This is a genomic window from Agriterribacter sp. (assembly GCF_035497235.1).
Classification (GTDB): domain Bacteria; phylum Bacteroidota; class Bacteroidia; order Chitinophagales; family Chitinophagaceae; genus Agriterribacter.
In genome coordinates this window covers 115,343-173,013 of record NZ_DATJEB010000037.1, presented here as the reverse complement: position 1 = coordinate 173,013, position 57,671 = coordinate 115,343, and the positions used below count along the sequence as shown (strand labels likewise).

At 42.9% G+C, this 57,671-nt stretch carries 52 protein-coding genes and 5 tRNA genes (2 of these 57 running past the window's edge); 19 read left to right on the top strand and 38 right to left on the bottom strand.

Translation table 11 applies throughout. From position 1 onward, the window contains the following. Nucleotides 1–162 carry the 3' end of a Gfo/Idh/MocA family protein gene (locus tag VL121_RS12575; protein WP_325405777.1) on the top strand. It extends 837 nt beyond the left edge of the window, so only the last 162 of its 999 coding nucleotides appear in the window; the start codon falls outside the window, past its left edge; it ends in the stop codon at nucleotides 160–162. A 43-nt stretch (nucleotides 163–205) separates the two neighbouring features. Here the strand turns inward: VL121_RS12575 and VL121_RS12570 are convergent, their stop codons facing one another. From VL121_RS12570 to VL121_RS12550, 5 genes are all read right to left on the bottom strand, one after another. Beyond that, nucleotides 206–862, bottom strand: a complete 657-nt coding sequence (locus VL121_RS12570; protein WP_325405775.1) for a 3-keto-alpha-glucoside-1,2-lyase-like domain-containing protein — start codon at nucleotides 860–862, stop codon at nucleotides 206–208. 68 nt (nucleotides 863–930) lie between these two features. Next, nucleotides 931–2,376 carry a Gfo/Idh/MocA family protein gene (locus VL121_RS12565; protein ID WP_325405774.1) on the bottom strand — a complete coding sequence of 482 codons (1,446 nt, stop codon included), beginning with the start codon at nucleotides 2,374–2,376 and terminating at the stop codon, nucleotides 931–933. A gap of 142 nt (nucleotides 2,377–2,518) precedes the next feature. Continuing rightward, a complete protein-coding gene (locus VL121_RS12560) occupies nucleotides 2,519–3,691 on the bottom strand; it encodes a hypothetical protein (protein ID WP_325405773.1) in 1,173 nt (390 codons plus the stop codon). A gap of 30 nt (nucleotides 3,692–3,721) precedes the next feature. Then, a complete protein-coding gene (locus tag VL121_RS12555; protein WP_325405771.1) occupies nucleotides 3,722–5,371 on the bottom strand; it encodes a RagB/SusD family nutrient uptake outer membrane protein in 1,650 nt (549 codons plus the stop codon). An 18-nt stretch (nucleotides 5,372–5,389) separates the two neighbouring features. After that, nucleotides 5,390–8,863 (bottom strand): TonB-dependent receptor, encoded by a 3,474-nt coding sequence (locus tag VL121_RS12550; RefSeq protein WP_325405769.1) that lies wholly within the window; start codon nucleotides 8,861–8,863, stop codon nucleotides 5,390–5,392. Between the two features lie 10 nt (nucleotides 8,864–8,873). Between VL121_RS12550 and VL121_RS12545 the strand changes: the two genes are divergently transcribed. Next, a complete protein-coding gene (locus tag VL121_RS12545; protein WP_325405767.1) occupies nucleotides 8,874–9,044 on the top strand; it encodes a hypothetical protein in 171 nt (56 codons plus the stop codon). Nucleotides 9,045–9,154: 110 nt separating this feature from the next. Here VL121_RS12545 and VL121_RS12540 read toward each other — a convergent pair whose 3' ends face one another. From VL121_RS12540 to VL121_RS12495, 10 genes are all read right to left on the bottom strand, one after another. Further along, nucleotides 9,155–10,369 carry a FecR family protein gene (locus VL121_RS12540; protein ID WP_325405765.1) on the bottom strand — a complete coding sequence of 405 codons (1,215 nt, stop codon included), beginning with the start codon at nucleotides 10,367–10,369 and terminating at the stop codon, nucleotides 9,155–9,157. Nucleotides 10,370–10,457: 88 nt separating this feature from the next. Continuing rightward, nucleotides 10,458–11,063 carry an RNA polymerase sigma factor gene (locus tag VL121_RS12535; RefSeq protein WP_325405763.1) on the bottom strand — a complete coding sequence of 202 codons (606 nt, stop codon included), beginning with the start codon at nucleotides 11,061–11,063 and terminating at the stop codon, nucleotides 10,458–10,460. Nucleotides 11,064–11,431: 368 nt separating this feature from the next. Continuing rightward, nucleotides 11,432–12,424, bottom strand: coding sequence for a LysM peptidoglycan-binding domain-containing protein (locus tag VL121_RS12530; protein WP_325405761.1), 993 nt, complete (start codon nucleotides 12,422–12,424; stop codon nucleotides 11,432–11,434). Nucleotides 12,425–12,494: 70 nt separating this feature from the next. Next, the gene (locus VL121_RS12525; protein ID WP_325405759.1) at nucleotides 12,495–13,895 is read right to left on the bottom strand and encodes a methyltransferase RsmF C-terminal domain-like protein; all 1,401 of its coding nucleotides are present in this window, start codon (nucleotides 13,893–13,895) and stop codon (nucleotides 12,495–12,497) included. Between the two features lie 78 nt (nucleotides 13,896–13,973). Continuing rightward, the gene (locus VL121_RS12520) at nucleotides 13,974–15,413 is read right to left on the bottom strand and encodes an NAD(P)(+) transhydrogenase (Re/Si-specific) subunit beta (RefSeq protein ID WP_325405757.1); all 1,440 of its coding nucleotides are present in this window, start codon (nucleotides 15,411–15,413) and stop codon (nucleotides 13,974–13,976) included. Between the two features lie 281 nt (nucleotides 15,414–15,694). Then, complete coding sequence (locus VL121_RS12515) at nucleotides 15,695–16,036, bottom strand: NAD(P) transhydrogenase subunit alpha (RefSeq protein WP_325405755.1); 342 nt, start codon at nucleotides 16,034–16,036, stop codon at nucleotides 15,695–15,697. Between the two features lie 2 nt (nucleotides 16,037–16,038). Further along, nucleotides 16,039–17,160 carry a Re/Si-specific NAD(P)(+) transhydrogenase subunit alpha gene (locus tag VL121_RS12510; protein ID WP_325405753.1) on the bottom strand — a complete coding sequence of 374 codons (1,122 nt, stop codon included), beginning with the start codon at nucleotides 17,158–17,160 and terminating at the stop codon, nucleotides 16,039–16,041. A gap of 42 nt (nucleotides 17,161–17,202) precedes the next feature. Continuing rightward, the gene (locus VL121_RS12505) at nucleotides 17,203–18,000 is read right to left on the bottom strand and encodes an O-methyltransferase (RefSeq protein ID WP_325405751.1); all 798 of its coding nucleotides are present in this window, start codon (nucleotides 17,998–18,000) and stop codon (nucleotides 17,203–17,205) included. 40 nt (nucleotides 18,001–18,040) lie between these two features. After that, the gene (locus tag VL121_RS12500; protein WP_325405749.1) at nucleotides 18,041–18,544 is read right to left on the bottom strand and encodes a dihydrofolate reductase; all 504 of its coding nucleotides are present in this window, start codon (nucleotides 18,542–18,544) and stop codon (nucleotides 18,041–18,043) included. A gap of 181 nt (nucleotides 18,545–18,725) precedes the next feature. After that, complete coding sequence (locus VL121_RS12495) at nucleotides 18,726–19,538, bottom strand: thymidylate synthase (protein WP_325405747.1); 813 nt, start codon at nucleotides 19,536–19,538, stop codon at nucleotides 18,726–18,728. Nucleotides 19,539–19,906: 368 nt separating this feature from the next. Here VL121_RS12495 and VL121_RS12490 point away from each other — a divergent pair, with 368 nt between their 5' ends. Next, on the top strand, nucleotides 19,907–20,653 hold the full coding sequence (locus tag VL121_RS12490) for a glycerophosphodiester phosphodiesterase family protein (protein WP_325405745.1): 747 nt from the start codon (nucleotides 19,907–19,909) through the stop codon (nucleotides 20,651–20,653). Between the two features lie 207 nt (nucleotides 20,654–20,860). Here the strand turns inward: VL121_RS12490 and VL121_RS12485 are convergent, their stop codons facing one another. Continuing rightward, complete coding sequence (locus VL121_RS12485; protein WP_325405743.1) at nucleotides 20,861–21,400, bottom strand: hypothetical protein; 540 nt, start codon at nucleotides 21,398–21,400, stop codon at nucleotides 20,861–20,863. Between the two features lie 186 nt (nucleotides 21,401–21,586). Between VL121_RS12485 and VL121_RS12480 the strand changes: the two genes are divergently transcribed. The 11 genes from VL121_RS12480 (at nucleotide 21,587) to VL121_RS12430 (ending at nucleotide 31,374) form a co-directional block, all read left to right on the top strand. After that, nucleotides 21,587–22,099 carry a hypothetical protein gene (locus VL121_RS12480; protein ID WP_325405741.1) on the top strand — a complete coding sequence of 171 codons (513 nt, stop codon included), beginning with the start codon at nucleotides 21,587–21,589 and terminating at the stop codon, nucleotides 22,097–22,099. An 11-nt stretch (nucleotides 22,100–22,110) separates the two neighbouring features. Next, nucleotides 22,111–23,019, top strand: a complete 909-nt coding sequence (locus VL121_RS12475; RefSeq protein ID WP_325405739.1) for a hypothetical protein — start codon at nucleotides 22,111–22,113, stop codon at nucleotides 23,017–23,019. A 62-nt stretch (nucleotides 23,020–23,081) separates the two neighbouring features. Continuing rightward, nucleotides 23,082–24,239 carry a dialkylresorcinol biosynthesis protein DarB gene (gene darB / locus VL121_RS12470; RefSeq protein ID WP_325405737.1) on the top strand — a complete coding sequence of 386 codons (1,158 nt, stop codon included), beginning with the start codon at nucleotides 23,082–23,084 and terminating at the stop codon, nucleotides 24,237–24,239. Then, on the top strand, nucleotides 24,239–24,652 hold the full coding sequence (gene DarG / locus VL121_RS12465) for a flexirubin biosynthesis protein DarG (RefSeq protein WP_325405735.1): 414 nt from the start codon (nucleotides 24,239–24,241) through the stop codon (nucleotides 24,650–24,652). The genes darB and DarG overlap by 1 nt, the downstream gene beginning before the upstream one ends. Next, nucleotides 24,636–25,655, top strand: a complete 1,020-nt coding sequence (darH, locus tag VL121_RS12460; protein WP_325405733.1) for a BtrH-related acyltransferase DarH — start codon at nucleotides 24,636–24,638, stop codon at nucleotides 25,653–25,655. Before DarG ends, darH begins: the two co-directional genes overlap by 17 nt. A gap of 195 nt (nucleotides 25,656–25,850) precedes the next feature. Beyond that, on the top strand, nucleotides 25,851–26,594 hold the full coding sequence (locus VL121_RS12455) for an ABC transporter ATP-binding protein (RefSeq protein ID WP_325405731.1): 744 nt from the start codon (nucleotides 25,851–25,853) through the stop codon (nucleotides 26,592–26,594). A 96-nt stretch (nucleotides 26,595–26,690) separates the two neighbouring features. Beyond that, nucleotides 26,691–27,971, top strand: coding sequence for an ABC transporter permease (locus tag VL121_RS12450; RefSeq protein ID WP_325405729.1), 1,281 nt, complete (start codon nucleotides 26,691–26,693; stop codon nucleotides 27,969–27,971). A gap of 11 nt (nucleotides 27,972–27,982) precedes the next feature. After that, nucleotides 27,983–28,246: a phosphopantetheine-binding protein gene (locus tag VL121_RS12445; protein WP_325405727.1), complete on the top strand. Its 264-nt coding sequence runs from the start codon at nucleotides 27,983–27,985 to the stop codon at nucleotides 28,244–28,246. 10 nt (nucleotides 28,247–28,256) lie between these two features. Further along, entirely contained in the window at nucleotides 28,257–29,444 is a 1,188-nt protein-coding gene (locus VL121_RS12440; protein ID WP_325405725.1) for a beta-ketoacyl-[acyl-carrier-protein] synthase family protein, read from the top strand. A 118-nt stretch (nucleotides 29,445–29,562) separates the two neighbouring features. Next, nucleotides 29,563–30,585, top strand: a complete 1,023-nt coding sequence (locus VL121_RS12435; RefSeq protein ID WP_325405723.1) for a beta-ketoacyl synthase chain length factor — start codon at nucleotides 29,563–29,565, stop codon at nucleotides 30,583–30,585. Nucleotides 30,586–30,786: 201 nt separating this feature from the next. Next, nucleotides 30,787–31,374 (top strand): hypothetical protein, encoded by a 588-nt coding sequence (locus VL121_RS12430; RefSeq protein WP_325405722.1) that lies wholly within the window; start codon nucleotides 30,787–30,789, stop codon nucleotides 31,372–31,374. A gap of 56 nt (nucleotides 31,375–31,430) precedes the next feature. Here VL121_RS12430 and VL121_RS12425 read toward each other — a convergent pair whose 3' ends face one another. The 3 genes from VL121_RS12425 to VL121_RS12415 form a co-directional block, all read right to left on the bottom strand. Next, on the bottom strand, nucleotides 31,431–32,120 hold the full coding sequence (locus VL121_RS12425; protein ID WP_325405720.1) for a hypothetical protein: 690 nt from the start codon (nucleotides 32,118–32,120) through the stop codon (nucleotides 31,431–31,433). 132 nt (nucleotides 32,121–32,252) lie between these two features. Then, complete coding sequence (locus VL121_RS12420) at nucleotides 32,253–33,815, bottom strand: OmpP1/FadL family transporter (RefSeq protein WP_325405718.1); 1,563 nt, start codon at nucleotides 33,813–33,815, stop codon at nucleotides 32,253–32,255. Between the two features lie 118 nt (nucleotides 33,816–33,933). Then, the gene (locus tag VL121_RS12415; protein WP_325405716.1) at nucleotides 33,934–34,803 is read right to left on the bottom strand and encodes a hypothetical protein; all 870 of its coding nucleotides are present in this window, start codon (nucleotides 34,801–34,803) and stop codon (nucleotides 33,934–33,936) included. 153 nt (nucleotides 34,804–34,956) lie between these two features. On the opposite strand from VL121_RS12415, the gene proS reads away from it, so the two are divergent. Further along, entirely contained in the window at nucleotides 34,957–36,435 is a 1,479-nt protein-coding gene (gene proS / locus VL121_RS12410; RefSeq protein WP_325405714.1) for a proline--tRNA ligase, read from the top strand. A 250-nt stretch (nucleotides 36,436–36,685) separates the two neighbouring features. Here proS and VL121_RS12405 read toward each other — a convergent pair whose 3' ends face one another. The 4 genes from VL121_RS12405 to VL121_RS12390 form a co-directional block, all read right to left on the bottom strand. Continuing rightward, nucleotides 36,686–38,059, bottom strand: a complete 1,374-nt coding sequence (locus tag VL121_RS12405; RefSeq protein ID WP_325405712.1) for an MFS transporter — start codon at nucleotides 38,057–38,059, stop codon at nucleotides 36,686–36,688. 143 nt (nucleotides 38,060–38,202) lie between these two features. Beyond that, nucleotides 38,203–39,477 carry a glucose-1-phosphate adenylyltransferase gene (locus VL121_RS12400; RefSeq protein WP_325405710.1) on the bottom strand — a complete coding sequence of 425 codons (1,275 nt, stop codon included), beginning with the start codon at nucleotides 39,475–39,477 and terminating at the stop codon, nucleotides 38,203–38,205. 34 nt (nucleotides 39,478–39,511) lie between these two features. Continuing rightward, on the bottom strand, nucleotides 39,512–40,981 hold the full coding sequence (locus tag VL121_RS12395; RefSeq protein WP_325405708.1) for a glycogen synthase: 1,470 nt from the start codon (nucleotides 40,979–40,981) through the stop codon (nucleotides 39,512–39,514). A 160-nt stretch (nucleotides 40,982–41,141) separates the two neighbouring features. Next, nucleotides 41,142–42,434 carry a sugar MFS transporter gene (locus tag VL121_RS12390; protein ID WP_325405706.1) on the bottom strand — a complete coding sequence of 431 codons (1,293 nt, stop codon included), beginning with the start codon at nucleotides 42,432–42,434 and terminating at the stop codon, nucleotides 41,142–41,144. 137 nt (nucleotides 42,435–42,571) lie between these two features. Here VL121_RS12390 and VL121_RS12385 point away from each other — a divergent pair, with 137 nt between their 5' ends. After that, on the top strand, nucleotides 42,572–44,227 hold the full coding sequence (locus VL121_RS12385) for an MFS transporter (protein ID WP_325405704.1): 1,656 nt from the start codon (nucleotides 42,572–42,574) through the stop codon (nucleotides 44,225–44,227). A 48-nt stretch (nucleotides 44,228–44,275) separates the two neighbouring features. Next, on the top strand, nucleotides 44,276–45,238 hold the full coding sequence (locus VL121_RS12380; protein WP_325405702.1) for an ROK family protein: 963 nt from the start codon (nucleotides 44,276–44,278) through the stop codon (nucleotides 45,236–45,238). 48 nt (nucleotides 45,239–45,286) lie between these two features. On the opposite strand, the gene VL121_RS12375 is transcribed toward VL121_RS12380, so the two are convergent. Together VL121_RS12375 and VL121_RS12370 are read right to left on the bottom strand one after the other, a co-directional pair. Next, nucleotides 45,287–46,240, bottom strand: a complete 954-nt coding sequence (locus tag VL121_RS12375) for an NAD(P)H-dependent flavin oxidoreductase (RefSeq protein ID WP_325405700.1) — start codon at nucleotides 46,238–46,240, stop codon at nucleotides 45,287–45,289. Between the two features lie 215 nt (nucleotides 46,241–46,455). Continuing rightward, nucleotides 46,456–47,448, bottom strand: a complete 993-nt coding sequence (locus VL121_RS12370; RefSeq protein ID WP_325405698.1) for a sugar phosphate nucleotidyltransferase — start codon at nucleotides 47,446–47,448, stop codon at nucleotides 46,456–46,458. 71 nt (nucleotides 47,449–47,519) lie between these two features. On the opposite strand from VL121_RS12370, the gene VL121_RS12365 reads away from it, so the two are divergent. Further along, nucleotides 47,520–48,800, top strand: coding sequence for a serine hydroxymethyltransferase (locus tag VL121_RS12365; RefSeq protein WP_325405696.1), 1,281 nt, complete (start codon nucleotides 47,520–47,522; stop codon nucleotides 48,798–48,800). 34 nt (nucleotides 48,801–48,834) lie between these two features. Further along, a complete protein-coding gene (locus tag VL121_RS12360) occupies nucleotides 48,835–49,251 on the top strand; it encodes a DUF4293 domain-containing protein (RefSeq protein WP_325405694.1) in 417 nt (138 codons plus the stop codon). Nucleotides 49,252–49,264: 13 nt separating this feature from the next. Here the strand turns inward: VL121_RS12360 and VL121_RS12355 are convergent, their stop codons facing one another. The 13 genes from VL121_RS12355 to VL121_RS12295 form a co-directional block, all read right to left on the bottom strand. Then, nucleotides 49,265–49,924 carry a hypothetical protein gene (locus VL121_RS12355; protein ID WP_325405692.1) on the bottom strand — a complete coding sequence of 220 codons (660 nt, stop codon included), beginning with the start codon at nucleotides 49,922–49,924 and terminating at the stop codon, nucleotides 49,265–49,267. 126 nt (nucleotides 49,925–50,050) lie between these two features. Next, nucleotides 50,051–51,904, bottom strand: a complete 1,854-nt coding sequence (yidC, locus tag VL121_RS12350) for a membrane protein insertase YidC (RefSeq protein WP_325405690.1) — start codon at nucleotides 51,902–51,904, stop codon at nucleotides 50,051–50,053. A gap of 95 nt (nucleotides 51,905–51,999) precedes the next feature. Then, nucleotides 52,000–53,646: a CTP synthase gene (locus VL121_RS12345; protein WP_325405688.1), complete on the bottom strand. Its 1,647-nt coding sequence runs from the start codon at nucleotides 53,644–53,646 to the stop codon at nucleotides 52,000–52,002. A 256-nt stretch (nucleotides 53,647–53,902) separates the two neighbouring features. Beyond that, entirely contained in the window at nucleotides 53,903–54,466 is a 564-nt protein-coding gene (nusG, locus tag VL121_RS12340; RefSeq protein ID WP_325405686.1) for a transcription termination/antitermination protein NusG, read from the bottom strand. Between the two features lie 2 nt (nucleotides 54,467–54,468). After that, entirely contained in the window at nucleotides 54,469–54,663 is a 195-nt protein-coding gene (secE, locus tag VL121_RS12335) for a preprotein translocase subunit SecE (protein WP_324559799.1), read from the bottom strand. A gap of 15 nt (nucleotides 54,664–54,678) precedes the next feature. Next, a tRNA-Trp gene (locus VL121_RS12330) sits at nucleotides 54,679–54,749 on the bottom strand. 110 nt (nucleotides 54,750–54,859) lie between these two features. Next, the gene (gene tuf / locus VL121_RS12325; protein ID WP_325405684.1) at nucleotides 54,860–56,047 is read right to left on the bottom strand and encodes an elongation factor Tu; all 1,188 of its coding nucleotides are present in this window, start codon (nucleotides 56,045–56,047) and stop codon (nucleotides 54,860–54,862) included. A gap of 136 nt (nucleotides 56,048–56,183) precedes the next feature. Next, nucleotides 56,184–56,255 (bottom strand) — tRNA-Thr (locus tag VL121_RS12320). An 81-nt stretch (nucleotides 56,256–56,336) separates the two neighbouring features. Next, nucleotides 56,337–56,409, bottom strand: a tRNA-Gly gene (locus tag VL121_RS12315). A 21-nt stretch (nucleotides 56,410–56,430) separates the two neighbouring features. After that, nucleotides 56,431–56,513: transfer RNA gene (locus VL121_RS12310), tRNA-Tyr, on the bottom strand. An 84-nt stretch (nucleotides 56,514–56,597) separates the two neighbouring features. Next, a tRNA-Thr gene (locus VL121_RS12305) sits at nucleotides 56,598–56,671 on the bottom strand. A gap of 216 nt (nucleotides 56,672–56,887) precedes the next feature. Further along, nucleotides 56,888–57,193, bottom strand: coding sequence for a ribosome hibernation-promoting factor, HPF/YfiA family (hpf, locus tag VL121_RS12300; protein ID WP_152267445.1), 306 nt, complete (start codon nucleotides 57,191–57,193; stop codon nucleotides 56,888–56,890). A 166-nt stretch (nucleotides 57,194–57,359) separates the two neighbouring features. Next, on the bottom strand, nucleotides 57,360–57,671 hold the end of the coding sequence (locus VL121_RS12295) for a tyrosine-type recombinase/integrase (protein ID WP_325405681.1). 597 nt of this gene lie beyond the right edge of the window; only the last 312 of its 909 coding nucleotides appear in the window; its start codon lies beyond the right edge, outside the window; the stop codon is at nucleotides 57,360–57,362.

Below are 57,671 nucleotides of genomic sequence, written 5' to 3'. Positions count from 1 at the left end.
GGACTCGGTTACCATTACGAAGCAAGGCATGTAGGTGAATGCTTACGTAAAGGCCTAACCGAAAGTCCGGTAATGACCCATGCCGATACCCTGTTGCTGATGGAAACCATGGATGAAATACGCAGGAAAGCAGGGATCAGGTACCCTGCTGATGAAATATAGCGGGGATTTTCAACCTTCGGAAGGTTGGAAACCCTGTTGGGTACTAAGGCAATGGCTTCACCATTATATCTTTGTAATACACCACACTCTTTGGGTCATGCGCCTGCAAAGCAAACGTACCGCTTGATATGAGGCGGCCGGGATGACCTTTGGAGGCAACGGCGCCTTCGGGTTCAGTCCAGTCAATAATCGTTTGTCCGTTGATTTTAGTAACCACATGTTTACCTTTTACAAGAATAGAAAGTTCAAACCACACATTATCCTTTACAAAGGTGGCCGCGGTATCGTGAATATCATACAACCCCGCGGTTCTTTTCCAGTCTGTGTGAGAATTGTTTACCTGTACTTCAAACCCATCATCCGGAAATCCTTTCTGCTGGAATTTAGTATGAAAATAAACACCGGAATTAGAGTTTGGCGTGGTCATCACCTGCATTTTGACCTCAAAATTTTTAAAGTTATGATTGTTCACCGGCCCGTCATAATACAGGTGAGAGCGTTTACCCGCAACCTTTATGGCTCCGTTTTCAATACTGAACGAAGGCCCTTCGCTTTCTTTCCAGCCATCCATTGATTTACCATCAAAGAGGCTGATCCATTGTTTGCCATTGCTACCCCTGCTACTGTCTTTTATTTTACTCTGGCTGCTGCAGGCGGTGAGTAATACGATTGCTGTAAGAAAGAAAATATTTTTTTTCACGATCAAATTTTAAAATGAAGGTAATTAAGAGACCGCAAAAACGCTTTTGCGGTCTCTTAATTATGATATTAAAAATCCAGCGTCCATCCCTGGCGGTAGTCACGTTTTACAAGACGATTTACTTCTTCCAGGTTGGTAACCCGCATTTTTTTATAATCCCACAGCAATTTCATATTGGCGCCCGGGTAATCATTACCCCTTCCGTTAGCCCTTGGCTTAGGCGTATCGGCTGCCCTAATGGCAAGGTTTGCCATTAATATGGCTTCCGTAAGTGGTCCGGCTTTTTTGAAAGGGGAGCTCAGATCCATATTACCATAACCGGCAATACAGCCCTCTACCCATTGCGCATAGTGACCATCGGCCCCGTCCTTAACACGCGGTTGTGTTTGCGGAACCTTTACTTCATTGTTTCTTGAAAGTGGCAGTAACCGGGGATTGGCTGCATATTCACTTGCCATCATTTTGCCTTTGGTGCCTATAAACAAAATACCGCTGTTGCCATCGCCAAATACTTCGTCAGCGCCTAATTCTTCCGGGCGCTCCGGTTTAATACCACCATCCATCCAATGCATAATTACCTGACCCTGGGTTTTATCTGTTTTAGGGAAGGTAAGTGTAGCATGACTGGATGGAGGAAAACTTTCCGGAAAATGACCTCTTTGGCCAAAGGCGGTAAATACGCTCGTTACGGAAGCCTGAACATCGAGCGCATATTGTATCCCTAAAATTCTGAAAGGAGCTTCCATCAGGTGGCAACCGAGGTCGCCGAGGGCGCCGGTACCATAATCTGCCCAGCCACGCCAGCTACCCGGCACCAGTCCATCTACATAATCTTTCTGCGGCGCCGTACCCTGCCACAGATCCCAGTCAAGCCCCTGCGGAACAGGTGGCCTTTGCGATGGCCATGGAATACCCTGCGGCCATATGGGACGGTTAGTAAAAATATACACCGAATGTACATCGCCTATAATACCCGCATCATACCACTCCTGCATCTGACGTACACCATCACCCGAAGATCCCTGGTTGCCCATCTGGGTTACCACCTTAAATTTATCGGCGGCTTCAGTAAGCATCCGTGCCTCGTAGATATCATGCGTAAGCGGTTTTTGCACATATACATGTTTTTTCCTGCGCATAGCTGCCATCGCCACCACAGCATGGGTATGATCGGGGGTAGAAACAGACACAGCATCGAACGACTTGCTTTCCTTGTTCATCAAATCTCTCCAGTCTTTGTAATACTTGGCTTTAGGATATTTCTTACGTGATTCTTCTGACATACGATCGTCAACATCGCATAAAAAGCCTATTTCGGCTTTTCCGCTTTTGTAGAAATTAGCAATATCAGAACGCCCTTTTCCACCGGCGCCTACGGCGGCTATTATCAATTTATCGCTTGGTGCAACGAAGCCTTTACCCAAAACATTTCGGGGTACGATCATGAAACCGGCAGCGCCCAAAGCTGTATTTTTAATAAAGCTCCTGCGGGATTTGTTTTCTTTTTTTAACATACATACAATTTTTTAAACGATCAAATTATTACATTATTCATTATGTTGCAAGGCAGAGATTGCAGAAACGCTAATCTACTCAATCCGGCTGATTGTATTTGCTGATTATTTCATAAAACTCCTCACCTGTTGTCAAGGCTGATTATTCAATAACAGTACGGTGATCATATATGTTGCCGATCCTGTACTCGAATTCAATAGAATTGCCCGGGGTTATTTTAGTTAAATTAATCATGCCATACAAAACATCTGAAGCAGAACCGCCATTTATCAGCTTAAACACATATACTCCCGTTCCACTGGAAGGATCAATAGACGAAACAGGCGTTCCTGCAAGAAATTCATTTTTAGCATTATTAACACTGTTAAGATTATAGGTTTCAATAGTGGAGCTAACAAAGGAAATGTTTTTACCTCCCGTTGCCCAACTGCTTCCCTGATTTACAGACAGCGGGCCGGATCCGATGGTGAGTACAGCCTTGGCATCGTTAGCCGCCACTACCGTTCCATTTAAAAGGTTAAAGCCGTCTTTCCCGGAAGCAATAGTAAGCTTGCCCGCCTTTTTAATGAAAAAATAGGGATTGCTTGCCACAACCTGTTTTACAATTTCATCGGTATACCCAGACTGGCTGGTAGAAAAGGAATAGAACATGGTGTCTTTACCCACGGCAAAATCATCGCCTGATATGGGTATGGCATCGCCGGGAGAATAAGTACCCAACGTTTGCCAGGGTTCGTTCGTTCCGTTCTTCCTTTTTGCCAGCACATCTCCGGAATATGCGCCGGAAGCAGGAGTTACCGTTACCGTAAAATTCGCGGTACCCGCTCCCCTGATAACATCCACATCATCGCTGTTATACTGGGGGTTAGATACAGATGTAGCTTCTTTAAGGTTAACCCTGAATGTGGCAGCATCTGTTTTACCTGCAAATGTAACAGTAACATAATCCCCTACATTTACCAGTTTAGCTTCATTTCGGGTATAGTTTACCGTAGCTTTCAGGTCGCTGCCAAGCGTCACCTCTTTTTGTGTTCCTGCCATAGGAAGCAGTTGAGCCGAACCGCCACCCGGGGGAGTTTGCAGTTGAAGCAATTCCACTTTCATTACATCGCCTTCTTTGGCATTGGGGAGATAGGAGGTAACTGTAAAATGATCATCAAGGGTGGTAATGCCGTCAGAAGTTGTTTTAGCAACACCTGTGATCACAACATTGCCATTTTCATCTGTGGGAATTTCATAATAAGGCTGTTTGGTGCAGCTCCACATAAAACCGGCCAATGTTATTATGATTATATTTTTTATGTATGTCTTCATTTTATCGTAATTATAGATAACACAATATTTTTACTGACCAGCCTGCTTGGGCAGGTATCCAAAGTTTTGCATGCACTGTGCATTATTAATAATTTCAGTACCAGAAACAGGCGCCAGCAAATTCATGGGACCAAATTCGAAGCTGAAATCCACAGGACGGTGCCCGAAGAATGATTCAATACCTGCAAACTGGCCTTCACCGTCTACGAGGCACATACGGGTACGGCGCTGATCCCAGAGCATTTTATTCTCAAACACCAGCTCATAAGCACGTTCACTCATAATAGTAAGCAGGTTCACGTCTACCGCCCTGTACGCCGGCAATTCAGCCCTAGCTCTTACTTCGTTGATACCTTTTATAATATCATTGTCGGCTACTCCTTCACCCAACTGTCTCAATGTCCAGTTCACCTCTGTAAGCATTAACAAGATATCTGCATAACGATAAAAGGTCCAGTTTAAGCCCGATTGCCCGGTTTTTTTAATGGCATCAGTATCATAGAATTTATAGAGGTAAGGCATATTGAATTTTTCTGCCGGTCCCTGGGTAGGGTCGTACTTGGTAGACCTGGTATCGGAAAAATAAAACATCTGCCGGTCCCGGATGCGTTTGTCTGCCGGGTCGTAGGAGTTGAAATAATTGATGCTCGGAATAAAAGTTCCGTATTCATCACCAAACATAGACACGTGGCTAAGACCCGGAAGCGCGGCAGGCACAATACTGTTATTGGTAACCCCGCTTTGATATTGAGCCTGGAAAACGGCCTCACCACTATTATTCTTAGCGGGGTTATGAAGATCATCGTAAGTACCCAGGGTATAAGCACCATACAATACATTGAGATTTTGCTGCGCTTTTTTCAGGAAATCTTTTGCAGAAGCCGAATTTACAGGATAGGCACTTGCCGACCAGGCACCTTCTTCGCACCACTTCTTGTCCGGACTGGTTGCAATTTCCTGGTAAGGATAGCCGGCGCAGGTCAGGTATACATCCGCCAGTATAGCACGGCTCACATGTTTGGTAACCCTTCCGTTAGCGGAGCGGCTATCGGGCAATGGGCTGTTAACTGCAAACTCAAGATCAGGAATAATCACTTCATCATAAATCTGCTTAAGTGATGTACGTGGTAATTGTACGCTATCCAAAGTGTTAACAATGGTTGTAGTCAGCGGCACATCCCCGAAATAACGAACCAGGCAATAGTAATACCATGCCCTGAGCGTTTTTACTTCGGCTAATCCTTTTTGAATTTCCTGGTCAGACATTTCTGTAATGCCGGGCAGTTTGGCAATTGAAAAATTACAGTCTCTTACCCCCTGGTACCAGTTGTTCCACTGGTTATTAAAATCTCCGAGCATATCACCCGATATCTGGTTGGTTTGGAACTTCCAGAATTGCACATGCGTATCAGACGTATAGGCCTTACCGGTAGGATACTCTAATGTAGCAGGCAGGTAATTTCCCCAGTCATCGGCGCCGCCTGTCCATAACGGTAAGGAACGGTAGGGTCCAATAATTAATGCTGCACCTTCCTGCGCTGAGGTAAAATCAGTCTGATCCGTCATGTTGCCGGTGGGCACTTCTTCCAGGAATTTTTTACAACTGCCTGCCAGGATCACAATGAAAGCAAGTATGACCTGGTATTTCAAAAACGGAATGATTCTTTTATTTGAATACATGATAATTCACTTTAAAATTTAGAAACTAACATTCACACCAAAACTGTATATGGCAGGATTGGGGTATTGGTATTTATCAATATTGGGCGTCCGGGAATCTTTCTTATCAATAGAACTTCCTTCCGGATCATATCCTTCAACATCTGTGATCAGGAAGAAATTGTTTGCTGATAAATAAGCTCTTATTTTTTGCAGCTTCCAGGCTGTTACCGGGAAGGTATACCCAATGGTAGCCCCCGCTCCTCTTACAAAAGACGCGTCACTGATCATATGTGTATCAGGATACGATTGATAATAAGCACCACCGTTACCCGGACGCATCTGCGCGATCATGGCATTTTGCGCGGTAGGTCTCCAGGCCTGCAAAGTGCTGTTCAATCCTCCCGATACCAATTGCCTGTCTTCTGCCGACTCATGCACAAAAGCCTTATTAACCCCAAGCACGATCTGTATATTCAGGCTACCATCAAACCGCCTGTAATTTAGGTAATTGTTGAAACCGGCTAAAACCCTGGGAAACGCTCTTCCGATAATGCCCCCATCCGAAAAAAGGTCAATTTTAGCATCGTTGTTCCTGTCTAAAAACTTCAGGTCGCCGGGAAGCATGCCATAACGTGCAGCCAGAGAGGCTTCTTCGGTACTGTACGTACCCAGCCTGGTGAGCCCGAAAAACGAACCGATAGGCGCTCCCACCTGCAGAATGTTTGTACCATTGCCGGCGCCGGTTTGTACATAAATAGGCGCACCGGTAGGACCTAAAGCTACAATCTCGTTGTGGTTAAGACTTACAGAAAGATCGGCATTCCACCTCAGGTCTTTACCATCAAGGATCGCTCCGTTTATACCAAATTCCCATCCTTTGTTCTCTACAGAGCCATAGTTCATCTTCGCCGTACCTGTAGTAGTAGATCGAGGCAACGGCACATCAAGCAACATATCTTTAGTTGTTTTGTAATAATAATCTACAGTGAGGTTAAGCCTGTTATTAAACAATCCAATTTCTAAGCCGCCATCATACTGTGTGGTAGACTCCCATCTCAGATCGGGGTTACCCATAGCACTTGGATATATACCCGTTTGTGAGGAGCCACCTAACACTACACCGGCTACGCCAACATAAGTTTGCGATACATAGCTGCCTATTTCCTGGTTACCGGTTTTACCTACGCTTCCTCTTAATTTCAGTTCGCTGATGGCTTCAACATCTTTCATAAAGTTCTCCTGCGACACCCTCCAGGCTACACCGGCGGAAGGGAAGAAACCATACTTGCTGTTGGGCCCGAATTTGGATGACCCATCTATACGGCCGGTAGCCGTGAGCATATATTTGTTGTTGTAAACATAATTTACCCTTGCAAAATAAGAGTTGAGTGCGCTTTTGCCATCGCTGCTCGATGGTACAGGCCGGGTTTGGGCGCCCGCACCTATATTGTGCCATTCATAAAAATTGGAGAAAAATACCGAGTTGGATGTATTCAGGTTTTCCCAGTTATATTGTGTCCATGCTAATCCCAGCATGGCGTTTACCTTGTGCACATCTGCAATCCTTTTATCATAGTTGAAGTAATACTGGTTTTGCCAGTAAAAAGTATTTTCCGTGTTGATATTTGCGCTGCCATTTCCTCCATACAACTTACCGCTGTAGTAGTTATATTTATACGCATTATAGTCAATGGAGAAATCTGTTTTAAGACTTAAATCAGGAGTGATCTTTGCATCAAGGGCAATGCTTGCCGTAGTTTGATCCCGGTTTGTAGCGCCCCCTATCTGTGACCTTCTGAATACGATATTATACCATTGCTCACCCACATTAAAATCAGAGTTGGTTCCCCAGCGGCCGGCATATATACCTACTGCAGGATCATTTGGATATTGTACGGGAAGGATACCCCACACCTCCGCGGTTGACCTGGTGATACCATCATCATTGGTTTCCTGGCTGCGGTTATAGCTGATATTGGTACTCATATCAAGCCACTTGGTGATCTTTATATCGCCGGTAACTCTACCGCTATATCTTTTAAAGTACGATTCCTGCATTAAACCCCTCTGATCGGAATAACCGAGAGACATGGAGAATTTAGCATTCTCTCCACCGCCTCTTAAATCTATATGATGGCTGTTGGATGTGGCGGGTTTAAAAGCTTTCTCTTCCCAGTTGGTATTGTAGATAGGCTTATAGTAATTGCCATCCTTGCCAACCAGGTCTAAAATATATCCTCCTTTGTCAACTTTTTCAAACAGCCAGGGCATTTCCGAGTAAGACTGGGATGAAGCATAAGGTCCGCGAAAGTCTTTAGCGCGGTTAATGGTGCCATATTTATCGCCATTGGCCATTGCCTGTTCGTATACATACATTAACTGATCAGCATCCAGCGTATATAAATGCCGCTGCAGCACACTGCGCGAAACATAACCGTTATAATCTACCTGCGTTTTTCCGCTCACGCCTCTTTTAGTGGTAATCATAATTACGCCGTTAGCGCCGCGTGCTCCATAAATAGCTGTTGCAGATGCGTCTTTCAATACATCCATTGATACAATATCTTCAGGATTTAAAGTAGACAACGCGTTCTTAACCCCAATAATACCATCAACCACGAATAACGGATCACTGCTGGTGTTGATAGAGTTCGTTCCACGGATCCTTATCATGGGGTCGCCACCGGGCTTACCACCAGCCTGCTGCACAACCTGCACGCCGGCAATTTTACCCTGTAATCCCTGTCCCACATTGAATACAGGCTTGTCATTTAATTTCTTACCATTTATTTGCGCAACCGAACCTACAAGATCACTCTTCTTTTGAGTACCATATCCTACCACTACTATATCACTCAAATCGGCGGCATTTTCCTCCAGTGTAATATTGATGTCGTTTTTCCCATCTGTTTGAACGGACTGCGGCAAAAACCCAACACTTGATATATCAAGGGTTACTTTCCTGTCTGTATTAATGTTGATAAAGAACATTCCGTCTTTATCGGTAACTGTACCATTTTTTGTACCGGCAACTACTACCGATACGCCCTGAACAGGTTCACCCTGTTTATTCACCACCCGGCCCTTTATTACAACCGGCGGGGGAACGGCCATTTTAAGCTCGGTATCTTCAGGCGCCACAGCCGTATGTTTAGCCGTCTGAATCACGATCGTTTTATTGACGATCGAATAAGTAAGCCTGGAATCTTTGAGGCAGGCTGATAAAGCTTCCGCTACACTGGCGTTTTTGATGTGAACACTGACCGGCCCTGTGCTTTGTACGAGGTCCTTATCATAAAAAAATAAGTAACCCGTTTGTTGTTCAATAGCCTTAAAGACCTCCGCGAGGGGAATTTTTTCCCGGCTTATACTGGTCCCTTGTGCATACCCATGCGCATTGACCTGCAATGAGCAAAAGGTTAAAATAGCAAGTGTTAGTTTCATAATCAATGGTTTGATCATTAAGAATTTGGCATAGGGTTTATCCCTATACTTTTTGGTTGAAGTCATATGTAAATGATTGAGTGAAAAAAAACCTTCAGGAAAACGCAAAGCATTTCCAGGGCAACGGGCGTTGCAAATCACAGCTATTTTACCGTGGAACATTCAGACAACAATAGCAATAATACAGGGCAAATGGCAAACAGCAATTCTTTTCTACATGCTTTGGTTTGGTAAATTCGGACTTTAAAATGTTGGGGTTTATAGGTTAAAAAATAAATCTTTCCGATTTCCAGAACTAACTTGGGTGGAATATCATCATTCTGCTACTTACTCACTTAGGCTATCGCTAACCGGGTACTATTGCACAATAATGGTCTTCCCGTTAACCTTGAAACCGATATCACTTAATCGTAAAATTTCCAGCACTTCTGAAAGCTCCGCACTCCTCCTGATCTTACCCACAAAATGCCTGGCGGGCACATTCCCCGCATATACAATTTCCACATCGTACCAGCGGCTTATTTGCCGCATAATAGTGGCAACATCCACATCATCAAAATGAAAGAGTCCATTCTTCCATGCTACCGCTTTTTCAGTATCTGCATGGGCAACTACTTTTAGCGAACCCTCTCCGGCTATCCGGGCCTGTTGCCCCGGTCTGAGTGCAACATGTTGCCCGCCTTCACTTACGTTCACCGCACCTTCTATAAGCGTAGTATTCATTGCAACTTCATTATTATAGGCATTTACGTTGAAATGCGTACCTAATACATGTACTTTTGCCTGTTTTCCCAACGGTAAATTAACGACCACATCAAAAGGCATTTTTACTTTACCATTTTGAGATACAACAGACTTAATTTCAAAATAGGCTTCCCCGGTCAGTTCCACCTCCCGCAGGCGCTTATCAAACACCACAGGGAATTTTAGTGAAGACTCCGCATTCAGCCACACTTTACTTCCATCCGGCAACACTAACTGGAATTGGCCTCCCCTTGGCGTAGATAAGATATTAAACGCCCCGGCAGAAGATATCCCGGAACCAGCGCTGCCCGCATTACATTGCAGCACACTACCCTCCTTTTTTATCGTATAATCTCCCTGTTGTAACGCGCCATCCGGCATTTCATTCAGATATACTACGCTACCATCAGCCAGTGTTAATAACGCCTTATCTTCACCGGGATGGATGACGTCCTCTACCGTGGCAATGCGCATCTGTTTTTCCTTATGCCCGCCGGTTGAAACAGTATAAACTATGGTGGTTACAATGGCTATGATTACGGCGGCAGCAGCCACCCTACCCCATGTGCCTGACGCGAATCGCTTTACTTTAGCTGCAATCGTTTTTCGTTTATCAGCACCAACAATCTGCTGCAAAATAAACACGGCGGTATCAGCCGGCATTTTCAGATCGGGTTCGGTTCTTTCCATCACCTTATCCATTGCCAGCTTAACCATTCTTTCATTATCAGGCAGCTCCAGTAATTCCATTAGCTCCTGCTCTTCAACCTTATTGCACCGGCGGTTGATATAGCGCTCAAACAAATATTCCAGCCTGGATTCGTACATAACATTGTATATATTGGCAATAACGCGCAACGCGTCTTATAATAAGAGCATAAAATGGCTTTGTTGGGGGGGAAGAAATATAAAAAAATCAGCTTTGTGGAAATACAGAAGAAAAAAAAGCGAGGATCAGCAGGTAAATATCCAGGTAAGGCAGGCAGTGACTGCGTAGGCTTTTCATTGCCTCTGCGAGATGATATTTTATTGTTTCGGGGTGAATATGGAGCAGCCGTGCGGCTTCTTCACGCTTTAGCCCCATTTCTTTCACCCAATAGTATACTTTTTTCTGCTGGCGTGGTAAACGGTCAATTGCCCGTTGTAATACCAAACTACACTCTTTATCAAGCACTTTGTTCTCCGCATCATTCTGCACCGATGGGTACATTGCATTATGCTCAATATTTTTTTTATATTTCCTGGCATTGCTTTTTAATACCCGGTATAAGTAATTCCTGGCAACAATAAAAAGGTAGGCTCTGAAATCCTGTATGTCTGTGAGATGTTCTTTCTTAAGCCATATCCTGAGAAATACTTCCTGTACAGTTTCTTCCGCAATAATAACAGAACCGGTAAATTTTACAGCAACAGCATAGATATGGTTTGCGTAATGGTTAAACAACTTTGTATATGCAGCTTCATCCCCATCTGCAATCAAAGCCAATAGTTCTTTCTCATTATATAAATTACCGGTACACAAAGCGCAATTAGTTGAGGTGCATAACTAAATTAAGTATTTTTAATAAATAGCAGCGATATGTTTTTTGAATAGTCCCGGTCCCTTCTTTAAGCCGGGTTTTGAAATAGCGGTAAGTTGCCTTACTGGTCATTCTGTATGTGAACAGAGAAATAATTATTACCCGCATACCTGAAGCGGTCATTTTTTTTTAAGGATGAGAAGCGTTTTCTGAAAAGCAAATGCCATTACCCTTACAGTACGCATTGTTGTTCCAACAGTTTTCACAATTCAATTATCCAAATATCACTGGCTATACGAATGTGTTGCCTGAAGGCTTTATTCCCTGAGGTAGCTCTATTAATATAATAATGGTGTAGCGCCGAACAGTTTTAACGTCCTTCTTTCGCATAAGCCACCTCAGCGGAGAATTTAAGCTCCTTGTCGGTGACCTTAAGTTCCGCAGCTGCTGCATTACTAATGCGAATAAGCAAACCCTCGTTTTCTTTGCCCGGTGGAAGCTCACCCAGCACCTTTGCAAAAATAATACGGCTGTTACCCGTGTTGGTAATACGCACAATGGTACCCGGAATAATGTTGTTCATCAAAGCATAATACTTGGCATCCTGCCAGCCGCTGGTGCTTTTAAAAACGGCTGCTTCGCCCCTTTCACTTTTAAAAGCACTAAAACTTCCCGCCTGCTCGCGATAACTGCTTTTAAAAAATCCCGTTCCTTCTGCATTATTCTGCACCGCAGTATTTTGAACGGTTTCAACGGTTTTTACAACAGGTTCTTCAACCGGCCTGGTAGTAGTTACAGCACGGCTTTCCGGTTGGGTAACTACCGGTGGAGCGGCTGCGGGGGTACCGGCAACGCTTCCGCCAATTCGCTTTATGCCTCTAACGGCCAATGCAGACAGATTCGTTTTAACCCTGAGAAAACCAACAACCAGCGCCTGCCCGTTACTGATCGTTTCCGAACTCAGGTTGTTCCATGTTTTAAGATCATTTACACTTACTTTATTAAAGTTTTGCCCTATGCGGTACAAACCTTCTTTTTGTGCAACCACATGATATAAAGGAACAAAAACTTCGTCAGCGTCAGCGGCCGCGGCGCCATGCTGGGTAAAATTACTGGCCAGCAATGGTATCCTAAGCTGCTGGTCAATTTCCAGTCCGCTGCTTAAAGACAACCCGTTAAACGGGGCAATTTCTTTTGGGGAAATATTATATAAGCGACCGATGCTATAAAAGTTCTCTTTGGCACCAACCATATGATGGAGAAAGAGTTTACCATGCTCTGATTGAATAATAAGGTCAGCGGGCTGCGCTTTAAGTACAAACGCAATACCAAAGGAGAGCCATATAATAACCAGTTTTTTCATCAGATATTATTTATTTTCAGCACTTACGAAAATAAGTAAAAAATGTATACTGCATGATATAACGTGAAAATCAATGCTTTAATATACGAAAAGGAGAGGGATAATAGTTATTTACCCTGTTGGATAATACTTTAATCCATCCCAGGTTGCACCCCATAAACCTTACAACGTTCCAGCCCCTGGCAGCGTTGCCTGCCGGAATATCTTTTTTTCGCAAATAATCCAAAGCGGTTTCACTGTCTGCATCTATCGCCTCCAGGTTTAAGGTAACAATAGTGCTCAGCGCCAGGTCGTGCGCCGGAATGAGCTCATCCCGCATTACTCTACCCGCTTTAATACCCAGCTTCTTTATATACAATGCCGAAAAAAGAAGGGCAAGGTCTTCCATATCACACTTTTTCAGCACCTTAATCTCATCGTTTGAACGCACCAGTTCAAATTGCTCCGGATCCGTTAAAAAAGGAGCAATCGCCTTTTGCTCCTGCTTTGAAGCTATTATAAGCTTTTTAGGTTTGGGTATTTGTTCACCAACAGCTTCTTTCTTTCGCATGCATGCAATAAAAAAGCCTTCACCCTTTATTTTATCGGGATAAAAACGATAGCCATACATGTGCTTCTGATCAGAAACCGTTTCCACAACACCCCAACCGGTTGCCCCGGGAACAGGTATCGTTTCCACTTCAAAGGCTTCCGCTATCCAGTCTAAAATCGCTTCATCCTCTTCCATCGAATAAGAACAGGTAGCATAAATAAATATCCCGTTCTCTTTTAATGCAGGCCAGCTATCATGTATAATGCGTTGCTGCCGCTTACTGCAAAGCTGCACATTTTGCAGCGACCATTCCTCAATAGCATCTGGATCTTTACGAAACATACCGCTGCCGCTACAGGGCGCGTCCGCTACAATCATATCAAAATAACCCTGCAGCGCTTTAAAGTCTGCCGCATCATTGCTGGTTACTACTACATTTCCCTTCCCCCATTTAACCATGTTCTCCGTTAAAATACCCGCTCTTGGCTTAATCACTTCATTGGCCACTATTAAGCTTTCCGGAAATAACGCCGAAAGATGCGTTGTTTTACCCCCGGGAGCGGCACACAAATCAAGTACCTTATATTTTGTTGTTGCATGATCAGGATATACGGCTTTTATTATTTGCTCTACAAACATGGAAGAGGCTTCCTGCACATAGTAACACCCGGCATGAAACAAAGGATCATGCGTAAAAGAAGGACGCGCTGAAAGATAATGACCCGCTGCACACCAGGGAATAGGAGAAGATACGGGTAAGGGGTGAACGGGAAGTGGTAAGTGGTAAGTAGTAAGTGGCGGGGAGGATTGCAGCCATTTAAAAGGGTTTGTACGGATAGAAGTAATTCTTCCGGATAACGCATGTTCCTGCTCAAAAGCTTCCTTAGAAAAGCCTTTAGCGTTTTGTAAGCTGTTTATTAATGCGGCAGGAAGATGCAAATAATAATCAAATTTTAAACTGCAAATATATTACGCATTATGCATTGGATGGCTTTGCCGGAAATATTTTTAACGGTACTATAATTCCTTCAGCTCACTGATGAGGTCCTGCAGCACTTTCTTCGCATCACCAAACAACATGGATGTTTTAGGTTCAAAGAAAAGTGCATTCTCAATGCCCGCGTATCCCGGCTTCATGCTCCGCTTATTTACAATAACGGTTTTAGCCAGTCCTACGTCTAATATGGGCATGCCATAAATAGGAGAAGAAGGATCATTTTTAGCGGCCGGATTAACTACATCATTTGCCCCCAGAATCAATACCACATCGGTGGATGGAAATTCGTTATTGGCCTGTTCCATTTCCTGCAGCTTATCATAACTTACATCCGCCTCGGCCAGCAGCACATTCATATGCCCCGGCATACGGCCGGCCACAGGATGTATGGCATAGGTAACTTCCACGCCTTTTGATTCCAGCAATTTTTCCAGTTCATGACAGGTGTGCTGGGCTTGTGCCACAGCCAATCCATAGCCCGGAACAATAATGATCTTATGCGCATAGTTCATAACCATTGCCGCATCACTCAGCGAAATTTCTTTGTAGGCACCCTGCTCCGGGGTTCCTGCCGCGTTTTTATGGCCGGCTCCAAAAGAACCAATCAGCACATTCAGCAACGAACGGTTCATGGCCTTGCACATCAAAATCGTTAATAGGGTACCTGCCGCACCAACTAATATTCCGCCCGTTAGCATGGCCTTATTGTTATACAAAAATCCTGCGCAGGCCGCGGCCACACCGGTAAAAGAGTTAAGCAACGAAATAACCACCGGCATATCCGCTCCGCCAATAGGCATCACAAAAAAAACACCATACAACAGGGATAATCCAAGTATTACATAAAACAGGGATACGCCGCTTACCGGCAGCCAGCCCACCAGGTACAGCGCTATAAAAAAAATAACCAGCAGCAGAACGATATTAAAAATATGTTGTCCCGCAAATATAAAATCCCTGATCTTCCCATTAAGCTTGGCCCACGCAACCATACTGCCGGCAAAGGATATGCTCCCAATAACAAGCCCGGCTACAATAATCAGCAGGTGCTGCCGCAACCCTGCCTGAAAAGTTGTATCAATGGCGGTTAGCCCCGGCACCGATTGCAGTCCGTTCATCAGATGTCCGAATTCCACCACCGATATTAAAGCCGCGCAGGCGCCTCCCATGCCATTGAACATGCTTACCATTTCCGGCATAGCCGTCATCTTCACTTTGCGTGCCACAACCGTTCCCCCTATTCCACCAATCAGCAAACCGCCAAATATCCATAAATAATTATGTAACGCATTCCCCTCGCTATCCTTAAATAAAAAAATTGTTCCCACAATAGCAGCGGCCATCCCGGCAGCAGCTATCAGGTTGCCTCTCCGCGCTTTGGCAGGATGCGACAGCATCTTTAATCCAATGATAAAGGTGATGGAGGCGAGGAGATAGATGATTGTTAATATAGTTGCCACATTCTATGTTTGAAATCTCAAATAGCAAAAAACAAAAAACAAAAAAATAATAAATTTAAAAAGCCTGATTCAGATCAGCCTCCTCCTTTTTTCAAAATAGCAGCCCTTTCTTCCAGGTCATATTTATTTTGCTGCCATTTCAATGTACAGGAATTTGGTGTGATCAATTGGTTATCTTAATTTTTATTGTTGCTTTTTATCCGCCACAGCGGATAGGCCTACCTGCCGGTAGGCAAGTTTGGTTCTTGTGATTTGTTTCCTGGTTCCTGGTATTTCATTTGTTATTTGTCTTTTGGTTCTTGACTTTTTGCATTTTTCCTCCCGCTAAACATTTCCAGCATCCGGTCTGTTACCACAAATCCGCCCACTACATTCAAAGTGCCTAATATCACGGCTATAAAACCCAGTACCAGCGCGGGGTAATTATCTTTTGCCGCCTGTCCCATTACGATAATAGCGCCAATAATCACTACGCCGTGAATAGCATTGGCGCCGCTCATCAGCGGCGTATGCAATACGGCAGGTACTCTTCCTATTACTTCCATACCTACAAATGCCATCAGTATAACGATATAGATCATTTGCTGATGCTGCGAAATAAAAGAAAGTACTGCTTCCATCATGTTCATATTAAATTGTTGATCCTTTCATTCACGATTTCCCCGTTATATACCACGCATGTTCCTTTCACCAGGTCGTCATCGAAATCAAGGTTTAATTTCCCTTCCTTATCAATAAGGAGATACAGGAAATTCAGGATATTTCTACCATACAGTTTACTGGCATCAAAAGACATGGATGATGGCAGACCAGAGTTGCCAATAATGCTTACCCCATTATATTGTATCGTTGCTTCGTTTTTTGTAAATGGCGTATTACCACCCGTTGCGGCGGCTATATCAACAATTACCGATCCGTTGCGCATGGTTTTCAGCATACCTTCCGTAATGAGCAGCGGCGCTTTTTTGCCCGGTATCTGGGCTGTAGTAATTATAATATCCGCCCGGGCAATATGGTCAGCAATTTTTTGCTGTTGCTTTAGTTTGTATTCATCCGATTGATCAACCGCGTATCCCCCGGCTTTACTGGCATCCGCAACGCCTTCCACTTCAATAAATTTAGCACCCAGGCTCATTACTTCTTCCTTAACCGCAGGGCGGGTGTCAAATACTTCCACAACAGCGCCTAATCTTTTTGCGGTAGCTATGGCCTGCAACCCTGCTACGCCTGCACCCAAAATCAACACTCTGGCGGGTGCAATGCTGCCGGCGGCCGTCATAAACATAGGAAAATATCTTCCATAATGATTTGCTGCGGTTAATACCGCTTTATACCCTGCTATGTTGGCCTGGCTGCTCAGCACATCCATACTTTGTGCACGGGAGGTGCGGGGCAGCATATCCATACTAAAAACGGTAGCGCCCGCATTGGCATATTGCTGCATTAAAGCGCCGGCATACAGCGGTTGCAAAACACCCAGTACAATAGCCCCTTTTTTTATTATATTCATTTCTTCCGGCCCAATGCCGTGAATAGCCAGGATAATATCGCATTGGGTAAGTAATTCATTTCTTGTACAGGAAGAAATGCCTTTTGCCTGATACGCGGCCCCGCCGGCGAAGGCAGCATCTCCTGCCCCGTTTTCTACCCGTACTTCCACATTTCTTTTGCCCAGCGCTTCTGCCTGTTCGGGTAATAATGATACCCTGTTTTCCCCGGTAGGTTCTTTAAGTATACCTGCGATCATAAAATGAATGTAAAGAATTTCAGGCAATAAAAGCCGCTTATACTAAAACCTTATGCTAAAATGCTGCTTCTCCTTAAAATCGGGCGAAAAAAAAACAATACCTGCAAAAAACAGATCAATACTACAGGTAACAAAGGGATGCGACTGGATAGTGCGCCACGCTTCTTCCATTTCCGCACTCCAGTGTATATCATCAAAAACAAACAGTGAACCGGGTTGCGCATAAGGCAGCAGCCAGTTAAAATAACGCAGCGTTGGCTCCCTGCGATGGTTCCCGTCTATAAAAGCAAAATCCACTTTCCCGGCTTTTGCCAAAACAGAACGCAGCGTATCATCAAAGTTACCTTCTGTTAAATGGATACCGGAAAGCCCAAGCTGTGTAAAATGCCGCCTGGCCAACGTTGCAATGGCTGGCGCGCCCTCCAGTGTATATACCTTTGTGGAAGTATTTGCCGATGCAAGATAGGCTGTGGTAATGCCCAAAGCAGTACCCAGTTCTACAAGTGTTTGGGGTTGGTAGTAATTCACCATCCGGAAAAGCAACCGGGCGTATTTGGGTGATTTAAGCGACCACCTGGCAATATCTTTCACCTTCCTGTTACGGGAAGCCATAACCGAAGATCCGGCGCCATAATCCTCTACTTCAATCATTGCATTATTAAGCAACACCTGTTCTCTTAAACGCTCTACCCGGTCATAGGCATAAAAAAAACGCTTATCGTTTAGCACCCTGGTAATAAAATCAAACACAAAGGGCGAATGCACCCCGTGCCCGCTGCCATTAGCGGCGGTATAATAGTATTGAAGATATTTAAAAGCGAGCTGGAATTTATTGTACATCCCTGTTAAAGCTATGGACAGCACCCCAAAAAAAGAAATCTTATTGCTTTCTTGTCCAGGTTTGAAAGGAATAAGCATACGCATGGCGGTCATCCGCCGAAAAATCCAGGTTATACAGCTTTTCCCATTGCTGCTCGTTTATTGCGGGAAAAAAAGTATCGCCTTCTAATACCGCATGTACCCTGGTCATATAAATTTTATGTGCAAACGGCAAAAAAAGCTGGTATATCTGTCCGCCGCCGGCTATAAAAGCTTCTTTGCAATCGGTTTCCGCTGCTTTTGCCAACGCTTCTTCTACCGAGCTTACTACCCACACATCATCGCGGTGAATGCCATGATCCTGCTGACGGGTAATAACAATGTTATATCTTCCCGGCAAAGGTTCTGCTGCCATAGACAGGTAAGTTTTCCTGCCCATAATTACCGGCATACCCCAGGTAGTATTCTTAAAAAACTTCATATCATTGGGCAAATGCCATAGCAGTTGATTATTGTTGCCGATAGCATTGTTTTCAGAAGCAGCCACGATGAGCGATATAATCATACATGATAAATTCAATACAAAGAACCAAATAACAAAACACAAGAACCAAATAAAATACAAATTCGAAGCGAAATCCCAACGGTAAACTATAAACGACAAAGCATAAATTGCATAATCCGAAGCGAAAAATCCAGCACTCAAACAGATTCAATCTCAAATTTTAGATGTCAAATTCCAAATCTCACACCGCCACCGGTGCTTTTATGGCCGGGTGATGCTGATAATTTTCAAGCGTAAAGTCTTCGAATGTAAAATCGAAAATATTGTTCACTTCCGGGTTCAGCCGCATTACCGGTAACGCGTAAGGCGTACGCGATAACTGCAGTTTCGCCTGTTCTATATGATTGTTATATAAATGCACATCACCGAAGGTATGTACAAATTCGCCCGGCTCAAGATCGCAAACCTGTGCTATCATGAGCGTAAGCAGGGCATAGGAGGCAATATTAAAAGGAACGCCCAGGAAAACATCTGCAGATCGCTGGTACAACTGGCAGGAAAGCGCGGGCTTTCCCCCACCTTTTGGCTCAGCAACATAAAACTGGAACATGTTATGACAAGGCATCAAAGCCATTTTGGGAAGATCGGCTACATTCCAGGCGCTCACAATTAACCTGCGGCTGTCCGGGTTCTTTTTGATCTGGTCAATTACTTCCGTAACCTGGTCAATGGTTTGTCCGTTCGCACCTTCCCAACTGCGCCACTGCTTTCCATAAACCGGTCCCAATTCGCCATCGCTGTTGGCCCATTCATTCCAGATATTTACATTATGCGCATTAAGGTATTTGATATTGGTATCGCCTTTTAAAAACCACAGCAATTCGTATATAATACTTTTCAGGTGCAGCTTTTTGGTGGTAACTAACGGAAAGCCTTTGCTCAAATCAAACCTTGCCTGGTAGCCGAAGCAGCTAATGGTGCCCGTTCCTGTACGGTCGTGCTTTTGCACACCGCTATCCATAATATGCTGAAGTAACTGCAGGTATTGTTGCATGAGTGCAAGTTACGGCAAAAGCGGTAAGAGATAATTTGAAAATGTGAAAATGTGGGAATGCGAAAATAAAAGGCGTTTCAGATTCGGGCCTTGCGGCTTCGGATTTGAAATTTATCTGCCCCGGCGGGGGGCTTGGTTCTTCTTATTTGTTTTTTGGTGCTTTCGCCTGATGCTTCCTCCGGCATCCGGATGTAAGTCTCCGGATTTCCTTTTCAATACTTTCTCTTTATAAAATATTCATTGATCTTTACAACTGCTGAAAATTACGGATCAGCACCAACTTTTACTATTATCACTGAAACGTTCGTAAAATGAAAAAACTTTTTTTACTCCCTGCTGTATTTTTTTTATTTCTCTCAAACGGTTGTATGCATACCAAAAAAACAACGGCTTCTTCCCTGTCGTTTGCGCCCAATATTGTTGTTGCCCACCGCGGCGCCTGGAAGAATAACAACCTGCCGGAAAATTCTATTGCTTCACTAAAAGAAGCCATAAGGCTTGGTTGCACAGGATCTGAGTTTGATGTGCATCTAACGGCAGATGACAGCCTGGTAGTTAACCACGATGCGCATTATGCAGGGCTGACCATTGAAAAAAGCACATATGCCCAACTGTCCGCAACAAAACTGTCTAATGGTGAAATGTTGCCCACGGTATACCATTACCTGCAAGCGGGCATGCAGCAAACCAAAACCATGCTGGTATTAGAAATAAAGCCTTCCGTCATCAGTAAAGAACGGGGGCAATATCTGGCTGAAAAAGTGGTGGCCCTGGTAAAACAACTAAAAGCCGAACCCTGGATGATGTATATCAGCTTTGATTACGATATACTTAAAAAAATATTAGAACTGCAGCCCGGCGCCAAAACCGCCTATCTTAACGGGGAGAAAACGCCGGGGCAACTGGCAGCGGATAAAATATGGGGGGCAGACTATCATTACGCTGTATTTAAAAAGAATAACAGTTGGATAGCCGATGCTAAAAAAAACGGGATAAACCTGAATGCCTGGACAGTAAACAACGCGGAAGACATGCAATGGTTCATCAATAATAAATTTAATTATATTACCACCAATGAACCGGAATTATTGTTTGACATCATTAGTAAGAAATGAAGATAAAACAATGCATCTAAAGCAGAAAAGGATTAAAAACTATGTGTACCTATGATCCTATATGTTAAAAAATACAGTCAATACATAGCCACAGTAGAAATAGAGAAACACAATAGAAAGCATAGCACAACAATCTTTAAAAGAAACGCCCCGGATAATGATTAATCCGGGGCGCTTTTATATTACATATATTACACCATTTAATTTCTATCTGCCGCCAATAACATAGCGCGCAGATAATCCAAAATTAGCCCCATTAAAAGAATCATTATAATCAGGCTTTGAAAGAAATATAGTAGGCCGAAGATCCGCTGTTACGTTTAAAGGGATAGCCGGAAATTTATAATCTATGCCGCCCGTTGGGTAAATGCCCAGGCCGAAACCCTCATACTTATTATCTTTTGAAAACACGTTATATGCGGAAAGCCCCCCACCTACAAACCACCTCAATCCCTCCACAGGAATTTTAAAATGATGCTGATAGGTACCTGAAACCGAAAGACCAAAGGGCCTTCGACTGTTGTAGTTATTATTCCAATAATAGCTACGGCTTTTTGATCCGCCACCCGCATTAAATTCTAATGCACCCGCATTGCTTATGAATGTTTTAAACGAAAAGGCGAAAGCGTCATAATAGGATCCCGGCGCTAAACGAATACCTATAGCGTTTTTATAATCTCCCTGTGCGGTGGCGGCAACGCTGATACCCGTTGCAATCAAGGTCATGCATAATAATTTCTTCATCATAACAATTTTTAATTTGATGTTGCAAAGATAAGACCCAAAGAAAGATATGAGGGTTTATTATGGCATATAGCACCCTTTTTAAACAGTCATTAACATATTATTACAGCGCATATCACCAACACTGTGAAGCTCTTTTAAAACTGCATTTAGTTAAAAAATATTATTCTTATTATATTTGACGCCCGTATGTTTACTTTAAAAAGATCAGCATTCGCACCTTTATTGTTTACAACAATATTATTATTGTTCGTAAGGCAACTGCCACTTGCTCAAAACAGTTCTGTTGCTTTTGACCGCGCCGCTTATTATGCCGCCTTTTCCAGCGATAATATGAATACCATTCAAAAGCAATTAGATATTATAAGAGACGGATCGCAGGATCAAAAAGATGCTTTTGAAGGCGCTTTAATGATGAAAAAAGCAGGACTGATCAAAGGTGCATCGCACAAACTCAAAGAATTTAAGGCCGGAAGGGAAAAATTAGAACACATGATCGCAAAATATGCCGGTAATGCGGAGTTCCGGTTCCTCCGGCTGATGATACAGGAAAAGGCCCCTAAAATACTGGGCTACGATAAACAGATAGAAAAGGATCATAGATATGTGGCTGACCATTTTAAAACCATTCCGGAAGCCGTTAAGAAAGCCATTCTTGATTACAGCAAATCATCAAAAGTTTTATCACCAGAAGATTTCTAACCAGGGAAAGCATGACTAAAAAAATTTTAGCCGTTTATTTTACACAATCTGGACAATTAGGAGATATTATTGATCATTTTACAAAGCCTTTTGTATCTTCCCCGGATATAGCTGTAGAGAAAGTACGCATTTACCCCGCAAAACCATTTCCCTTTCCATGGACTACGTCTGTGTTTTTTGACGCTATGCCCGAAAGCGTAGATGGCGTTCCGACAGCGCTGGAACCCTTTACTTTTAAAGAATCACAGTACGATTTAATCATATTAGGTTACCAGCCCTGGTTTTTATCGCCAAGCATTCCTGCAAGCTCATTACTACAGCATCCGTTGTTTAAAAAAATACTGAATAATACGCCGGTAGTTACGATCAGCGGATGCAGAAATATGTGGATTAATGCCCAGGAGAAAGTAAAAAAGCAGCTTAAAGAAGCAGGTGCAAACCTGGCAGGAAACATCGCGCTGGTTGACCGCCATAATAATTATACCAGCTTGGTAACAATACTGTATTGGATGCTTACCGGCAAAAAAGACAGAAAATGGGGCATCTTTCCTCAGCCGGGGGTATCGCAGGCGGATATTACGGATTCTGCTATATTTGGCGAAACCGTAAAAGCGCATTTACAAAAAAATGAATGGAACGGGTTACAGCAACACCTGCTGCAACAGGGGGCGGTTGATGTAAAATACAACCTGATGTTTATTGAGCGAAAGGCGGGACGCATCTTTTCTATCTGGTCAAAAATCATCAGCAAAGGCAAAAAAAGAAGCATCTTGCTTGTTGTATTCAAATATTATCTTTTAATTGCTCTTTGTATTGCCGCGCCAATTATTTTATTGGTTGATGCTGTATTTTTTAAACCCTTTCTGGGTAAACGCATAAAAAAACAAAAAGAATATTATGCTGGCGTGGCACTCAGGTAGATTAACCGGAGATGATAGCTGGTCATTTTATTTGATAATATTCTATTTTTGAATTTCTATACATGAAGCAAATGGCATTGAACGAAGTTTATATTACAAGAACAGCCAGTTTTTTCCCCAATAACCCGGTGTCCAATGATGAAATGGAGGAATACCTGGGTTATATCAATAATAAACCGTCCAAGTCGAAACGGATCGTATTGCGTAATAATGGCATTACTAACCGGTATTACGCGCTGGAAAAAGGAGGAAAAGTAACGCATACCAACGCGGAAATGACAGCGCTTGCTGTAAAATCCTTATTTAATGGCAACCCCGGTGAATTAAAATCTGTTGAACTGTTATCCTGCGGCACTTCATCACCCGACCAAATGATGCCCTCCCACGGCGTAATGGTACATGGCTGGCTGCCCGAAAGCGGTGCTATAGAAGTGGTATCGCCTTCGGGTGTTTGCTGCGCCGGCATGCATGCGCTTAAATACGCGTACATGGCTATTAAAACAGGCGACATTCAAACCGCTGTTGCTACAGGATCGGAAAGAATGTCGGCGGCGCTGCGTGCAGATAAATTTGAGGATGAAGTACAAAAACTGATCGAACTGGAAGAAAATCCTTACATCAGCTTTGAAAAGGAGTTTTTAAGATGGATGCTATCAGACGGGGCATCGGCTTTTTTATTATCCGGCAAAAAGAATGAAGCAGGTTTAAATCTCCGTATAGAATGGTTAGAAGGCGTTTCTTACGCCCAGGAAATGGAAGCCTGTATGTATATGGGTAGTGAGAAATTGAAGGACGGCACCCTGAAAAGCTTTCTTGAATTTACTGCAGAAGAAATAAACGAACATTCTGTAATGAGCATTAAACAGGATGTAAAATTGCTGAGTGAGCACATCGTTCCATTGGGCGGAGTTAAGCTTAAAGAATTATTTGAAAAAAAAGGATTAACACCCGGCGATATAGATTATTTTCTACCCCATATGTCGAGCAACTTTTTTAAGAGCAAGATATATGAGCGGCTGGAATATAATGGCATGGGCATTCCATATGAAAAATGGTTCGTTAACTTAAGTACCGTGGGCAATGTAGGCGCAGCTTCTGTGTATATGATGATTGATGAATTATTTCATAGCGGTAAGCTTAAAAAAGGCAATACCATTCTTTTACTGGTTCCTGAAAGTTCGCGCTTTTCATATATGTATGGATTATTAACCGTGTGCTGATGAAGAAAGAAGATATCCCCCAGGACCCCAGCGCTTTGCACAACATTACAAAGGAGGTTTCTTATGCGGTTGATGAAAATGGAAATTATGTAACGGAACTGAGTACCGGCTGGGATGTAAAAATAAAAGCGTTAGATGTTGCCTGGAGCGATATTGAAAAAAAAGTGGCCAATGCCAGGCAAAAAGTGCTGAATAATGAAGCCAGCCCGCTATTATATTTCATGGAATTAAAGCTAATGGATATACAAATCCTGTCGGACTATACAGGCTTTTGGAAATGGCGGATCAGGCGTCATTTAAAACCCCTCGTTTTTGAAAAATTATCCGCTAAAAAATTACAACGATACGCAACTGCATTTGATGTAACTGTTGAAGCATTAAAAAATGTGAATTGGAATGAAACCGGAGTATAAGCACCTGCAGGCGGCGCATTGCGAAAACGGGGTAACAACGAGCCTGTTGCAGCATTATGGGGTACATCAGATTACGGAACCATTAGCTTTTGGTATTGGTTCGGGCCTGTTCTTTATATACATCCCTTTCATGAAAGTAAATGACGGACCTGCCATTTCCTTTCGTACCATGCCGGGTATGATCTTTAAACGTACCTGCAAGTCGCTTGACATTCCTATATTACGTCAAAAATTCTCATCTAAAGAAAAAGCGCAGCAGGCATTAGATAACAGGCTGCTGTCCGGACACCCTGCCGCCTGCCAGGTAGGTGTCTTTTATCTTCCTTACTTCCCTAAAGAATATCGCTTTCATTTTAACGCGCACAATTTAATTGTTATAGGAAAAGAGGGAGATAACTATCTTATCAGTGACCCCATTATGGAAACCATAACATCAATGACGGGTTATGAACTGGAGCGGGTTAGGTTTGCCAGGGGACCGCTTGCTCCCCGCGGGCAATTATACTTTCCAAAAGAAAAAAGAATAGTTACCGATGTACAAATGAAGCAGGCGATTATTACCGGTATTAAAAGGAATGTGCGGCATATGTTATATGCTCCGGGTAATATTGCAGGCATCAGCGGCATCAGGTATACGGCAAAGAAAATAAAAAAATGGCGCGATACGCTGGGGCTGCAAAAATCCCGCAGCTACCTGGCGCAATTAGTACGGATGCAGGAAGAAATTGGTACTGGTGGCGGCGGTTTTCGCTTTATTTATGCGGCATTTTTACAGCAGGCTTATGCTTATCATCCTGTTGATGAACTGATGGATATATCAAAGCAGTTTACCCGGGCCGGCGATTTGTGGAGAGATGCCGCCATCCAGGCATCAGGCATTTATAAGGGGCGCCTTACCGAACAGCAGGATTATAATGTGATGGGCGATTTTTTATTAGATATAGCGGAATTGGAGAAAAAAGCGTTCAGCGATTTGTCCGCAACAGTTAAAAAATTACAGTAATGGAGTTGATGAATAATACAGGATACAAGTTACAGATTGCAAGGTGCAGGTTGCAGGGTACAAGTTTCAGGGTACAGGTTACAGGGTACAGATTGCAGGGTGCAGGGTACACGGTAAGTTTATCCAATGCTACATACTACTATCGTTCACCCCTTACCACCTACCACTTGCCCCTCACACCCCATACCTGATACCATGTCTCCCGCCATCCATATAAAAAACCTGAGCTTTGAATACAAGGGTAATACCCGGAAAGCTATACGACAGATCAATTTGCAGGTGGAGCAGGGTGATCGCTTCGGTATTTTTGGGCCCAATGGCGCAGGTAAAACCACTTTAATGAACCTGATGACAGGATTATTATCTTATACATCAGGCTCGGTTCAATTACTTGGTCATGAAGCAAAAAACAATAAAAAAATCATCAATACCTTATTTGGTTTTGTGCCGCAGGATTTTTCTTTTTATCACGAACTGAGCCCTGTGGAAAATATGGAATTTTTTGGCGCATGGGCAGGACTTAATAAAAGCCAGATCCGGCAAAGAATAAATGACCTATTGAACATCATGTCTTTACAGGATGTTCGTAATAAGCCGGTCAACCAATTTTCGGGCGGTATGAAGCGCAGGGTAAATCTTGCCATCGCTGTAATGCATGAACCTCCCATATTGTTCTTAGATGAACCTACAGTAGGTGTAGATGTGCAAACGCGTCATGCTATCATAAAGTACCTGAAAGTATTAAACGATAACGGTACAACATTGGTATATACGTCACACCAGTTAAAAGAAGCGGAAGACCTTTGCAATAAGATAGCCATGATAGATGAAGGAAGAATAATTGCCAATAATACATTAAACGAATTATTAAAAGAACACAAACAGGACGGGCTGGAAGGATTATTCCTGAACCTTACAGGCAGGGAATACAGGGATTAGAGAATTTTCATATTTCGGTCTTTATATTGTTGCATTTACAGTACCTCAAATTTCAAACCTGTCCGCGAATCTTAAATGTCAAATGTCAAATCACTCATGTTCAAACTCTGGTCAACGATAATAAAAGATTGCAGAATTTTAACCCGCGATAAAATGGGACTCACGCTGATGTTCCTGATGCCCATTGTATTGGCCATTGTAATTGCATCGGTACAAAACAGCACTTTTGAACTGGTTAATGAAAACAAAATACCCGTTCTGCTATATAATAAAGATAGTAGCGAACCGGCCAAAGCGCTGGAAATGGCTTTAAGCAAGGTAGGCATGTTCAACATAAAAAAAGTACAGGATATACAAAATGAAGAAGCGCTTAAAGACCGTATTAATACCAAAGACGCACTAATAGCCATTGTTATTCCGGCTAACTATTCGGAAGACGTTTTAAAAAAAGCGAAAAGTATCGCATCGGAGGCTTTAAAAAATATAGCAGTACAGCAGGATACGGTGCAACATACCCCGCACGTTATAACTCCCGTTAAACTATACTACCACCCCGTATTACAGCAATCGTTTCGCAGAAGCATTGATGGTATATTGCAAAGTACCTTACAATTTATCCAAACCAGGTATATTGTAAAAGATGTATATCATGCCGTAAACGAAGAAGACATCCCCGTTTCCTTAGAAAACGAGATCGTTACCAATCAAACACCCATTGCGGAAATTCCTGTTTCAAAAAACGATAGCCGTCAAATACCCAATGCCACGCAGCATAATATTCCTGCCTGGACGATCTTTGCTATGTTCTTTATCGTTATATCGCTGGGCAGCAGCGTGGTAAGGGAAAAATTAAATGGCAGCATTATCCGGCTGCGTACTTTACCTTCTCATTTCGGGTTAGCCATTATTTCAAAACAAATTACTTATGTAACGGTTACAATGCTGCAGGCGGCCGTTATTTTTTCTATTGGCATATGGTTGTTCCCTCAAATGGGTTTGCCCGCGTTAAACCTGCCATCCGACATTGCCGCTTTATTGCTGGTAACATTCATTTGCGGCTGGTGTGCCGCAAGCTTTGCTATTTGTATTGGCGTTTTTTCCAACACGCAGGAGCAGGCAAATGGTTTTGGAGCAGTATCTGTTGTGTTACTCGCGGCTATTGGGGGGCTGCTGGTACCCTCTTTCGTAATGCCTCCATCCTTCCAGTTTATTATGCGGTTATCACCCCTGCACTGGTGCCTTGAAGCCTATTACGGCCTGTTTTTAGAGGGCGGCAGGCTACAGGATATTGGGATGAATATTATACCTTTATTGGTTATTACATTATTATTGCAAATAATTGCGTTTTACGGGTTAAAGCGTAAAAATCTGATCTGAAAATTTCATCAATGGAAAAGGAACAATTAAAGCAACAGCTCAAACAACAAATCGTTCAATTTTTAAATCTTACCAGCGTACAACCAGGCGATATTAAAGACGATGAGCCTTTATTCGGTGAAGGACTTGGGCTCGACTCCATAGACTCTATTGAGCTGATCGTATTACTTTCACGCGAATACGGCATTACCATACAGGATCCCAAAGAAGGCCGCAAAATACTGGTAGATATTAATACCATGGCAGATTATATTATCCAACATAAAACCAAATAAAAACTTCCTATTGAGCAGGGTTTTTGTTACAGGAATGGGCATAATAAGCGCTATTGGTGATAGTGTACAAAAAAACCGGGAGGCGCTGATCAGGAAGCAATGCGGCATTTCCACGCTAACACTATTTAATACAAAATATACCGGGCTGAGACCCTGCGGCGAAATAAAAACGGGAACACAGGAGTTGAAAGAGATACTCCATGCCCATGAAAAAGGAACTACCCGCAGCTCCGCATTGGCTTTACATGCATTTAAAGAAGCGGCCGATGATGCAGGTCTTTCAGCCAAACAACTCGCATCACCCCTTACCGCCCTGATTGGCGCCAGCACCGTAGGCGGCATGTGCCTTACAGATGAACTATACCACGATGCCAACAGGAGCGAAAGCGGCTCAGAATATCTTTCTTCTTACGATTGCGCTTCTGTAAATGTATACCTGCAATCCCGTTATCGAATGACGGGTATTATAAATACCATCAATACAGCCTGTTCTTCTTCTTCCAACGCTATTATGTACGGCGCCAGGTTATTAAAAAATGGAATGGCTAAAACGGTAATTGCAGGAGGGGCAGACAGCCTGGCAAAATTTACCATTAATGGCTTTAATGCATTGCATATACTTTCACCGGACATTTGTGCACCATTCGACAGGGACAGGAAAGGGCTGAACCTTGGAGAAGCCGCTGCATTTATAGTGCTGGAAAAAGAAGAAGACGCTAAAGGGAAAAAAATATATGCGGAATTAACCGGCTATGGCAACAGTAATGATGCTTTTCATCCTTCTTCCTTATCTGATGAAGGCGATGGCCCTTATTCGTGCATGCAGCAGGCGTTGCTGGAGGCTAACCTTACTACACCCGACATTAGTTTCATTAATGCGCATGGCACGGCTACCGAAAACAATGATGCTGTTGAAAGCCGGGCTATGGCCCGTTTATTTGAAACACCTCCGCCCTTTGCTTCTACAAAAGCCAATACCGGCCATACGCTTGGCGCCGCAGGTGCTGTGGAGGCCGTATTTAGTATTTTAAATCTTTACTACCAGGAAATATATCCCGGGTTGCATTTCAGTAATGCTATTGAAGCTACCGGATTAAAGCCTGAAACATGTTACCGGCAATTAGCCTTACAACATATTATGTCAAATTCTTTCGGGTTTGGAGGTAATTGCACTTCGTTGATCTTTTCAAAAGTATAGAAGACAGATTTGAGATTTGAGATTGAATCCGTTCGTATTTCGAATTTAACGGCTTCGGGCTTTTAGCATTTGAGATTTATTTGCTTTTTGTGGTTTGTTTTTTGGTTCTTTGTATTCCATGTATATTCATCAATATAGCTGCATATCGCCGCAACAAACTTTTGAACAGGTTGATTTGGGAACGTTAAACGAGCCCATTGAGAACAAATTAAAAGCGAAGGAGCCGGCATATGAAAATATTCCGCCCGGCATTTTGCGCAGGATGGGTAAAGCGGTCAGGATGGGTATAGGCGCTGCAATGCCCATTCTTAAACAACAGACAGTAAGCGGAATAATTATAGGCACTGCCAACGGGGGCATGGAAGATTGCATTAAATTTCTTAACCAGATCATAGATTATGAAGAAGGTATGCTGGCCCCTGGCAATTTTGTACAAAGCACTCCCAATGCCATTGCCGCGCAAATGGGATTGCTGAGCAAAAATAAAGGATACAACATAACACATGTACACCGGGGGCTGGCATTTGAAAACGCATTGCTTGACGCCATGATGATGCTCAAAGAACATCCCCACAACAATTATTTACTCGGTGGTGTGGATGAAATTTCGGCATATAATTATAATATAGATTTTTTAGACGGCTGTTATAAAAAGGGAATGGTCTCTAACAGGCACCTGTACAGCACAAATTCGCCGGGTAGCATTGCCGGTGAAGGCGCCGCCATGTTTATAGTAAATGCTAATGCTGCAAATGCCATTGCCCAGGTAAAAGCAGTTCAGTTTATCCATACTACCGATTCAGATGAAGTAAAGCATTTACTACAGCAGTTTATTGCGCAACATATTCCGGCAGGTGAAAAAGTTGATGTATTACTGAGTGGAGAAAACGGCGATAACCGCCTCCTGAAATATTATACTGCCGCAGAATCGCTTTTTGATGAACATACCAGTGTTGCCCGGTTCAAGCATTTGTGCGGCGAATACCCCACGGCTTCATCGGTAGCCCTGTGGCTGGTTTGCAACAAACATCAATGGCCTGCGCATATGATCAAAAAACGATCTGCAGCTGCTGCGCAAAATATCATTATCTACAATAATTACAGGGGGTTGCAGCATGGGTTTATGTATATTGTTGTATAAAAAGCTGTTAAATTTAACGATCAAAAATCCGTATATTTAAGCAGGCAAGTGCCAGGCATATTCAGTTTTGGGAAATGAAGATTAGTTATTTCCCGTTTATTTATAACTTCGGCTTAGTTTACAGTTTGTGCGTTATTAAAATAAAAAAAACAATGCTACGTTTATTACCGCAAACCTGTCATTAACAATAAACCGCCATTTATGAAACCTTTCAAAAAAATCATTCTTCTTTTTGCAGTAACATTCGCTTCCCTTCAAATATATGCACAGCGTATCCGGGTAGTGGAAGGCAAAGTTCCTGACCTGAAAAATGAAAAATCGGTGAATACCGAATTTACTTATGACAATATTGGTGTAGGTAAATTTGATAAAGAAGCCGACTACATTAAAACAAAAACAGAAGAATATAATAAAAAAGAAGCAGGAAAAGGAGACAGTTGGGCAAAAAAATGGGTAGATGACCGGGAGTACAGATTTCAGCCCAAATTTGATGAGCTGTTTACCAAATACAGCGACCTGACCATAGATAATAGTGCTAAATACACCATCATCTTTCATACCACTTTTATGGAGCCGGGATTTAATATAGGCATAACCCGTAAGAACGCCTTTATTAATGGCGAAGTGCTGATTGTGGAAACTGCCAATAAAAATAAGGTTATTGCTAAATTATCTCTTGACAAAGCGCCTGGTAATTCTTTCTGGGGAAATGATTATGATACAGGCGAAAGACTTTCAGAAACCTACGCCACTGCCGGAAAAGCGCTGGGAAAGTTTATTAAAAAATAAGTATTGCGCAAAACAACAGATTGCTCACATAATAAAATTCAGCTATTAGAAAGTTCTTAATAGCTGAATTTTTGCAAATTGGCCTGAATCCTTTTTATTCTCAGCATTGCCCCGTCAACATCAAGATAGCTTAAAATAAAGCTGTCATCAAACCATAATGTTGCCTGGGGATATACCTGATAATTACCTCCAATCTCATCCTTTTTAAACTCTTCTATGGTTTCAATCTTACCTGAACTTGCATCAATTTGTGCATATATGGCTGTTCTGCCTTTTCCTTTATCATAACCGCTGACAAGCACAATTTTATTATCTTTTACATGCAGAGAAGAGGAAAGTCCCACAGGCCCGTTCAACCGAAATCTTTTGGGAATAACGGTATAGGTTAGGGGCTTCATGCTACTGTTCAAAACACTGATCAACCCGTCTCCCGTAGTCCAGTAAATTCTATCAGAATTAACTTGCGGCGACTGATAACTATATTTTACTTCTTCAAATACAATCACTCTTTCTTCAGTATCAATAATACGAATCACTTTCATCTTATCGTTAATCTTCAATGCGCCGTAGCCTTTGCCATCAAAACTAACCAAAACAACACCCTCTGTGGAAGAAAGCATTACCCGGCTCATATCAACATCTCCGTCTGAATGCTTAAACACAGGATAAACATATACATCCCAGGCAGGCTTATTTTTTTCATAACTGCCGGGTATAATTCGCCAGTCCTGGCCCTGCAATTCCAATTACAATTCCTGGGCATAGGTAGCAGATGAAACCAGGAGTATAAAGACAAAGAATAAATCTCTTGCCATAATTTTTATAAAAAATTTTATAAAATAAACAAAAGAGAAAAGAAAGCAGACTCAAATATACTTTTAAAACTTAAACCCAACCGTTAGCAATATATTACCAACCGTATTGCTAAGCTTTGCAACATTAAATACGCCGTCATCCAAACGATAAGGGTAATACCCGTCTTTAATGATCTGGTGAATGTAAGCCAGGTCAACAAACATGCCTTTATTGCGCCAGCCCAGTCCGCCGCTGATGTTCATACGGCTTGCGTTGGTTATATCTCCGGGTTGCTTGTCAAAATAATTATTGCTGTATGGGTTACCATAATATCCAAAGCCGGCCCGAACCATTACAGTTTCAAATTTTAACTCACCGCCAAAACGAAAATTAACCGCCGGTTTAAATACATCGTCTATCGTGTTGTTTAAATCGGTAAAGTAATCCTTATCCGCCTGGTTGGTATTATCCTGTGTATTAAATGCATTATTCTTATAACTTACATATTCCACATCCGCGGTAATAAAACCCTTTTGTGAACTCACATCCGCCTGCGTTCCAAAAATATAAGCCAGCCCTGCTCCTACCCGCATAGGCGTTTTATACCTGTAGGTATATTCACCGGAATAGCCATCATTTAAATCCAGCGAACTCTGTGATTTCACACCTGCATAACCTTCGGTATCGGCAGTAAGGGAGGAGTAATAAGTGTCTTTAAAAGAATACCAGGAAGGGCTATGGAAATTTAATCCTACACGTAAGGCCTCAACAGGCTTAACAATAATACCGATGTTAATGCTTGCTCCCGTTCCATCTGTTCTTAAATAATCGTCTGCCACAAAATAATTGAAATCATTATTGGTAGCATTGGTAGCATCCGTTTCCCTGAAACTGCTGTTGCGTACGTACTTTAAGGTGTTGATATTAATGGAGCCTCCAATATAAAACACATCATTATAATTTCCTCCAACACCCATACTAAATTCAGAAACACCTCCTTTGGTATTGATAATCTGCTGTTGCTTCAGGCCTGTGGCAACACTGGCGTTACTGGCATAGCCTGTCAGGTTATTGCTGTTATCATAAGTTGGATCAATCAGGTAAGTATTTAAACCCAGGCTGGCGCCATAGGGATAGTTTTTTGCAGCATCATCGGGGTTTGTTGCATTGCCATTAATTAGCTGATCCAGGTACTTTTCAGAATAGGAGCTTTGGTTATTTTCGCCGCTAATATATACATTGTTATTAAAATTAGCGGTTTTGCTGATAGCCAGGCCTATGCTCACATTCTTCCATTTGTTATTGCTGTTATAAGATGGAATTCCCCATACCACACCTATAGGCCCATAATTAAAGCTGCTTTTGCTATCCGTTGCCGAAGTTCCCCTGTAAGTTGCTTTATTATTATTGAAGGTAAAGCCGGGTGTTAATACGATTTCACTTGTTTTATATAATCCAAGCCCGGCAGGATTGGTATACAGCGAAGTAATATCCGCGCCCAGCGCGCTAACAGCCCCGCCTAATGATTGCGCCCGCGCTGTTCCCTGGGGTGTAAGCCAGGAGTATCTTACAGCATCCAACGGTTCCTGCGCTAATAAAATGGTAATTGAAAAAATAAGTCCTGAAGTTAATATTAGTTTCCTCATATTTTAAATAATTTAAAATCAAAAGGTCTGCAACCCTATTATACCAAAAAGAGCGGAATGCCGCTCTTTTTGGTATAGATATTATCTTTTTTAACAACTGCCTTTACTTCAAAATTAATTATCTGCCGCCTCTGCCGGGTGAACGGGAAGGAGCGCTGCCGCCTCCGCTGCTTCTGCTGCCTGAATTTGAACTGGGAGCAACTCTCGGTGCGGAAGGCGTATTATCACTACGTTCAAAAGTTCTTGTGGGCCTGCTATCATTTGTCCTGTCTGCAGAACGGCGCGGGCTGGTATTACCCGGCGATGAACTGCGGGGATTCACGTAATTATTATTGTTATTCCTGAATACCCTTACCGGCGCATTCCTGTTATTATTCAATTCCGGGTTGGTGTTCCGGTTGCCATAACTGCCGAGGTTGGCTCTCCTTGGCGCGTAGGTTCCGGCAGGTCTTACATTGCCGGGTTTGGGAGAAATTACCCCCGGGTAATAATGCCCGTATCCATAAGAAGGATAATACGGGTTATAAAAAGAATAGGGATTGTAAAATCCATTGTACAAACCACCCCATCCAAAACCCATTCCCATTCCATAGTAGGACGAACCATAAGGCGAGTAGAATGAATACGGATTATAACCAAACCCCATTCCGAACCTGCTGCCGTATGAATAAGGCGAATACATACCACCGCCATAATAACTATAATCATCTAAGGACGACCATAACGAGGGATTCCTGACCTTCATACGCAGGTAATTATCTTCGCTGTTATAGGCGGAACGATCCTGTTCTGTTTGTACATTTACATATTCATCCTGCCCCGCGTTATTGTCATAATATTCATCATCATCATTACCAGACTGCGCTACCCGTTGCTGCGGTGCAGGAGAATAATACACATCATCGGGTGTTTGTCCCGATTTATACATGGTTGAACAGCTACTGAGCCCGACAACCACTGCTGCCAAAAGTAAAATTCTCTTATTCATACCTACTGTATTTTAAAAATTACACCATGAAGTTACTACATTTGCGACAATTCGCACTGTTAATCTATTCAAAATAGTTGAGTATACATTAAAAGATATCCTATGTGAATTGCGGCTTTTAAAGCGCATACACACAGGCATACATTAAAAATCATGAGCAAAGAAATTACTTCCCGGTTGCAGGATTACGCACAATGGTATAATGATCTTGTTATTAAAGGCGGACTGGCAGATTATTCTGCCGTAAGAGGTTGCATGGTAATTAAACCCTATGGTTTTGCACTATGGGAAAACATGCGCGACCAGTTAGACAGGATGTTTAAAGATACCGGGCATGTGAATGCCTATTTTCCTTTATTTGTTCCCAAAAGCCTGTTTGAAGCGGAAGAAAAAAACGCGGAAGGTTTTGCAAAAGAATGTGCCATCGTAACGCACTACCGACTGAAGAGCGACCCCGATAATAAAGGCAAACTGATCGTTGATCCGGAAGCGAAGTTAGAAGAAGAATTAGTGGTTCGTCCAACAAGCGAGGCCATTATATGGAGTACCTATAAAACATGGATCCAGTCTTACCGCGATCTTCCCATATTAATTAACCAATGGGCAAACGTTGTACGATGGGAAATGCGTACCCGTCTTTTCCTGCGCACCACGGAGTTTCTATGGCAGGAAGGACATACCGCCCATGCCACAGCCCAGGAAGCGGTAGAGGAAACAACACGTATGCTGGATGTATATGCCGACTTTGTAGAAAACTGGATGGCGCTGCCGGTAATAAAAGGGGTAAAAACACCCGGCGAAAGATTTGCCGGCGCCATTGACACCTATTGCATTGAGGCGCTTATGCAGGACGGCAAAGCCTTACAGGCAGGTACTTCTCATTTTTTGGGTCAAAACTTCGCCAAAGCTTTTGATGTGCAGTTTTTAAATAAAGAAAATAAACAGGAGTATGTATGGGCTACGTCCTGGGGTGTTTCCACCCGCCTGATAGGCGCACTGGTAATGGCACACAGCGATGATGACGGATTGATCATACCTCCTAAAATTGCACCGCTCCAGGTAGTTATAGTACCTATTCATAAGGGTGAAGAACAGAAAGCCGTGATAGACACGAAAGTGAAAGCGCTTGTACAGGAGCTGAAACTGGCGGGGATAAGGGTAAAGTATGATGATAATGATAACAACCGCCCGGGCTGGAAATTTGCAGAGTATGAAAAAAAGGGGGTGCCGGTTCGCATCGCCATTGGCGCAAGGGATATTGAAAATAATACGGTAGAAATAGCCCGCAGGGATACCAAAGAAAAAGTAAGCGTTGGCATGGATGATTTGCCGGTGCGTATTATTAACCTGCTGCAGCAAATACAACAGGATATGTTTGAGAAGGCCAAAGCCTATCGTGATAAACATATTACCCCTGCCGATACCTGGGACGAATTTGTTCAGTTGCTTAATGAAAAAGGAGGGTTTATATCGGCTCACTGGGACGGTACGGATGAAACCGAAGAGAAAATTAAAGAACAAACCAAAGCCACTATACGTTGTATTCCTTTAAACGGGGAAGCGGAAGAAGGCAAATGCATATTAACCGGGAAGCCGAGTAACAAAAGGGTTTTGTTTGCACAGGCGTATTAGGGTGTTAGGTATCAGCATTCAGTAGTCAGCTCTGAGCTAATACAAACGCTCCTTTCACTTCTCACCTATCACCTTGAAAAGTGAAAGAAGGAATTATTACCTCGTTGTTAGTATACTTTGGCTGATTGCTGACTGCTCAGGAGGAGCAGTAAATGTCAGACTTATGCTCCTTGTAATCTGCAACCGTACCCTACTCCCATTTCCCCATTTCCCCATTTTCACATTTCCCCATTTCCCCATTTTCACATTTTCACATTTTCACATTCCTCTCCCCCGGATCATAAACATATATTACACTTATTGCCGCAAAAAACATGAAAAAACCCGCCATTAGAATGGCATATACGGGCTGGTTATTATAGAAGTATTTTACGATGGGGCCACCAATTATTCCGTTCACCAACTGGGGCAGGGTAATAAAGAAATTAAATATGCCCATATAAATACCCATTTTTCCGGCAGGAATGGAACCCGCCAAAATAACATACGGCATGGCCAATATGCTGGCCCACGCCATGCCTATGCCGATCATGGAAAGAATAAGCCAGTTGGGATCATGAATAAAATAAACAGAAATAAGTCCAACAGCTCCGCAAAACAATGAAAAAGCATGCGTTTGTTTACGGCCAATCTTAGCCGCGATAAAAGGTAACGTTAATGCATATACCGCAGATACGCCGTTGTACACGCTAAATAATATCCCCACCCAATCTCCCGCCGTGCGGTACGCGTCTGAACTCTTATCATGAACAGATAATCCATAGGTATGTGTAGCCACCGCATCGTTGGTAAATACCCACATGCCAAACAATGCGAACCAGCTAAAGAACTGCACCAGTCCTAATTGCTTCATGGTTTTGGGCATATGCACAAAATCTTTGAATATCTGTCCCAGCCCCTGCTTTTCGCCGGCGGCTTTGCCATGATATTGTTCATATGCTTTGGGCGGGTATTCTTTTGTTTTTAAAACGGTTACCAGTATGGCAATAATAAACACAACGGCGCCTATATAAAAAGCCCATTTTACATTAGCCGCTATAATACCTTCCTCCGCACTGTTGGAAACGCCAAACCAGTTGGTGAGTATAAAAGGGAAGGCGGAGCCAATTATAGCGCCGGCGCCGATAAGAAAAGTTTGTACAGAAAAGCCCATTGTTCTTTGCGAATCAGGCAGGTTGTCGGCTACCAGCGCCCGAAAGGGTTCCATTGCCAGGTTAAAACAGGCATCCATGATCATAAGCATGCCTGCTCCAACAAATAAGGCGGGAGCAATAGCCGTAAACAGGGAGGCATTGGGCATTAAGCATAAAGCTATAGCGGATAACACAGCCCCCGCAAGGAAATAGGGCTTACGCCTGCCAAAACGGTTCCAGGTGCGGTCGCTGTAATGACCTACAATGGGTTGTACAATCATCCCCACCAAAGGTGCAGCCAGCCAGAACCAGGAGAGGTGTTCCACATCGGCCCCAAAAGTGCGGAGCATACGGGAAGCATTCCCGTTTTGCAGGGCAAATCCAAACTGGATACCAAAGAAACCAAAACTCATGTTGAATATCTGCCGGAAGGTAAGCTTTGGCTTGATCAAAAGCCCGGCAACGGCAGCTTGCGAAACAGCAGCAGACATAGCAATGGTTTAGTAAACGGAAAACGTGTTGGGGTGATATTTCAAGTTACAGGTTGCAGGGTACAAGGACAGTTGCAAGTTACAAGTCGCAGGGTGCAGGTTAAAAGCTACAGCGTATTCCCTGATACCTGATACCTACCCCATCAAATCACAAACCCATCAGGGAGTATAGCACCCTTTTTCACTACCACAATGCCGTCTTTAATAGTATACAAAGGATGATCGGAATCCGGCATATGGGTTCCCCCGTTGATACGCACATCATTGCCAATCCTGCAATTCTTATCTATAATGGCATTACGGATATAACATCTTTCTCCAATACCCATTTTTGGCAGTCCGCGTTGCGCAGCGTTTGTCATCTCCTCTAACGTTTCATAATAATCGCTACCCATAATATACGCGCTTACAATGGTAGAGCCGTAACCAATGCGGGTACGGATACCCGTTACGCTATTCTCAATACGCGATGCATTGATGATGCAGCCTTCCGCTATCAGTGTTTTTTCAAGGGTAGTGCCGCTAATTTTAGCCGGTGGTAACATCCGCGGGCGGGTGTATACCGATTTTAAATTATCAAACAGGTTAAAAAGCGGTATGTCTTCCGTGAGCGCCAGGTTGGCCTCAAAAAAAGAATAGATATTTCCAATATCGGTCCAATAGCCATCGTACTGGTAGCTTACTACTTTATGCGTACTGATAGAATCCGGTATAATTTCCTTACCAAAATCTGTCGCGTCCTTATGCACATCCAGCAGCATATCAAACAGCAGTTTGCGGTTGAATATATATATGCCCATGGATGCCAGGTATATTCTTCCGGATTGTTGCATCTCATCGCCGGTATCGCTTGTCCATTCGGGCAATAACTCTTTCTTTGGTTTTTCTACGAAAGAGGTAATATAATGATCCTCGTTTGCTTTAAGAATGCCAAACTCAGGGGCCTCCCTTGCCCCAACAGGTATGGTGGCAATGGAAATGTCTGCTTCCTTGTCTATATGGCTTTGCAGCATTTCACTAAAATCCATCTGGTATAACTGGTCGCCGGATAAAATGAGCACATGCTCAAATTCCTGCTGCTGTAAATGGCGCAGCGACTGGCGTACCGCGTCTGCCGTTCCCTGGAACCAGCCGTGGTTATCAGGTGTTTGTTCGGCAGCCAGTATATCTACAAAGGCTTTACTGAAAATACTGAAATGATAGGTGTTTTTAATATGCTTGTTGAGTGAAGCGGAATTAAATTGTGTAAGCACATACATTCTGCCGATATCGGAGTTCAGGCAATTAGATATGGGAATATCTACCAGGCGGTACTTGCCGGCAATAGGCACTGCGGGTTTGCTGCGGGTGGCGGTAAGCGGTGAAAGGCGCGTACCCGCACCACCGCCCAATATAATAGCGATCACACTCTTTTTCATAGTCAAAACAATTAATTATTGAAGAAATAAATTTTTAAACTATTTTTTTATCCGGTTCACCTTCCGCTTCCGGAGCTTCTTTTTTTTGGGGTAACAACGCTTCATACAACTTAAGATACTGCTGAACGCTATGCTGCCAGCTAAAATCAAGACGCATCATTTTTTCTCTTACCTCGCTCATTTTTGCTTTGTCCTCAAATAAATCCACAGCCCGCCAAATGCTGTGCGTAATGTCTCCAACAGAAGCCCAGTTATATACAATACCATAGCCACCTTTTTCACCATAATCTATTACCGTATCCTTTAACCCGCCCGTTCGCCGCACCATGGGTATTGTTCCATAACGCATGGCGTACATCTGGTTCAGCCCGCAGGGCTCCACTCTGGAAGGCATCAGTAAATAATCCGCCCCCGCATACATAAGATGGCTCAACGATTCATTGTACCCAATATAAACATTATAATCCTTTTGCGCCAGCTTCTGCAATGCAGCCAGTTGTGCTTCCACTTCCGGAAAACCACTGCCCAGTATCAGGAAATTCATTTCCCGGCCTATATAATAATAACTGTCGCTAATAGCCGCAGGCAGCATATCGGCGCCTTTCTCCCCTACCAGTCTTCCTATAAAAACAATCAGCGGCTTATTGATATCAAGGTCAAAGGTTTCACAAAGCCTGCGTTTATTTTTTGCCTTACCTGCCGTAACCGTGTCAACCGAAAAATGTTCCTGCAGATAAGTATCCTTTTCCGGATCCCATACATCCGTATCTATGCCATTTAAAATGCCGGTACATTTTCCTCTTTCATATTCAAACAGCGCTTCCAGCCCATTGGCAGACTGGCGCAGCTCATCTAAATAACTCATACTAACCGTAGTAACTTTCCATGCGCATTTTATACCTGAGGCCAGGGGATTGATGTTGTTTTTCCAATCCAGCATTCCCCATTTCCAGCTATCCCATGGCGGAAGTAAATGGCTTTTATCCCATCCCATGATGCCCTGGTACTGCGCGTTATGGATAGTAAGCACCGTTGGAACCTGGTGCAGGTGCTGGTACTTATAACAATGCTTAATAATAAAAGGAATTAAGCCGGTGTGGTGATCATGCACATGTATTACATCTGGATGATGGACCCATACCGCAATCCAGTCTACAACAGCTACCTGGAAAGCAGTGAATCTTTCCGTATCATCGTCATATCCATATATCTTTTCCCTGTCTAACAACCCGTTAATATCTACCAGATACAAATCAAACCCCAGCTTATTGGTTTGTTCTTTTATAACGGTATAATCAAACCAGTAGTCGCCAATATTTGTTCTGCCCTTATGTACAACATCCCAAATATTATCTAACAAAAATTTTGTTTTATACATAGGCATTACCACTTTGGCAATATGCCCCAGTTCATTCTGGTATTTAGGGAGGGCTCCAACAACATCTCCCAGTCCGCCTGCCTTTGCAACCGGATAACATTCGGCACTAACGTGTATTATTTCCATCCTGTTTAAATTCTGTGAGCGGGTTCTTTGATTGAATATAGGAAGGTTTTTGATTTATACAAGCGCGAAAAGAAAAAAATATTATTTTATATTACAACAATGCTCATGCATATTGCAGCATGAGCATGTAGTACATTAAGGAATGATTCTCCAAAAAAATTTACGCTTTTTTTGTTCTGCCAATTTTATGTCCCGATGTAGCGAAATAATAAATAAATAAATAACAGGGAACCATTATCCAGAATGCCTGTTGCAACCCTATGTTTTCGCCTAAGGAAGCCCAAACCCGTGGAAGAATAGCGCCGCCGGCAATACCTACTATTAATAAAGCCGAACCGGTTTTAGTGAATTTACCCAATCCGTCAATAGCTAAGGGCCAAATAGCCGGCCAAATAAGCGCGTTAGCCAAACCCAGTAAAGCAATGAAGAAAACGGAAGCGTAGCCAGATGTAAAAATGGCGCCCAGCGTAAACAGCAAGCCCAGTGCAGCCGATAACTTCAGCGCCGCATTTTGTGAAATGTATTTAGGTATGGTAACGATACCGATAATGTATCCTACCAGCATACCGATCATAGTGTAGGTAGTAAAATGTTTGGCCACATCCAAACTAATACCGATAGAGCTGCCATATATCTGGATAATATCACCGGCCATTACTTCTACTCCCACATATAAAAAAATAGAAATAAAACCCAGCCACAGGTAAGGAAAATCAAAAACACTTTTGCGCTGTACAAAAGAAGCAGACGGTGCTGCCTCACCTTCTTCCCCTTCAGCTTTCACTTCCGGCAGGTGAGAGAAATAAATAAATACACCCAGCAATACCAGCACAATGGCAATTACAACATAAGGCATAATAACACGCGAAGCCAGCATATCCAGTTCCGCAGCTTTTTGTGCGGCATCCATAGTAAGCAGTTTTGCCTCCAGTGCGGAAGAGTCTTTAAGTACAATGGCGCCAAGAATTAAAGGCGCCAGGGCGCCGGCGGTTTTGTTGCAAATACCCATTATACTAATACGTTTTGCAGCGCTTTCAATAGGCCCCAGGATAGTAATATACGGGTTGGAGGCTGTTTGCAGTAAAGCCAGCCCCGTACCTATAACAAACAGCGCTACCAGGAAAAAACCGAAGGTGCGGCTGTTTGCCGCCGGAATAAACATTAACGCACCAAGCGCCATAACCAGCAGCCCTACCATCATACCGTTTTTAAAACCGGTTTTTTTTAATACCCAGGAAGACGGAAAAGCCATTACCGCATAAGATATATAAAAGGCAAATGTTACCAGCACCGCTTCGGAAGTAGTAAGCTCACATGCAATACCCAGGTAAGGGATAAGGGTACTGTTGGCCCATGTAACAAATCCGAAAATAAAAAATAACGCCCCAATAATTACTATGGGGGAGAGAACGTTTTTACGCGCAACGGGTTGAAGAGTAATTGCTGTTGACATGTTTAATGATTAAAATTTCCCGAACTTAACAAACATATCGGGAATAGCAACCCCATTTATGATTTTTTTTGCTGCAAACGATTGTTATGTTTTAATTTCACCACCTGTTCTTATATTTACCACCTCAACATACAACAATGGCTCAAACCAGGCAACCTACCAATACCAGCGCGCTGAGTATACTGGTAATTGTTTTCTTTTTTTGGGGTTTTATTGCTGCCGGGAATGGCATTTTCATTCCCTTTTGCAAGCACTATTTTCATCTCGACCAGTTTCAGAGCCAGCTTATTGACTTCGCTTTTTATGGCGCCTACTATATAGGAGCATTGGGTTTGTTTGTAGCATCGGCGGTAAAAAATAAAGACATCATGAATCACTGGGGCATGAAAACCGGCATCATCTATGGCCTGCTTACCAGTGTGGTTGGCGCTGTGATGATGTTGCTCTCTTTTAATTTCGGCGGATTTTCAGGAGTGCTGATATCTCTTTTCATTATTGGCCTCGGATTTTCACTGCAACAAACTTCCGCCAACCCCTTTGCCATTGCTTTAGGCGACCCCACTACAGGTGCCCATCGCCTGAACCTCGCCGGCGGCGTTAATTCATTTGGCACTACCATTGGCCCTATTGCTGTGGCACTTGCTTTATTCGGACATGCAGCCGTAAGCGCAACAGATATTGAAAACGCGTCTATCAGTTCCATGAACTGGCTGTATGTAGCGGTAGGCGCCCTGTTCCTGCTTTCGGCCCTGCTGTTCGCTACCAGTAAAAAACTTCCCAACGTAAAAGAAGAAGACAGCTTTGAACATGCGCCTAAAGCCATGTGGCTGTTAATTGTTATTACCCTGGTGATGGTGGTAATATTCGGAATTATTTTTGCCAGCTACCGCGGGTTGGCTGTGAATGAAAAACTACCTCCCGAAGTAAGCATTCGTAATATGTGGCTGTTAGTAGCCGGATTAATTTTTATGGTAGCCAGCTTTTTTACAGCTAACGCCAAGGCACAAAAAAAACCTTCAGGCTGGGGCGCTATGAAATACCCCCAGTTGGTATTGGGCATGCTGGCCATATTTTTATATGTAGGCGTTGAAGTAACCATTCAAAGTAATTTGGGCGAATTGTTAAGACATCCTGAGTTTGGAGGATACCATGAAGAACAACTTGCCCCCTTTATATCGCTATATTGGGGCAGCCTGATGATTGGCAGGTGGACGGGAGCCATTACGGTATTTAATCCAACCCGTTCAACCCGAACCATATTGTGGATTGTTGTTCCTTATGTAGCCTTTGGGGTTATTATTGCGGCAAACCTTATTGCCGGCAACGACTTTACTCCCCTGTATGCCTATGCCGGTATTATCGTATTTCAGATTGGAGGGTTTTTCCTGGGTAAGGAAAAGCCTACTGAAACGCTTATGATATTTGGAGGATTGGGCATAATTGCTATGCTAACCGGATTATTAACTACCGGTAAGCCGGCAACTTATGCTTTTTTAAGCGGTGGATTATTTTGTTCTATCATGTGGCCCAGCATTTTTGCTTTGGCTACTGCCGGACTGGGTAAATACACGGCACAGGGTTCTGCTTTTTTAATTATGATGATACTGGGGGGTGCTATTATTCCGCCATTGCAGGGAAAACTCGCCGATATTCCGGCAGTTGGTATTCACCAGTCTTACTGGGTAGCCGTTTTGTGTTTTGTTTATCTTACGTTTTACGCTTTCCGTGTAAAATCCGTTTTAAAATCGCAGGGAATTGATTACAGTACTTTAGATGGAGGTGGCGGACATTAACTTTATTATATATCCGCATTACAATAAGCATATAATTATTTATTACGCATGAAACAGGAATATGCAATAGGCATTGATATTGGGGGAACGAACACCGTTTTTGGCATTGTTGATCACAGGGGCGATACCTTATACCGTGGCGCCATTTCGAGCAGGAAACATACGCAGATAGAAGACTATATTGAGGAGCTGCACGAAGCCCTCCAGCCTGCTATTGAGCAGGTAGGCGGTATAGAAAACATTAAAGGTATAGGCATTGGCGCCCCTAATGGAAATTTTTACAGCGGCACCATAGAATATGCCCCTAACCTTATATGGAAAGGTATTATTCCACTTGTTGGCATGATGACCAAAATTTTTGGTGTACCGGCAGCTTTAACAAATGATGCTAATGCCGCGGCTGTAGGTGAAATGATGTATGGCGCCGCCAAGGGAATGAAAGATTTCATTATGATTACATTAGGTACGGGAGTAGGCAGCGGTATTGTTGCCAACGGCCATCTGATATACGGGCATGATGGCTTTGCCGGAGAATTAGGACATACCATGATCATACCCAACGGGCGGCTGCACCCCGGCACCGGCATGCACGGATCGTTAGAAAGCTATGCATCGGCAACAGGCGTGGCTAATACGGCAAGGGAGTTTCTTGAACAAAGACGCGGGCAGGACAGTTTGCTCAGAAACTATCCTGCCGATGAAATTGATTCAAGAATAGTATACGACTGTGCCATACAGGGCGATCCTATAGCCAAAGAGGTGTATGAATATACCGGGATGATACTTGGAATGGCGCTTGCCAACTTCGTTATGTTTTCTTCGCCCGAAGCCGTTATATTATTTGGCGGAATGACCAAGGCCGGCGATTTGATCCTTAAACCCACCAAAGAGCATATGGAAAAAAACCTGCTTCCTATCTTTCAAAATAAAGTAAAACTTATTTTCAGTGAACTTAAAGAAGCCGATGCCGCTATACTGGGCGCCAGTGCATTGGTATGGGATATGAAATGATAAGGCAAAAGCGGAAAGCATAACAGCTTTTGATTTTATCCTTTTACATTATATTTTTTTTAGCGGATTGGCAACAGCCTCTTCAAACTCCCGGTAAATATTTTTTACAATACTGGCGGCAGGAAGTATATCCCTGATGAGTGCGCTTACCTGCCCTATCTCCAGCTCACCTTCCTGCAGATCACCTTCAAACATGCCTCTCCGGGCCCTTCCTTTTCCCAGCAATTCCTTTAATGTATCACGCGCCGCTCCCCCATTTTCCGCTTCCTGAACCTGCTCAAAAAAACTATTCTTCAGCAGCCTTACCGGCGCCAGTTTTTTCATTAGCAGCATGGTGTCGCCCTCTGTGGCATGCACAACAGCATTTTTAAAATGAATGTGTGAAGAGGCTTCTTCACTGGCTACAAAACGGCTGCCCATCTGCACGCCTTCCGCGCCCAGTACCATTGCTGCCAGCATTTGCCGGCCGGTTGCCATACCTCCCGCCGCTATAACCGGTATAGTTACCGCATTACAAACCGCGGGTATTAATACCATACTGGCAGTTTCTTCTCTTCCATTATGTCCGCCGGCTTCAAAACCCTCGGCAACCACCGCATCGCAGCCTGCCGCTTCCGCTTTTTGGGCAAATTTGCTGCTGCTTACTACATGAACCACTATAATACCGTTGTCTTTTAATACACCCGTCCACGCTGCCGGGTTACCCGCAGAAGTAAACACCACCGGCACTTTTTCTTCTGTTACAATCTGTATATGTTTCTCAATATCAGGATAAAGCAAAGGAATGTTTACGCCAAATGTGTGGGCGGTAGCTGCTTTGCATTTCTGAATATGTTCTCTCAGCATATCCGGGCGCATGCTGCCACTGCCTATTAAACCCAGCGCTCCCGCGTTGCTTACAGCCGAGGCCAGCCTCCACCCGCTTGCCCACACCATACCTGCCTGAATAATGGGATAGTTAATATTAAAAAGACGGGTGATGCGGTTGGAAAGGGGAGGCATGGAAGATGGAGTTAATTTGAAAATGTGAAAATGAAAAAAGGGATATGGGTATAAGGTATCAGGCGTTAGCTGTCACAGTAATTGTAAACGATAAAAAAGGATACTTTTTCTTTATTGCTCATAGCTGATCGGCAGCCAGTCCCTGGCGATTTGCATTTCCTTCGGATTGTGTGATCTGTTGGGTTCTTGTTTTTTGTGATTTGGTTGTTCCTCATTTATCCCAGATCAATTTGTGTATTATCGCCAATGTTCAGGGTACGGATTTCTCCTTTTATTTCGGTATCACTTCCTACCAGTGAATTATGCAGTACCACGCCGTGCAAATTAGCGAAATCGCCGATAATAGAATCTTTAACAACAGAGTAGCCAATTTTTGCCTGCTCGCCAATTGCCACATTGGGACCTATAATGGCATTACGAATTTCACAACCGTTGCCAATACTAACAGGCGGCACTATAATAACATTCTCAAAAATATGGTTGGCCGATATTTTTCCGCCTAATTTCTTCATTAACGTGGCATTGCTTTCCAGCAGGGTGTCTATCTTTCCGCAATCAAACCAGTTCTGCACCTTAAACGATTGGAATACCATCCCGCTTTTAATCATACATTCCAGCGCATCGGTAAGGCTGTATTCATTTCTGCTTTGTATGCCCTCCCGGATATTCGTTTCAAGGCAGGAAAAAAGGAAGCCGGTATCTTTTATTTTATAGATGCCTACCAGCGCCATATTGGATTTGGGTATTTGCGGCTTCTCCACTACTCTTGTAATAATGGCATTTTCATCAATTTCCGCTACCCCAAAATCGCGCGGATCATCTACTTTTTTTACGCCCAGCATAGCATTACTGTTTCGCAAAACCTCATTAATATCGTATTCGCAAATCGTATCTCCCAGTACAATAAACACTTCATCCTGCGCTACCACATCTTTTGTAAGATAAATGGCATGTCCCAAACCATGTCTTTCATTTTGCAGTATAAAATGACATACCAGGTGCGGATAATGCCGTTTTACATAATCCTGTATTTTATCTCCGAGATAACCAATAATAAAAACAAATTCTTTAATGCCCGCTTCAGCCAGTTGATCTACAATAATGCTCAGTAATGTTTTCCCTGCAAGCGGAATGAGGGCTTTGGGCTGGGTATAAGTATGCGGTCGCAGCCGGGTACCTGCCCCTGCTACGGGTATAATTGCTTTCATGTATACAAAACATTGATGCTTTGAAAACGTGAAAATAGTGAAATTCAAGATTGTTGCGCTATTTTTGCGCCATGCAAAAAGATACATTGATATTTGACCTCATTAACAAGGAACTGGAACGCCAGCGTAAAGGCATAGAATTAATTGCATCTGAAAATTTTACCTCCCTGCAGGTAATGCAGGCTATGGGTACAGTAGCCACTAATAAATATGCCGAAGGTTACCCAGGTAAACGCTTTTACGGCGGTTGTGAAGTGATAGACGAAATTGAAACTATAGCTATAAACCGGTTAAAGCAGATTTTTAATACCAGTTGGGCAAATGTGCAGCCCCATAGTGGCGCGCAGGCCAATACCGCGGTATTTTTAGCCTGCTTAAAGCCGGGCGATAAAATCCTGGGATTGAACCTGAGCATGGGCGGCCATCTTACCCACGGCAGCCCCGCCAATTTCAGCGGCAAAAACTACCAGGCATTGTTTTATGGCGTAAAAAAAGATACGGGCATTGTAGATTACGACCAATTAGAAGCTACTGCCCTGGCTGAAAAACCTAAAATGATCATTTGTGGCGCTTCGGCGTACAGCCGCGACTGGGATTATAAGCGTATTCGTGAAGTGGCTGATAAAATTGGCGCCCTGGTGCTGGCAGATATCGCCCACCCGGCGGGTATGATAGCCAAGGGATTATTAAATGATCCTTTTGAACACTGCCATATAGTAAGCTCAACCACCCATAAAACACTGCGCGGGCCTAGAGGGGGCATTATTATGCTGCGCCACGATTTCGATAATCCTTTTGGTGTAAAAGATCCCAAAGGCAATATACGCCCTATGAGCGCACTGCTTGACCTGGCCGTTTTTCCGGGCACACAGGGCGGGCCATTAGAGCATATTATAGCGGCCAAAGCGGTTTCTTTTGGCGAAATTTTGACGGATGAGTATACAACCTATGCCAAACAGGTAATAAGCAATGCCCAGGCTATGTCGAAGGCCCTTGTAAAACGGGGATATAACCTCATTAGCAACGGCACCGATAACCATTTGATGCTGATTGATTTAAGAAACAAGCACTTAACAGGAAAAAAAGCTCAGGAAACATTAGATAAAGCGCATATTACCCTGAATAAAAATGCCGTGCCTTTTGATGATAAAAGCCCGTTTGTTACTTCAGGTATACGGGTAGGCGTACCCGCAGTTACCACCCGAGGATTAAAAGAGGAACATATGGAACCCATTGTGGAAATGATTGATACCGTGCTTAAGGATACCGAAAATGAGCAGCAGATAAAGGAGGTGCAGCAGCAGGTTCACCGGTTTATGCAGCAGTTTCCGCTATATCCCGAACTAGGGTAAATGCCCTGTTATTCTTTAATTAATACTAACCCGTATGTTACAACGTATGCAAACCATCTGGCTGTTACTGGCTGCGGTTTTTTCCTTTCTTACACTCCGCTTCCCGGTTTACAATGGTAATAAACTGGTAAATGGTATAAGTGAATACAATATGCTTAGCGCTACCAGCAGTTTGTTTTTGATTATCCTCTCTGTTGCTGCAGGTTTGATAGCGCTGATTGCGTTGTTTTTATATAAGAACAGGGGGATGCAGCAAAAGCTATGTTTTGCAGGTTTGCTGCTTTTTATTATTTCCGGCGCACTTTATTATATGCAGATCAAATCTTTTGCGGAAGGCGCATTTAGCCTGTGGACCGTTTTTTATTTTTTAATACCGGTATGTTTTATACTGGCTATAAGAGGCATATACCGCGATCAGAAATTAATAAAAAGCATTGACCGGCTACGCTGATGCACGGCATGTTTTAATTCCCTTTCAGCTTTGTGCTTTCCTGGTAAGTAAGCTCCCGGTACCCGCTAACAGGAATACTGAACTTTTGAACAGGAACGGGGTCAAAAGTAATTTTAGACGCGGTGTATTTTACTTTCAGGTTACCCACAGAAGATTCATATTCGAGCGGAAGACCAGGTAAGTTTTTAAACTGGTAATCGTAATCTTTATTTTCTGTTACCAGTTCCTTTGTATAAAAAACGGTAAAGCTGGTTCCGTCCTTCAATTTGGCTATCGCCTTCTGACAGGCATACCCCGCAATGTTTTTAGTTTCATTTTGAGTAGTAAAGGTTATACCAGCGTATTTCTTATTCAGATCGCCCCAGTCTTCCTTAGCCATATGAATAAGTAATTTTTGATTACCATATTCTTTAAGTACTACCCCGGTATTACTTTTAGCGTCCTGCAGGGTAATGGTAGCGCCAAGCGGGCTGATCATTTCTATACGGCTTTGGCTTCCTTTTAAATAGAGGGTTGTAGTAACCCCGTCAAACATATCGGCCAATTGAGGTTCTTTACTACCGGTTTGAACTGTTATATCGTATACAATGGTTCCTTCTGAAAGGATTTTTTGAGCCTGTATTATATTGCTGCTTATCAAAGCCGTTGCTATAAAAAGCAAGTATCTGAACATATACTGTTTATTAAGGGTTATACGGGTAAAGATAGGAAAATGCAGCGCAAGGTTGTATTGCCCCCGTTAAAAAGCAGATAGGTTAAAAAAGGAGGTTATATAATAAGCGAAACGGCGTTATTCAAATTACCTTCCCTTACCGCCACCCTGGGGCTTATTTTTTGCCTGCTGTAATTTTTTTTGTGTTTCCTGCACTTGTTCAAGCCGCTCCTGCCACTTGCTCTTTACTTTAGGTTTTTTCTTGTTGAGTTCCAGCTTGGCTAATATCTTATCATGATCAATGATGAAGTTCTGGATCACGTACTGAAGAATGAGTGTAATGAGGTTGGATACTGTATAATACCAGGTAAGCGCAGATGGCAGCCCGTTAAAAATGCCCAACAGCATTACCGGAAAAAAATACGGCATATACTTCATCATGGGGTTATCCATGGTAGGCGTTTGTGCCATACTGTATATGGATATTAAAAGGCTGGTTACAGTAGCCAGAATCGTAAATAAACTGATATGACTGCCATAAAACGGAATATTGAAGCCGAATGTAATGATGGAATCATAAGAAGAGAGATCAGTGGCCCATAAAAAATGCTGCCCCCTGAGCTCAATAGTAGCATTAAAAAAACTATATAACGAAAAGAATATAGGAATCTGTAACAAAGCGGGTATACAGCCTCCCAAAGGATTTACCCCGGCACTCCTGTATACTTTCATTTGCTCCATAGCATAGGCCTGCTGGTCATCTTTCAGCTTGGCTTTTAAAATATCCAGTTCCGGGCGAAGCGCTTTCATTTTGGCGCCACTGAGGTAACTGGTATATACCAAAGGCGAGGTAAGTAAACGAATGAATATGGTAAGCAATGCAATCACCATTCCATAGCTTCCTACAAATCCTTTGAAGAAATCAAAAACCGGCATTACGAGCCATTTATTGATATACTTAACAAAGGCATAAATACCCTGCCCGAGGTTAATTACATCCTGGAGACCGATATTGTAGCTCTTCAGAATGTTATAATCATTGGGTCCGTAATAGATCTGCATGGGAACAACAGCCGTATTATTGCCGGCGGGAAGAATGAGTTTGAGGTTAGCGGAAGCTGCAGTTATTATTCCTGTAGAATCATGACTTTCGGAGCAATGAATGTTTCCTGAGCTAAAATTATTTTTCGCGATGAGCGTAGTGTTAAAAAATTTTTGTTTCACGCTGAGCCAGTGTACCGGGTTTTCAAATTGCTTTTCAGAAGAACGTCCCAGCGTAAAATAGTCATACTCATTTTTTGTCCAAAACCCTACCTGTGTTTCTCTTTTTTCAGTTATAATATCTTTTTCATGCTGCTTTACCTCGTTTTGCCACAATAAATTAATACTGTTTTGTGTAAGCAAACTGTTTACGCCATCTATTTCAATGTTCCAGTCAACCATGTATTGATCCTTATGCAGCGTAAACCTGTGAATAAGCCCCTGGCCTGAAGAATCTTTTAACTGGTAGGTTATGGTTTGACTGCCATCTGCATTTTGAACTACTTCTCCACCGCTAAAAAACAAATCACTGATCTGTATAGAACGATTGGCGGCCGTGTTTACCGGGTAACTGAGTTTATCGAACCCTTCCTGCACTAATTTAACAGCCTGGCTATCTATAGATTTGTAATGCTTTAATTGTACCAGTTTAGGCTGTGCTCCTTTATTGGTAAAGGTAATTTTCAATACATCGTTTTCGAGTACCGTTTCATTTTCGCCGCCGTTTACAGCCGTTACAAACTGGCCTGCCGCGGCCACTCTGCTTTGGGTTGCCAGGTGAACCGAATCAGCGCGGGCCGCGTTAGTGTCTGCTTTGGGTTGAAGCATTGCCAGTGAATCCTGTATATGCTTTTTCTGCTTTTCTACATCAAGTTGTCCCTGGCGGGTAAAATAAAAAAAACCAAGAAACATCACTGCCAGCAATACAAAACCAAGAATCGCATTTTTGTCAAACTGCATATTACCTTAAAATTTGAGTGGGCAAAGGTAACATCTTTGAATAAACTTTAAGGATGTAAACCAAATTGTTTCGGTAAGCGGCAAAATCAAGCCGGTTAAATCATTTCGCTCTGTAAGGAGGGCTTTTTGCTGTTATTTTTTTCTTCGGCGAAACCTTTCGCGGCATTAATAAAACTTACGAATAAAGGATGGGGAGTTTCCACCGTACTTTTTAATTCGGGGTGATACTGTACGCCTATAAAATAAGGATGATTGGGCAGTTCAATGATTTCTACCAAACCGCTTTCCGTATTCCTGCCGCTGGCTATCATACCATTTTCTTCAAAGGCAGGTAAATAGGCATTGTTAAATTCCCAGCGATGGCGGTGCCTTTCGCTAATGGTAGCAGTACCATATATTTCCCGCGCCCTGCTGCCTTCTTTTAAATCGCAGGGGTAAGCACCCAGGCGCATGGTGCCTCCTTTAGCGGTAACTTTCTTTTGTTCTTCCATTAAATCAATTACCGCATTGGTTGTATCGGAGTTCATTTCAGTAGAGTGCGCATCTTTAAGATGTAAAACATTCCTGGCAAATTCAATAACCGACATTTGCATGCCAAGGCAGATGCCTAAAAAGGGTAACCCATTTTCCCTCGCGTATTTAACAGCCAGTATCTTCCCTTCTATGCCACGCAAACCAAAACCCGGGGCAACAAGTAATCCATCCAGATTATTGAGCTTTTCATCAACATTTTCCTCGCTGATGAATTCGCTGTGTATATTAACCACATTTACACTGCACTCATTTACCGCACCCGCATGTACAAAAGCTTCCAATATGGACTTGTACGCGTCCTGCAACTCTATATATTTACCTATTAAGCCAATATTTACTTTGCTTTTGGGATATTTGAGCTTATCCAGGAACTCTTTCCATTTGCCTAACTCCGGCTCATTATAATTCTGAATAGCCATTTTTTTCAGGCATATCTGGTCAAGCTTTTCCCGCATCATAGTTAAAGGCACTTCATAAATAGTAGACGCATCGGCCGATTCAATTACCGCATCCACCTTTACATTACAGAATAAAGCAATTTTCTTCCGTATTTCCGGGGTTAGCGGTCTTTCGGTACGGCATACAATAATATCGGGATTAACACCTTCCTGGCTCAGGAGCCTTACGCTGTGCTGTGTTGGTTTTGTTTTTAATTCCTTCGCCGCTTTTAAATAAGGTACAAGGGTAAGGTGTACCACCAGGCAATCCTCATCTGGCAATTCCCATTGTAACTGGCGAACCGCCTCAATAAAAGGCAGGCTCTCAATATCTCCCACAGTTCCGCCTAATTCTGTTATTACAATATCAAAACCACCTTTTCCGAGTAGCAGCATTCTTCGTTTTATTTCATCTGTAATATGCGGAATTACCTGAACGGTTTTACCGAGGTAAGCGCCTTCTCTTTCTTTATTAATTACGGTTTGGTATATACGGCCTGTGGTTACATTATTAGCCTGGGAAGTAAAAATATTCAGGAACCGCTCATAATGCCCCAAATCCAGGTCTGTTTCGGCCCCATCTTCGGTAACATAACATTCGCCATGTTCATAAGGATTTAAAGTACCGGGGTCAACATTGATATAGGGGTCAAATTTCTGTATGGTTACTTTTAAGCCACGTGCCTGCAGCAGTTTTGCTAAAGAAGCGGAAATGATACCCTTACCCAAAGAAGAAGTTACGCCACCGGTAACAAAAATGTACTTGGCCATGTCTTAAATAAATTAATAATGTATATACCTTATTTTAGAATATGATTGCTCTTAATGAATAGCCAGTCTATAGCGACCTGCAAAAATGGAAGAAATATGTTCGGAGGTCATGCAAAGTTACAGTTTTTTATTACCACATAAGAAGCTACAGCCCCCCGAATGTGGAAAAATTAATATTCCGGTGCATAATTCATAAAAAAACCTGCCGGTTAAGCAGGTTCAAAATATATTGCAAAAGTTAAAAGCAGGTTATATATCAGGCTAATTTTTCCACCTGCATGTAATTCAATTCCACGGGTGTAGCCCTGCCGAATATTTTTACATTTACTTTTAATTTTTTCTTTTCATCATTTACTTCTTCAATTACACCATTAAAATCGTTGAAAGGACCATCAATAATCTTTATGGTTTCGCCTATGATAAAGGGTTCGCTCATGGTTACCCCGCCATCGCTCATTTCATCTACCTTACCCAGCATTTTATTAACTTCCACTTTGCGCAGGGCAATGGGATTTTCTTTTCCCAGGAAATGAATAACGCTATTGGTATTTTTAATGGTGGAAATGATATCGTCACTGAGTTTACCGGGTTCTACCTCAATCATTACATAACCCGGGTAAAAGTTTCTTTCCCGCATTACTTTTTTTCCGTTCTGCACCTTATATACCTTTTCCACGGGAAGAAAAACCTGCTTTACCACTTTCCCCCAATCGCTGCGTGCAATTTCCTTATCAAGGTATTCTTTTACCTTTCTTTCCTTACCACTCACTACGCGCAGTACGTACCATTTGGTTTCCTGTTCATTAATTACTTCTTCCATTATTATTTAAATAAGGAGTAAACAAATTTTAATATCGAATTGCTGAAAAAGTCCATTACCCACACCAGTGCCGTTATAATTACAGTAGCAACCAAAACAATAGTAGTGGACTGTTGTAACTGCAGCCAGGTGGGCCAGGTTACTTTTTCCATCAGCTCATGATATGAATCCTTAAAGTAAGCACTTATTTTATTCATAATTAACTTTTCAAGCACGGGCACAAGGATTCGAACCCTGATCAAAGGTTTTGGAGACCTCTATTCTACCATTGAACTATGCCCGTAAAGCATTTTAAGAACTTCTTATTTAGAAACAAAGTACCTGGATACTATCCAGATACTTTGCAAAAGTATACAAACCTTCCCGTTTTTTAGTAATTCCTAAAAAGGGGGGCTATTTTACGATTTCGGTTACCTGACCGGCGCCCACTGTACGTCCGCCTTCGCGAATAGCGAATTTAAGTCCTTTTTCCATGGCAATTGGCTGAATCAGTTTAACCGATAGCGATGTATTATCACCGGGCATAACCATTTCAGTTCCTGCCGGCAATTCTACTTCACCGGTAACATCGGTAGTACGGAAATAGAACTGGGGACGGTACTTATTAAAGAATGGGGTATGACGTCCGCCTTCTTCTTTGCTCAGTACATATACTTCTCCTTTAAATTCTGTATGAGGCGTAATGGAACCGGGTTTACAAATTACCATACCTCTGCGGATCTGGTTTTTTTCAATACCGCGGAGCAGTAAACCTGCATTATCACCGGCCTCACCTTCATCTAACAGTTTGCGGAACATTTCCACACCTGTTACCGTAGATGTTAAAGGCTTTTCCATTAAACCAACAATTTCAACACCTTCCTGTATTTTAACGCGGCCTCTTTCAATACGACCCGTAGCAACAGTACCACGGCCGGTAATAGAGAACACGTCTTCAACGCTCATCAGGAACGGTAAGTCAACCGGACGGGGAGGTAATGGAATATAAGAATCAACCGCATCCATTAATTCGTCAATAGCACCCACCCATTTGGCATCACCTGCCAAAGCGCCAGTAGCGGAGCCTTTAATGATGGGCGTATTATCGCCATCGAAACCGTTTTTAGTTAACAGTTCTCGGATTTCCATTTCTACCAGTTCCAGTAATTCGGGATCATCTACAAGATCAACCTTGTTCATAAACACCACCATGCGGGGTACACCCACCTGGCGGGCCAACAAAATATGCTCTCTTGTTTGAGGCATCGGACCATCAGTAGAAGCTACCACCAGGATAGCTCCATCCATTTGGGCGGCACCGGTAATCATATTTTTTACATAGTCAGCGTGACCAGGACAATCCACGTGCGCGTAGTGTCTGTTAGCTGTTTGATACTCAACGTGTGCAGTATTAATGGTGATACCCCTTTCTTTTTCTTCAGGAGCGCCATCAATGTCATCATACTTTCTTGCCGTTGCCATTCCTTTTTTTGAAAGGACTTCTGTGATGGCAGCAGTAAGCGTAGTTTTACCATGGTCAACGTGACCAATAGTTCCAACGTTAACGTGGGGTTTGTCCCTCTTGAAGGTCTCTTTTGACATCTGTTATCTGTTTTAAAGTTGCGGTTTAAAATTGTAGCTGCATCCCGCAAACATATATTACAGGCTGCAAACTGGTTTGCTTTATATTATTATAATAAACCCGTTTAAAAGGGCATTATACATTTAAAAAATCCAGAGCCGTTGATGAGAATTGAACTCACGACCTCTTCCTTACCAAGGAAGTGCTCTACCCCTGAGCTACAACGGCTTGTCGATAAGCTGACAGTTTCCGTTGTCAACTCCTGTCATACACTTCATGATCTTTTCAAGAACTTATTACTTTTTACTGAGCGGGAGACCGGGCTCGAACCGGCCACCTATAGCTTGGAAGGCTATCGCTCTACCAAATGAGCTACTCCCGCTTACAATTTGAAATTATTCCGTGGGCAGAGCAGGGTTCGAACCTGCGTACTCGTGAGAGAACAGATTTACAGTCTGTCGCCTTTAACCACTCGGCCATCTGCCCAAAATACGTATGCGCTGCTTAATATGAAACCGGGTGCAGTAATACATCCTGTTATTTGCGTTTCATATTCAGCATAAAAACCTGAGCCAGTGGAGGGATTCGAACCCCCGACCAGCTGATTACAAATCAGCTGCTCTGGCCAACTGAGCTACACTGGCATTTTGTTGAAATTCAATACAGTAAAGAACTTTACCCCCAACAGGCTTACCACCTCATTTTTTGGGAAGGCAAAGGTAATGGAAATCTTCAAATGCAAAAATTTATGAAGATAATTTTTTAAGAAGGAGAAGCCGGCAGATGAAAATAATGATAGGAAGTGCGGGAAACACGGGTTATTTAAAATAAAAAAGGCCTCGTAACGAGGCCTTTTTTATTTACGCAGCTTGCATTTGTTTATCTTTTTTTCGTTTGATCTGCTCAATAATGGAATCTAAAGCAGCGTCAAACGATTCTTCGAAAGACTTGGAGGACTCCTTGGAGAAAAAAGCGTAACGCGGCACCTTCACTTTAATTTCCGCAATCTTGTCTTTGATCTGGTGCGACACATTATCCAGTTTCAGGTACACATCAATGGTGGTAATCCTGTCGTGGAAATTGTTCAGTTTTTTGATCTTTTTGTTAACATGCTCAAGCAAATTTGATGCGGCATCAAAATGCACCGTTTGAATGTTTACATTCATGATAATCCAGTTTAATTTCTGTGAACAATTAAGAATAACTAAAGAAAGAACTTATGCTGTAACTGCAAAGCTGCAACAACCTCAAGTTAGGCCTTTATGTATAAGATTTCAAATAAAATTTTATTGTAAAAAATAGCACTTTTTTTATTTTAAACGCCTGAACGCATCAGGCTTTGGGGTGGGCTTTTTTATACACTTCTTTTAACTTTTCTATGGTATTATGGGTGTACACCTGGGTAGCAGCAAGACTGGAGTGACCGAGCAGTTCTTTAACCGCATTAAGGTCTGCCCCGTGATTGGTAAGGTGTGTAGCGAAAGTATGACGAAGAATATGCGGACTTTTCTTTTTAATGGTGGTTACAAGCGAAAGGTATTTTTTTACAACTAAGTAAACATATTTCGGATACAGTTTTTTGCCTTTGCCATTCACTAACAGGTAAACCATTTCCGGCGTTTTATATGCAACACGCTTCCCTTT

Bases quoted from the DNA above. Each gene is read 5' to 3' on its own strand.
- VL121_RS12565 (WP_325405774.1), bottom strand. From the start codon at position 2,376: ATGTTAAAAAAAGAAAACAAATCCCGCAGGAGCTTTATTAAAAATACA.
- VL121_RS12560 (WP_325405773.1), bottom strand. From the start codon at position 3,691: ATGAAGACATACATAAAAAATATAATCATAATAACATTGGCCGGTTTT.
- VL121_RS12555 (WP_325405771.1), bottom strand. From the start codon at position 5,371: ATGTATTCAAATAAAAGAATCATTCCGTTTTTGAAATACCAGGTCATA.
- VL121_RS12550 (WP_325405769.1), bottom strand. From the start codon at position 8,863: ATGACTTCAACCAAAAAGTATAGGGATAAACCCTATGCCAAATTCTTA.
- VL121_RS12540 (WP_325405765.1), bottom strand. From the start codon at position 10,369: ATGTACGAATCCAGGCTGGAATATTTGTTTGAGCGCTATATCAACCGC.
- VL121_RS12530 (WP_325405761.1), bottom strand. From the start codon at position 12,424: ATGAAAAAACTGGTTATTATATGGCTCTCCTTTGGTATTGCGTTTGTA.
- VL121_RS12515 (WP_325405755.1), bottom strand. From the start codon at position 16,036: ATGATGGAAGCAGTACTTTCTTTTATTTCGCAGCATCAGCAAATGATC.
- VL121_RS12510 (WP_325405753.1), bottom strand. From the start codon at position 17,160: ATGATCGCAGGTATACTTAAAGAACCTACCGGGGAAAACAGGGTATCA.
- VL121_RS12505 (WP_325405751.1), bottom strand. From the start codon at position 18,000: ATGTACAATAAATTCCAGCTCGCTTTTAAATATCTTCAATACTATTAT.
- VL121_RS12500 (WP_325405749.1), bottom strand. From the start codon at position 18,544: ATGATTATATCGCTCATCGTGGCTGCTTCTGAAAACAATGCTATCGGC.
- VL121_RS12495 (WP_325405747.1), bottom strand. From the start codon at position 19,538: ATGCAACAATACCTGCAGTTACTTCAGCATATTATGGATAGCGGTGTG.
- VL121_RS12490 (WP_325405745.1), top strand. From the start codon at position 19,907: ATGCATACCAAAAAAACAACGGCTTCTTCCCTGTCGTTTGCGCCCAAT.
- VL121_RS12485 (WP_325405743.1), bottom strand. From the start codon at position 21,400: ATGATGAAGAAATTATTATGCATGACCTTGATTGCAACGGGTATCAGC.
- VL121_RS12480 (WP_325405741.1), top strand. From the start codon at position 21,587: ATGTTTACTTTAAAAAGATCAGCATTCGCACCTTTATTGTTTACAACA.
- VL121_RS12475 (WP_325405739.1), top strand. From the start codon at position 22,111: ATGACTAAAAAAATTTTAGCCGTTTATTTTACACAATCTGGACAATTA.
- darB (WP_325405737.1), top strand. From the start codon at position 23,082: ATGAAGCAAATGGCATTGAACGAAGTTTATATTACAAGAACAGCCAGT.
- DarG (WP_325405735.1), top strand. From the start codon at position 24,239: ATGAAGAAAGAAGATATCCCCCAGGACCCCAGCGCTTTGCACAACATT.
- darH (WP_325405733.1), top strand. From the start codon at position 24,636: ATGAAACCGGAGTATAAGCACCTGCAGGCGGCGCATTGCGAAAACGGG.
- VL121_RS12455 (WP_325405731.1), top strand. From the start codon at position 25,851: ATGTCTCCCGCCATCCATATAAAAAACCTGAGCTTTGAATACAAGGGT.
- VL121_RS12450 (WP_325405729.1), top strand. From the start codon at position 26,691: ATGTTCAAACTCTGGTCAACGATAATAAAAGATTGCAGAATTTTAACC.
- VL121_RS12445 (WP_325405727.1), top strand. From the start codon at position 27,983: ATGGAAAAGGAACAATTAAAGCAACAGCTCAAACAACAAATCGTTCAA.
- VL121_RS12435 (WP_325405723.1), top strand. From the start codon at position 29,563: ATGTATATTCATCAATATAGCTGCATATCGCCGCAACAAACTTTTGAA.
- VL121_RS12430 (WP_325405722.1), top strand. From the start codon at position 30,787: ATGAAACCTTTCAAAAAAATCATTCTTCTTTTTGCAGTAACATTCGCT.
- VL121_RS12420 (WP_325405718.1), bottom strand. From the start codon at position 33,815: ATGAGGAAACTAATATTAACTTCAGGACTTATTTTTTCAATTACCATT.
- VL121_RS12415 (WP_325405716.1), bottom strand. From the start codon at position 34,803: ATGAATAAGAGAATTTTACTTTTGGCAGCAGTGGTTGTCGGGCTCAGT.
- proS (WP_325405714.1), top strand. From the start codon at position 34,957: ATGAGCAAAGAAATTACTTCCCGGTTGCAGGATTACGCACAATGGTAT.
- VL121_RS12405 (WP_325405712.1), bottom strand. From the start codon at position 38,059: ATGTCTGCTGCTGTTTCGCAAGCTGCCGTTGCCGGGCTTTTGATCAAG.
- VL121_RS12400 (WP_325405710.1), bottom strand. From the start codon at position 39,477: ATGAAAAAGAGTGTGATCGCTATTATATTGGGCGGTGGTGCGGGTACG.
- VL121_RS12395 (WP_325405708.1), bottom strand. From the start codon at position 40,981: ATGGAAATAATACACGTTAGTGCCGAATGTTATCCGGTTGCAAAGGCA.
- VL121_RS12390 (WP_325405706.1), bottom strand. From the start codon at position 42,434: ATGTCAACAGCAATTACTCTTCAACCCGTTGCGCGTAAAAACGTTCTC.
- VL121_RS12385 (WP_325405704.1), top strand. From the start codon at position 42,572: ATGGCTCAAACCAGGCAACCTACCAATACCAGCGCGCTGAGTATACTG.
- VL121_RS12380 (WP_325405702.1), top strand. From the start codon at position 44,276: ATGAAACAGGAATATGCAATAGGCATTGATATTGGGGGAACGAACACC.
- VL121_RS12375 (WP_325405700.1), bottom strand. From the start codon at position 46,240: ATGCCTCCCCTTTCCAACCGCATCACCCGTCTTTTTAATATTAACTAT.
- VL121_RS12370 (WP_325405698.1), bottom strand. From the start codon at position 47,448: ATGAAAGCAATTATACCCGTAGCAGGGGCAGGTACCCGGCTGCGACCG.
- VL121_RS12365 (WP_325405696.1), top strand. From the start codon at position 47,520: ATGCAAAAAGATACATTGATATTTGACCTCATTAACAAGGAACTGGAA.
- VL121_RS12360 (WP_325405694.1), top strand. From the start codon at position 48,835: ATGTTACAACGTATGCAAACCATCTGGCTGTTACTGGCTGCGGTTTTT.
- VL121_RS12355 (WP_325405692.1), bottom strand. From the start codon at position 49,924: ATGTTCAGATACTTGCTTTTTATAGCAACGGCTTTGATAAGCAGCAAT.
- yidC (WP_325405690.1), bottom strand. From the start codon at position 51,904: ATGCAGTTTGACAAAAATGCGATTCTTGGTTTTGTATTGCTGGCAGTG.
- VL121_RS12345 (WP_325405688.1), bottom strand. From the start codon at position 53,646: ATGGCCAAGTACATTTTTGTTACCGGTGGCGTAACTTCTTCTTTGGGT.
- nusG (WP_325405686.1), bottom strand. From the start codon at position 54,466: ATGGAAGAAGTAATTAATGAACAGGAAACCAAATGGTACGTACTGCGC.
- secE (WP_324559799.1), bottom strand. From the start codon at position 54,663: ATGAATAAAATAAGTGCTTACTTTAAGGATTCATATCATGAGCTGATG.
- tuf (WP_325405684.1), bottom strand. From the start codon at position 56,047: ATGTCAAAAGAGACCTTCAAGAGGGACAAACCCCACGTTAACGTTGGA.
- hpf (WP_152267445.1), bottom strand. From the start codon at position 57,193: ATGAATGTAAACATTCAAACGGTGCATTTTGATGCCGCATCAAATTTG.